This is a genomic window from Afipia carboxidovorans OM5, from assembly GCF_000218565.1.
GTDB classification, from domain to species: Bacteria; Pseudomonadota; Alphaproteobacteria; order Rhizobiales; family Xanthobacteraceae; genus Afipia; species Afipia carboxidovorans.
Genome location: NC_015684.1, coordinates 3,296,377 through 3,347,500, shown reverse-complemented (window position 1 = coordinate 3,347,500; position 51,124 = coordinate 3,296,377). Strand labels below are relative to the sequence as shown.

Sequence of the window (51,124 nt, the reverse complement as noted above, 5' to 3'; positions counted from 1 at the left end):
GCCCAAAAAACGCTGATTAAAGCCGTTCATGGCTCAAAAAAACCAGTTCCGACCCTTTCCAAATTGGACGACGGTTGATACATAGCGGGTGTCGCGGGCCTCTCGGCCCGGTCCCCTTTCTCCGGAGTTTGCGGGCAGGACGATCGGCGTGATGCACGTCGATGCGTGGCCTTCATGTCTCCGATAACTGGTTTGGCGCGGGGTGGAGCAGCCCGGTAGCTCGTCAGGCTCATAACCTGAAGGTCACAGGTTCAAATCCTGTCCCCGCAACCAACCTTATCCGGCACAATATTCTCTGCCAGTTCTGGCCCCCTAAAAAGGGCCAGAACTGCGCGATTTTTGGCATGGACCTGAAGACGGCGGGCAGGGTCACAAGGAGCTTTCTCATTCTCTGTTGGCCGTTTTTCTCTCAACCTGCGGACTGCGGCCGCTCAGCCTTTAGGTTATAACCTATTGATTTTGCTAGAACTAACCTAAAGGCTGTTTCAAATCCGCCCCGTGAATCCGGATTCGACCGCGGATTGCTGCTCATTCCCCGCCGCAAATGGTTCTGCGCTGCTCCTGCCATGCGAGCGGCAGGGATTTGCGTAAGGATTCGAACTGCAGGGCCGGAGGCTGATGACCGTCGAGGATCATCTCGACGATGTCCGGGGCAAGGAGGGTCAGGCGCAGCACGTCGCCGACATAGGAAGCGTCGATCTTTTCCCGTGCGGCGATCTCCTTGATCGTGCCGAAGGTTCCTTTGTCGAGCAGCTTCTGCCAACGGAAGGCACGGACCAGCGCCTTGAGAAGCACGTTGTCGATATTTGGACGCCGCGATACGGCTTGCAGAGTGCGGCCGTCCGGCGCGACGATCAGCTTACGACCGCCACGCTGGCGGAATGCCATCGGAACGTGAATCGTGATCGTCTCTGTCATCAGGCCGCCGCCTTGCGCTGCAGGTCCTTGGCAAGCGATGCGAGGCCATCGGCACGTAGCCGAATGGTCAGGCCATCGGGACTGACGTCGACCCGCTCGACCAGTAGCTGTACGATGCGGGTCTGCTCGGCGGGAAACAACTCATTCCAAAGCGCGTCGAACTCGACAAGCGCATCACGGACCTCGGCCTCGGTGATACTGGCATCATGGTGTCGTGCCTGTTTCCAGGTCTGGACGATGATGTCGGGGGTGCGCAGACACGCTCTCACCTGATCGATGACGGCGGCTTCGACCTCGGCCGCAGGGACCCGGCGAACCACGCAGGCCTCGGGGCCGCGTTTGATTACGCCGGTGGCGACGTAATAGCGATAGAGCTTGCTGCCTTTGCGCGTATGGGCTGGAGTCAAGGCGCGGCCGTCCGGTCCGAACAGAAGCCCCTTGAGGGGAGCAGGAGTCTGCCTGCGTGTATTGGCGGCCCGCTGGCGCGGGCTTTCCTTCAGAATGGCATGCACCTTGTTCCACAATGGGGATTCGATGATCGCCCGATGCTCGCCGGGATAGCTGTTGCCCTTGTGCGTAACCTCGCCGATGTAGGTCCTGTTGTTCAGCAGAATGTAGAGATAGCCACGATCGACGGGACGGCTACGCTTGGTCAGGATGCCTTCGGCAGCCAGAGACCGGGCAAGGATCGTAGCCGAGCCCACCAGCACATATCGCTCGAAGATCATGCGCACAGTCGCGGCTTCCATTTCGTTGACCACAAGCTTGCGATCCTTCACGTCGTAGCCCAGCGGTGGATAGCCTCCCATCCACATACCCTTCTTGCGGGACGCTGCAAACTTGTCGCGGATGCGCTCACCGATCACCTCACGCTCAAACTGCGCGAAGGACAGCAGGATGTTCAGCGTCAACCGGCCCATCGAGGTGGTGGTGTTGAACGACTGGGTCACGCTGACGAAGGTGACGTTGTTGCGGTCGAACACCTCGACGAGCTTGGCAAAGTCCATCAGCGAGCGCGACAGCCGGTCGATCTTGTAGACCACCACGATATCGACGCGTCCCGCCTCGATATCCCTGAGCAAGCGTTGCAGGGCGGGCCGGTCCAAGGTGCCGCCCGAGAAACCGCCATCGTCATAGCGGTCGGGCACCAGCACCCAGCCCTCGGCCTTCTGGCTCGCGACATAGGCCTCACAGGCCTCGTGCTGCGCATCGAGGCTGTTGAATTCCATGTCGAGACCTTCCTCGGTCGATTTCCGGGTGTAGATGGCACACCGCGATTTGCGCACGATCGCGATCGGCTTGCTCATCGTACCGCCCGCTGGTTTTTGAGACCGAAGAAGATGAGGCCATTCCACTGCGTGCCGGTGATGGCGCGCGCGATCGCGGAGAGCGACTTATACGGCCGGCCCTGGTACTCGTAGCCGTCGTCCCGCACCGTCACGCAGTGCTCGATGTCCTGCCATTGACGAATAAGCGTTGTGCCGGTGATCGGCCGGTCCCTGACCGGCTGCCGACGCCGTGCCGGATCCGCGCCATCGAGATCTTCGGCAAGGGCTTCGAGACGCTGCACCGTGTCGGACTTCAACCCGCCGTAGGCCAGTTCCTGGATGCGGTAGGCCAGTCGGCTTTCGAGATAGCGCCGGTTGTAAGGCGGTGGCTCAGTCTCGAAGAGATCGCGCCATTTCCGCTTGAGCACGCCGATCGGCGCGGTTTTCAGAGCTGCGAGCTGGGCGAGAACCGTGTCCGTCATCTTGAAGAGCCTTCGTCCGACTTGAGACCGTCGACATGACTGCTCCGGTGGGCGGTACAGTCGAGCAAACTCTCTCCGCTCGCGGCAGATAAATTACTGGACTTCCCCAATTTTAGTCGCATGTAACCGAGGGCGAGGATCTTTGCGATCTCGTGCAGCCGTTCGGCTGGTTCCATCAAATTGGGATGCAGAGGGTTCATGCTCTCTTGGTAGGGGCGCAAGGCTGGCATTTTCCCAAGAGGCTGAAGGGAGCCAAAAGCAATCGTGCCGAGCTGCCGACCGCATATCGGCACGGCTCACCATCACCGAGATTCGGTCGGCGGCCTGAGCGATTTAGGATTTGGTGAGCGCAGCGTCGACATCGAAGCAGAAGCACAGCGAAATGACTGGCGGCTAGATTTTCGGTAGAGCCTGATCGAATCCGGTCGATCGCAGAACCGCCTTTCTGCCATCGCCGATCATCGGCGCTATCCACGCTTGATCGCGACCGCTGCGATGACGATCCAGACGATGAGGCGCAGCGGCATCGCGCCCATGGTGCGAGCTTCATAGGTGCCGCCATGCCAGACGTGCCACAGGAAGGCAGCAAACACCGCGGCGGTCGCCACCGCGATCGCGACGGACAGCACCGGCGCCCACCTTGCCATGCGCCACAGTCCGATGCCCGCCAGCACATAGGCAAAACCGGCGATGAAATTGAACGTCAGGACGAAGGGCACGACAGCGCCCATGTCCACCCCGCCGAACAATGCACGCCCGCCCGAAAAAACGGTCAGGATACCGAAGGTCACGGCAACAACGGCAGCAATCGTAATCGGAAGCGGTCTGTCGGTCATGATCCTGTCGGTCCTCATTCATGCCGCATCCGGCATGTCATTTCAGCTATGACCTTGATGATGGCGGGCGTGATGGTGTGCCGTTGTCGGACTTTTCATAATAGCTCGCGATTGTGAGGTCGAGCGTCGGCGACCTGACCGACGACGGTTCGAGTTTGCTTTCGGGGTCCTCGTCCTCTCCTGGTCCAAGCCGGATCATGCGGCGTGCGAGCAGAGCGACCAGCCAGAAAATCCCTCCCAGCCCCAGCAATATCAGGGAAAACGAGCTCGGCCCCGGCATCAGATAAGCTTCAGCGGGATTCTCCGGGCGGTACCGCACCTGCACCTTGGCTCCGACCGGATAATCCTCGGACATCGTCCGGGCACCCGCCGAGTTCTGCATGCCGAGATCGTAGGGCTCGGTGCCGTGCCCGATGAACGTCTGGCCGTCCACCGCATAGCGATAATTCACGGCGAATGAATAACGATGCTCGAGTGTTCCGTCTTTCGCTTTGCGCTCATTGCGCGCGAGGCTCGCATCGATGATCTCGGCTTCGGCGCGCGGCCACTGGCGTGTCTGCCATCCTTTTGTTGCGGCCCAGGCGCCGAGCGCAAACACGGCGGTTCCCAATACTCCGAGGAGCCATGCCAATCGATAATCGGGGACGTATCTTTGCTTTAACTTGCGTGCCATCTCCGCTCCCTGATCTGTGCCGCCGCGCTGCGCTAATCGGTCTCCATCAAATGGCTCGGGTGGACTGGCAGTTGAGAAAGCTGCTTGTTGCGCCGGTTGCGATTGGCGGGTCCTGCCGGCGCGTGAAGGCCGCAGACACGGTCGGCATGGAACGATCTCAACATCGGCTGGCTCGCTGTGACTTGACCAGCCTCGAAATAATCGGGTCGAATGTCTTTTTCTGCTCTTTATCGTATTCGAGACGAAAATACGCCGTTGCATCGTCGCAGACAGGAATGGCGCGCTCATAGAAGATGCGATCGTCTTTGGTCCCCGACCATACAGCCCAGTTCGCCTTCTGTTTGCGATAAGCGATGATCCAGCCATTGCTGTGGTCCTGATCAACGCGCCAATTGACTTCGGCAGCGAAGCTTCCCTCGGTCAGATAGCTGCCCCAGACGCGTAATTCCGCGCGGCCATCGGGGGATGAGGATCTGCCGCCGTCGCTATTCTCCGACTCTTTTACTCCCGTGAAACCCGGCGGGATGTCGATCCAATATTGGAAGCGGGCATTGCCGTATGGTTTCCAATCGGATGCAGTGGCCGGCGTCGTCAAGACAAACAGGGCTAATGAGATCAAAAGCGCTCGTCCGGATAATTTCATCGGCGTATCTCAAAAAATTGCTCGTGTGACATAGCGCGAATCCGAGCTTGATCGCAGGATCAGATGCCTTGCATGGCCCGCGATACAGGCATCCTTCCGGCGCTTACTGCTCCGCAAGGCCCTTAGCGATCCTGCTGGCCGCCGCGGTCGTGACACCGCCGACCGTCGGCTTGTCCGTGCCGCAGTTGAAGGACGGCCGCGCGTCGGCAAGAGCGTGCGCCAATCTGTTGGCATTCCTGTTCGCCCCGACATCGACGGCGCCCATGACGCAGGCGATGCCACGTCCAACGCGGATCACGGCCAGAACCTGGTCGCCAGCAGCAGGCGTATCCTCCTTCTGGAATTTCATGCGGATGATCGCAGCGTAAGGTTTGAAGCCCTTATTGTCGCTTACACCACGCCAATCCACGGCGGTGCCGGCGGACCAAGCCTCGGTGACCCATATCGCCTTTTGCGGGGAAGGTCCCTTGGGCCAGCGAATGCCAATACGAAGCCGGATGCCCAGGGCGTTGACAAGAACTTGCGCGCCGCCGAGACCAGGACAGGTCTTGAGCTGATCCTCATCCTCGCCAGCCTCATCACCGATCGGCGCAAAGATGCAATCCGCATTGGCGATGGAGGTGAGGCGGCTTTGTCCGGCGGCGGCCGGAGCCGTCCAGCATGCAGTAATCATTATCAGGAGAATGAAGCCCGCGATCCGCATTTGCCCCCGATCCTATCTTGGTCTCCAGCAAAGATGTCTTTTCCTGAGCGATCTCAAGGTTGGCGTGGTCACCGCCAGTTCACGTCGAAGGAGATCACCTAGGCGGCATCATAGCATCGCTCGGGCTATCGACTATAAGCTGCATTGGCCGGACCGGACCGATACGCTCGAAGCAACATGGGGGCAGATGAAGAGACAAGGCTATATGTACATTCCCATCATCGACCACGAGCGTCGTCCGCTGGGCACTCTGAGCGCCCATGATGTTTTACAGATTCTCCTGGGCGAGACCGAACACGAAGAATACCTGTTGCGCGACTATGTGATGGGTATCGGGTACCGCTAAGACCAGACTGTGCCCCAAGGATCGGTTTCGTCGTTATTGAGCCCGTTGCAGCTGGTCGAATACCGTTGGTCTGGCCGTGCTGACGGTCTGCATCAAGATGAAAATTTTTCTGCTACAGTAAAATAGCTGAATTTTCCTGAGCTTAGCTGCGTGAGACCAGCCACGGGGGCTTTTGCAGCCCCCTCCAGACGTTCAGCTAGCTCCATTCAATTGAGCTGCGGGAGGTTCATATTCCCGCAGCAGCGCTGCAATGCCGGATTTTTCCATGAGTCAGGGTGCGACAAAAGGGATTGCGTGATGGCGCAATTTCGACTCGACTTTACAATCTGATTGTGAGAACAAATAGAGAACAATAAGCAGAGGACGCGCGCCATGGCCATCCGAGCCGCCTACCGCCACTGCCAGACCACCGCCGCGCCGGCCCGACTCACCGCTGCCGAGATCTGGTCGGTAGCCCGGGCGATCCGCGGACAGCTCGCCATCGGGGGTCTTGAACGGAAGCTCGAGCTGGAAAGCGTGGTGCCGAGGATTCTTGCGCTGGAAATCAACGAGGTTGCGTTCGAAGTCGACTGGGACTTTGAACACGAGGTTCTTAACGCCGCCGGCAAGCCGGTGATGGGTGTTACCGAATACGATAAGGCTTCGCCCGACTGCGTGTTGGTTTCGGTGAACGGCCCGACGCTGAGCGGCATGGAGACGCTGCTGCGCTCTACGATCGCGCATGAGCTTGGCCACGTCGTGTTCGATGCGCCGGGCTGGATTCGCGTGCCACCGACGGCGCCGGCTTATTCCGGCGTGCCGCCACCCGATCAGAGCCAGGATCGGCGGGAAGTTCGCGCCAATGAATTCATGGGTGCATTGTTGGTGCCGCCGATGCTGGTGCGGGTCGACCTGCAACGCCAAGCAAAGCGGCAGCATCTTCCGGCATCAGATTGTCCGTCCACTGTTATTCCGGGCGCGCTGGCTTACGATGGCTCACGTCTTGATCACGATGCCGTCGAGGAGGCGATCTTTGAGCTCGCCGAACGCTACGGCGTATCGACACGCTTCTTGCAGGTTCGCCTTGATCGCTACGACCTGCTGCGTACCGGCCGCGACTGGAGCCTTCATTAAGATTTGAGGAGAGCACGATCATGGCATTCGGACCATGGGTCAGAGTCGCACGCGAGAGTGCTGGTATCTCGCTTAAGGACTTTGCGCAATCGATCGGCATCTCGCAGGCCTATTGGTCACGGATCGAACGTGGACTTGAACTCGCGCCGAAAGATTCACTGATCATCGCAGCCTGCGACCGACTGGGGCTCTCGACCGACCGCGCCTTCATTGCGGCGCAGCGGCTGCCGCCCGACATGCAGCGCGATCTTGAGTTTGCCGTTTCGGTCTATCGCGAGTTCAAGGCGAAACGCCCAGCGTAACGCATTTCTCTGCCGCAACGTTTGTCGCCGAGGAACCTGGATGCAGTCAAGTCCGGGGTCGGCAGGATTTTGTTCAAACGAATCCTGGGGACGCAGCCATGATGGTGCAAACAAGATCAGAGGTCATCACCACCAGACAAGTGGAGCAGACAAACGCCATCGATGCCAGGACGTTGCGCATCATGATGGCGTCGGCTGCCTATCATGCTCGCAAGGTTGCGCGCACCATGCGCCTGTCGAAGGTCGATCGCGAGGACGTCGAGCAGGAGATCCTGCTGGTGTTGCTGGAGCGGCGTCGCTTCTTTGATGCCGCGCGCGGTGCATGGTCTTCGTTTGCCGACCGCGTGGCGCGTCAGGCCGCACAGGGAGTAGCCGATCAGATTGGGGCTGAGCGCCGGATTCACGGCAACTCGCTCGATCGTCCAGCGGGCAATGAGAAAACTATCACGCTGGGAGAGGTTATGGAGGCGCGGCAACGGATCAGCCCCAATGTCGAACGCGAGCTGCAGCTCCCGCTTGTACTCGCCGATTTTGTTGCCGAGCTGCCCGATCAGCTCGCCTTGGTCGCCCGGCTGTCGCTCCTCGAGGATGGCGATCTCGCGCAAGCCCAACGCCGCTCTGGCCTCTCCACCAGCGAGTTTTATCGACGGCTACGTGAGATCCGCTATCGGCTGATTTGTCTTGGTATCGTCCAACGTCGGTTAATCGACGAGGAATGAGGGGAGCTGGACCTCCTGGGAAAAACGAGGGCGTCTTCCGCTACTGAAGGGACGAAAGCTTAAGCGGCGCTCAGCAAGCCGCCCGGCTTTAAGGAAGCAAAGTTCCATACGGCCAAACAGTCATGACGGCTACGCATTCGCGTCAGCCGAAGCGGAGAGGCTTGCCATGCGCCCTCGATTGGTTGCACCCACAACGCCGCTGTTGCCGATCGATCGGTTTGCGGTGCCTTTCGACGAAAATACGTTCGTCGATTGGCTGATCGATGCCGAACCTGGAGATCGGGCGGTTTATTACCGCGGCCATCTTGGCTTCGATCGCATGCCGAGTGCCAGCGTGCTCGATCGACCGACGCGGGCAAATCTGCATGCCGTTGCCACCCGTGTGATGGTTGCTGCCGGTCAGGGACTGGTCATCCCGGTGCAGAAGCGGCTCGGTACGGAGGATTATCTCTATCTCGCAGTGAAAGCCCGGCCGGGTCGATCGGCGCAGAGCCGCTCAGCGCTGCATCCACGGCTTGCCGCGGATCGCATTATCGAATCCGCAGCATATCCGATCCCGATCGCACTGGCAGCCTGAGAGGAAACACGATGTCCGATCTTGCCATCATGGCCGAGCACGTCCGCGATCTCGATCCGCAACGGATCGCTTCGCTCACGACCCCCGAACTTGCCTGTATCCTCGACGACCTTGCCGAACAGAAAGCCGCCCTCACCGGCATTGAGGATAAAGTGCGCAGTGCCCTCGACCTCAAATACGGCGCACGCGCCAGGCAGCGCCGTGCCGAGGAAGGCAAGGACACTGGCGTCATTCGCTTTCAGGATAACGGCTTCATCGTCATTGCCGATCTGCCCAAGCGCGTCAAATGGGATCAGGACAAGCTCCGACACGCGGCTGAAATCATTCGCTCCGGCTGGGGCGACAACCCGTCCGATTACCTGAAAGTGAAGCTCGAGGTCTCGGAAGCAGCTTTTGCGAATTGGCCACGCCCGGTTCGCGAGCTGTTTATTCCCGCGCGCATCGTCGAGACCGGTCGGCCGACCTATCGGATCGAGACTGCGAACGAAGCCGAGGCAGCCTGATGCGTGCACGACCAGGGATACGAACAGCGGCGGGGCGGCCCGTTTCGCAAGAGCGGGCAGGCAATCCTTCGGCGCCCGGTCAACGCCCCGCCGTTTCCATCGCACATCAAGATATACCGGGGAGGAGCTGATGCCGGTCAGCATCGTCACCGCCGATCAGCGCCTGTCGGCGGCCAGTAACAAAACCTCGCTGGCGATCTTTGGGCCAAGCGGCGTCGGCAAGACTTCGCTGCTCAGGACATTGCCTGCCGACCACACGGTCTGCCTCGACCTCGAAGCCGGCATGAAATCTGTCCAGGATTGGCCAGGTGCCAGCATTCCGATCCGCAGCTTTGTTGATTTCCGCGATCTCGCGATGCTGATCGGCGGGCCCGATCCGGCAGCCGACCCGAACGCTTGGTACAGCGCACAGCATCATCAGCACGCGCGCTCGGTCTACGCCGGCAGCGGGGTCGAGGAGTTCCTGGCTTCGAAGTCGATTATCTTCGTCGACAGCATCACCGATCTCACCCGGCAGGCAATGGTCTACGCCAAGCAGCAGCCGGAGGCATTCTCGGAGCGCACCGGCAAACCGGACGTGCGCGGCGCCTATGGGCTGCTTGGTCGCGAGGTCATTCAAGCGCTCAAGCATCTGCAACACGCACCCGGCAAGACAGTGATCTTCGTCGGCGTGCTCGAAAAGGTCACCGACGAATTTAATGTCACGATCTGGCAGCCGCAGATGGAAGGCTCGAAAGCCGGGCGCGAACTACCCGGCATCGTCGACCAGGTGATCTCGCTGCATCTATTCTCGCGCGATGCCGAAGGCAGTTACGTGCTCGATGAGAAGGCGAGCGAACGGCGCCTCGTGTGTCGCGCCGGCAATCCATACGCGCTGCCTGCGAAAGATCGCAGCGGCCGGCTCGACCTGACCGAGCCGCCGGATCTCGGCGCACTGATCACCAAGATCAATACGCCGCAGGTGCGCGCCGCCTGATCCGAGACTCGATCAAACGATCAAAGGAGACTTCGATGTACGATCTCAACGATGCCCAGCCACAGATGGCGCCGCTCGGCGAGCTTATTCCAGACGGCACCTTCGCCAAGGTGAAGATGACCATCCGTCCGGGTGGGGTGAACGGCTCGACGCCGGCTGACGCCGGATTGCTCAAGGCGTCGCAGACGAGCGACGCCAGGATGCTTGATTGCGAGTTCACCATCGTGTCCGGTCCCTATGCGCGGCGTAAATTCTGGCAGAATTTTACGGTGGCGGGCGGCAAGCTCGATGAGAAGGGACAGTCGAAGGGCTGGAACATTTCAAAGAGCGCATTCCGCGCCATGATCGATAGCGCGCTTGGGCTCGACCCGAAGGACGAGAGTGCCGCCGCAAAAGGCAAGCGTGTCATCCAGGGCTTGAAGCAGCTCGATGGCATCGCGTTTGCGGCGCGCATCATGATCGAGCCAGCGTCGACCCCGCAATACCGGGACCAGAACAAGCTTGCCAATATCGTGCTGCCGGGCGAGCCGCAATATGCGGCAGTCATGCGCGGCGAAACCATGCAGCCCGATCCCGTCAACGCCAAGCCGCGCAAGGCCGCGGAGACGCCTGCGGCGCCGGCGCCGGCCTGGGGAGCCCCACCTGCGCCAACCCCGGCTTCCGGCGATGTGCCGTGGGCCAACCAGGGGACGCCCAATCAGGGCACTCCCAAACCGCCGGGTGCTGCCGCGCCCGGGCCGGCCTGGCTCAACGGCTAGGGACGTCTCATCGTGACCGACGATGAGTGGCAGGCGCATGTCACCCGTGAGGCCGCGAAGGCGATCGGCGAATGGTTCGAAGGAAGAGGAGGCCTGCATCAGCCCATCCGCTGCTTGACTCTGCCCGACCTCGAGGCAATGGCGCAGAACGCGATCAGCATCTTCATCGTGAAGGCATCGCAGCGGATCGCGCGACATCCGGAAGAGCCCGGGTCGCGGAAGCTCTCGATGCTGCTCCTGGGGTGAGGACTTGCGCGATCTGCGGCCGGGAAGCGCGAGGCTTCCACTATACGCATCAGCTTCGCCCCGACCGCTACCCGACCTTTGCATTCTGCTCAATGCGTTGTCTCGACACCGGCGGCGCTATCGCCCGGAGAAACAAAGGCATGATCGACAAGACCGACATGGAAAAGCGCGCGATTAAGGAGGCACGCCAATTCCTGGCGGAGGTGTTGACTGAGCTCGGGTTGATGGCCTCCTTTCATGATTGCAGCGCGGCGGAGATCGATCGCATCATCGAGGCTTGCATCGACGGCTTCCAGGACGCCATGCAGCGTCAGACGCTCAATGACGATGTACCGTTTTAGGTGCGTTGATGATCGATCTCAACCACGGATCAGGCTTCCAGTACGCACGACCGGACCGACCGCCGGGCATCGCCATTGCCGTCAATGCTGTGATCGACGCCGCGCTTGTGGAGCGCAACCACGCTGAGCCACCGCGACGCTATGTCGGCACGTCCGGAGTTGGACGCGAGTGCTCGCGGCAGATTCAGTATGACTATCTTGGCGTCCCCAAGGACGAAGGCCGCGACTTCGAGCCGAATACGCTACGCATCTTTGAGGCCGGGCATCGCGCCGAGGACATTGTCGCCGCGTGGCTGCGCGCTGCGAAGTTTGACCTGCGCACCGCCCGCTCCGATGGTCAGCAGTTTGGTTTCTCGGCCCTGAACGGGCGCTTTCGTGGTCACATCGACGGCTGCCTGGTCAGCGGTCCAGTCGCCATGGAATTCCCGGCACTGTGGGAGAACAAGGCGCTCGGCGCAGCCTCGTGGAAGGAGGTGATCAAGCGCGGCGTCGTTCTGGCAAGGCCGGTCTATGCGGCGCAGATCGCGCTCTATCAGGCCTATCTCGACCTGCCTCATCCTGCGCTGTTCACGGCGCTCAATCGCGACACGCTGGAGCTCCACTGCGAGCTCGTGACCTTCGACGCCGCGCTTGCGCAACGTGCGAGCGACCGCGCCGTGCAGGTTGTTCGCGCGAGCACGGCCGAAGAGCTACTGCCGCGCGCGGCCGCCGACAGGGCCTCCGCTATCTGCCGCGGCGGGCGAAGCGCCGGCGAGTGGCACCCGCCTTGCGCCTGGCAGGATCGCTGCTGGAAGGCCAATGAAATGCGCTCTCTCACAATCGATTTGAATGGAGCTCCGATCGATCTTCGATATTTTTGTGCGCAAGCCCATGAAAACTGATCGGCGACGTTATGGAGGAAAGCTCCTGCATCGATCTCAACGAGGTCTGGCAGCCGCCGGTCCGGCATGATCTCAACGACATCCGCGAGCGGCTCTGTGCCACGGCAGCCGAATGGCTGCCGCAATTATTTCCGCAGGCGCGGCTGTCGCCCGACCATAGAACGTTGCACTGCGCCGATCTATCGGGACGCGCACCGCGCAACGCGGGCTCCTGCGTCATTCACCTGCGTGGCCCGCGTGCTGGCTGGGGATATGATCATGCAACCGGCGAGAGCGCAGGTCCGATCGATCTGATTCACTACGGCACGGGGCTCACGCCCCCGGCGCTGTTCGAGGAAGCCGCGCGCCATGCCCGGCTGGAGCGGCCGGCGCCAGCGCGATCCGCGGCGGCCGCGCCTGATCACAGTCACGAGATCGCCCGCATCCTGGCTGGCTGCGTGCCGCTCGCCGGCACTGTGGCCGCGCTCTACCTGCAAGCCCGCGGTCTCCACGATCCCGCTTCGCACGACCTTCTGTTCAATCCGGATCTGGCCGACTTCAACACGCGCCGCGGCTGGCCCGGCATGGTGGCGCGCGTGCGCGATGGCGCGGGCGAGCCAACCGGCGGCATCCATCGCACGTTCCTGCTCGACGGCGGTTCGGGGAAGGCTCCGGTCGGCAAGAAGATGCTCGGCCCGATCGCCGGCGGGTCGGTGCGGCTCTCGCCCATGCCGGAGGACGGTCACCTCGGTATCGCCGAGGGCATCGAGACCGCGTTGTCGGCGCAGGCGATCTTCGGTGTTCCGACCTGGGCTGCATTGTCCGCCGACGGGCTGCGGCGTTGGGAATGGCCAGCCAACATTAAGCAGACCTCCGTTTTCACCGACGCCGGTGACGCAGGCATCCAGGCCGCCGCAGCCCTGGCGGAGCGGCTGAACATCGCCGGCATCCCGAACCGTATCGTCCACCCGCTTCACGGCGACGATTTCAACGACGATCTGCGTCACGGCGCAACGGCGGCCGATTATGAGCATAACATGTCGCAGCCGGCACCGTTTCCTGCTTCCGCAGCGCCCGTCACCGTTGCCGAATTCGAAACCGCCGCGCGCAGCCTGACCAGGCCGCCCGATATCGCGGTGCTGGGTGCTTTGCTTGGTCAGCTGGTCACGGCGCGGCTGGAACCGTTGCCCGAGCGTCAGGTGCTAGCGGCGATCAAAATCGCCACCGGCATCGCGGTTTCCATCCTCGAAAAGCAGGTCGGCGAATTGCGTCGCCGGCTGAATGCGACAGGGGACATCCACCGGCAGCCAGTTCGACCACGATGGGCCGCCCAGCTCCGTCTCGATCTTGCCGGCACGCCCGAGCGCAACGAAGCCAACGTCATCACCGCGCTGTCGAACGACGAGGTCTTCGCCGGCACGCTGATGTTCGATGAATTCCGTCAGGAGATTTTGGTTATGCGCGCGCTTCCTTGGGAGCAGGCTTCATGCCTCCCACGGGCGTGGAGCGAAATTGACGATGTTCGCTGCGCTGAATGGCTGCAGCACCGGGAAATTAACGTCAACCCAATCACGGTCAGCCATGGCATCAATGCAGTCGCGAGAGAGATGCCCATCCACCCGGTACGCGACTATCTCAACAGTGTCTGCTGGGATGGTACGTCGCGCCTGGAACACTGGCCGATTGTCTATCTGGGCGCCGAGGATACATCGCTCAATAGGGTATTCGGCGCGCGCTGGATGATCTCGGCGGTGGCGCGTGTCATGCAGCCAGGGGTCAAGGCGGATCACATGCTGATCCTCGAGGGGCCGCAGGGCACGAAAAAGTCGAGCGCCATCAAGACGCTCGCTGGTGCGGGGTGGTTCACGGACGAGATTGCCGAGATTGGCAGCAAAGACGCAGCCCAGCAGATGCGCGGCATCTGGATCATCGAGATCGCCGAGCTCGACGCGATCAGTCGCGCTGAGGTCTCGCGCATCAAGGCGTTCCTGACCAGGACGACCGACCGCTATCGGCCACCGTATGAACGCTACATTGTCACGATACCACGCCAGTGTGTGTTCGCCGGCAGCGTTAACCCGGAAACCTATCTGCGTGATGAGACCGGCAATCGCCGCTTCTGGCCGGTGCGTTGCGGGAACATCGACCTCGACGCACTGGTGCGCGACCGCGACCAGCTCTGGGCGGAAGCCATCGCGCTATACCGAAAAGGCGCCATCTGGTGGCTCGACGAGCCGGAACTGGTCGCCTCCGCTAAATCCGAGCAAGACCAGCGCTACTACGCGGATGCCTGGGACGCGCGTATCGACCGCTGGCTCGTCTACGAGCGGCGACACGTCAATCACGGGTATGGAAGCTTTGACGATTGGCGCGATGAGGAGGTCGAGCGACAAAATCCGCTGACCGATGTCTCGGTCGGCGAAATCCTCGAGGGTGCTCTTGGCATTGAGCCGGCGCGGTGGATACGGGTCGATCAAATGCGGGTCACAGCGTATCTGAAAGCGCGAAATTGGCGGCGCTACCAGGCACGAACCGGGACAGGACGGAAGTCTCTGCGTGAATGGAGATATCGTCGATAGAACAGCAGCCATCGAATTGGCGCAATCTGGAACCGAACGGCCGTGCTATACTGAAACCCACGATTGGAGGTCTGAGATGTCATACTACTTTGCAAAGACATTAAATGTTCCATTCGATCAGGCAGTCGAAATTACGATTGCAGCGCTCAAGCAGCGCGGTTTCGGCGTGCTGACACGGATCGATGTCAAGAGCACACTGAAAGAAAAGCTCGACGTTGAATTCCGGCCCTATGTTATTCTTGGCGCCTGCAATCCGCGTATGGCTCATCAGGCACTCCAGGCAGAAGACAAGATCGGCACAATGTTGCCGTGTAACGTTATCGTCCAGGAATTGGATGGGAAAAGCGAAGTCGCCGCAGTAGATCCTGTCGCGTCGATGCAGGCTATTGACAACGACACGCTGACTGCGATCGCCATGAAGGTTCGAGACGAGCTCAAGGCCACCATTCAATCGCTCTAGGTCATCTGGCGGAGGCCAATATGGGACATGGATACGGCTCGCATTGGGGAATGATGGGTTGGGGAAACGGTGGATTCTGGCCCGTTGGAATGATCATCTGGCTCGTCGTTATTATAGCGTTCATCGCCTTGGTTAGTTGGGTGGTAAGCACGCTCTCCTCGCGTGGTCGTTATGCCGATACGCGTAGAACCTCAGCACTCGACACGCTCGAACAACGCTACGCTCGCGGCGAAATCGGCCGTGATGAGTATCTACAAAAGAAGAACGATATTCTGAGCCGCTGAGCTCTGGCTTGGATCATAACTAATGGAGACACCGAATGCTGACGCGTCGCGCCTTTGGTTCCGCGCTTGTCGGCGCGGGAGCTTCATGGGTGGAGATTTCGGCGGCCGGAGCCCGCCGAGCGGCGACGCCATTGCTAATCCCGCGTCTGATCGATACACGCACAAACGGCGGAAAGGTGTCCCTGACGATTGGCTCTGCGCCTGACAATCCGATTCGCGGTGTCACCAACCTCGTCGGTGTCACCAACCTCAAGCTGGGGTTGGTGACACGAAAACTGCTTTGAAAACAACGGTGTCACCAACGTCACCAACGTCACCAACGGTCTGGAGTGTCATACGTGAGAATGGATGCGTTATGAGCGAAATCCATTCTCCTATAGAGAATGTTTGCACCGAGGTTGGTGAAACGAAAGGTTGGTGACACCAGGGTTAAGCCACGGAGATTTCTGCACAAAGCGGTGTCACCAACGGGTCGCGGAGGTTGGTGACACCTGGCTGCGCTGGAACGACGTACGATTTCGCCATAACGGGCACCGAATTTCCTTGCATGGCGATTCTGTGAATCTAAAATCCGATTTGACCAAAGCCGAAGGCCCACGTCCCGTGAGCCTTCATTGTGAAACCCGCCACATATTCTCCGTTGCCGCGGACGCGTGATCTCGCCGCAAAACGGCTGTGCGGTCAGCGATCGGCGATCCTTGCGCTTGATCTCGGCTCCACAACCGGCTGGGCGCTTCGCGACACAACCGGCGTCATCACCAGCGGCGTGCAGCAGTTCCGGCCGAACCGCTTCGAAGGCGGCGGCATGGCCTTCCTGCGGTTCAATCATTGGCTCAGCGAACTCGCCGGCAGTCCTGGCCCGATCGCGGCAGTGTTCTTCGAAGAGGTAAGGGCGCATGCCGGTACGCTTGCGGCGCACGTCTATGGCGGCTTTCTCGCGCACCTCGAAGCCTGGGCCGAATTCCGCGACGTCCCGTATCAGGGCGTGCCGGTCGGCACGATCAAGCGTTTCATTGCCGGCAAGGGTAACGCCGACAAGCAGGCTGTCATCGCCGCGGTGAAAGCCCGCGGCTTCGCGCCAATCGATGACAACGAGGCCGACGCCATCGCCATTCTGCTCTGGGCGGCCAAGACCTATGGAGGCGTGTCATGACTCGGGCGCGCCTGCCAGACCGTCGGCCGAGCCTGACCATGCAATTGGTCTATGAGGCCAACACCTACGCGGTCACGCTCGGGTTCGATGTCGCCAATGAGCGTGTCGGCGAGGTGTTCACGCATGGCGCCAAGATCGGCTCCGCCATGGACCGCATGCTCGACGACATCTGCGTCGCGCTCTCGCTTCTGCTGCAGCACGGCGTCCTGCCAGATGCGCTTGCCTCCAGCATGGGGCGTCTCGGCGACGGCGCCTCGCCGGCTTCCATTATCGGAGCGCTCGCTGATCTGATCGCAAAGGAGCCGCAGACATGAACGCGCCGCTCCCACCACGCTGCGCACTCGGCCCTCCCATGCCGCTGCCGGCAACCAGCGAGGCAGAACTGCATGCCATGCGCCGCCGCGCCTGGCGCGAGCAGGGGATCGTCACCCTGTCTGTCGGCGCGATCGATGACCCCTGGTTGCGGCAGGCCATCATCAATGAAGCCCGACGCCTCTATGGCGATACGTCAGTGAGGATGCGATGACCGGCAAAAAAGCAGCCCGGCAGAAGAAAGCCGCGCCCCGCAACCTTAAACAGGCCCGGCTGATCACGCGCCAGGTGACCGAGTTCGACCCGAACGGCGTTGAGGTGACGCATCACCGCACCGTCGATACGCTCGGGCTGATGTTGCGCTCCGGTGCGATCACGCCGGCCATGCACGCCGCCGGCCGCGATTTCCAGGCGGCATTCACCATTGCCTGTCTCGATTCCATGCCGAGGGTGAATCTGACCCCGATGGCACGCTCACCATCGCCGGCGCATGACGTCTGTCATCGCAGCGATCGGCAACTCGCTGCCCGCGAGCGCGTGGCGCGCGCGATCGACGCTCTTGGCGGTCACGGTGCGCCGGCAGGCTCGTGCGTCTGGCACGTCGTCGGCATGCAGACATCCGTTCGCGAATGGGCGTTGCGGCAGGGCTGGTGCGGGCGGCCCGTTCGACAGGAGAGCGCACAGGGCATTTTGGTCGCCGCGCTCGGTGTGCTGGTGAAGCACTATGGCATTCGTGATGCCGGGGAGCGCAAAGGCGTGTAAGGTCGCTTGATCGGCCTTGCGCGCGAGTTTCGTCCGATGGTGCTGCAGTCGACGATCACCTGTCCGAAGTGCGCTCACCGGACCACGGAAACGATGCCGACCGATGCGTGCCGGTTTTTCTATATTTGCCCAGGCTGTGGCGAGCGGCTGCGGCCGAAGCCTGGCGACTGCTGTGTGTTTTGCTCTTACGGTTCGGTGCCGTGCCCGCCGGTGCAGGCTGGGCGGAGCTGCGGATAGCACGATCGATGTCCCGCTGGAGCGGGACGTTCCTCAACCGGATCAATGGCTTGCCGACAAAATGCACGCCGCGATCGTTTCCGGATTGACCAATGACCGATGCAAGTCCTACGGTTCAACCACGGTGCCGAGCTGGGTCAGAGGCAGAGCAGCACCACCGTCAAGCTGCACGTGGCGTGATCTCCTGTTCGATCTTACGGCGAACGGTGCGATTGGCGACATCGAGATCGTAGCGCGCCTGCAGATTGATCCAGAACTCCGGCGAGGTTCCAAGATAGCGTCCGAGCCGTAGTGCGGTATCGGTGGTAATCGTGCGCCGCCCCAGTACGATGTCGTTGATCCGCGAACGTGGCGTCTTGATTGCGCTGGCAAGCTCATAGACGCTGATCTGCATAGGGGTCAGGAACTCATCGCGGAGGATCGTGCCCGGATGGATTGGCGGCAGCCGTCGCCCGGAACGCACGTCGGCGAAGTCGATCTCTCCCTTGTCGATGTTTTCACGCTTGATGCTCATCATCCCGCTCCTCAATGATAGTCGACAATTTCGACATCGAAGGTTTCGCCATTCCGCCACACAAAGCATATCCGCCATTGATCGTTGATGCGGATACTGTGCTGGCCCTTACGGTGACCCGCCAACGCCTCCAGTCTGTTGCCTGGCGGCTGGCGCAGATCGTCGAGTTGCTTTGCTGCGTCGATCACCAACAGCTTCGCCCGAGCCCGCTCTTGAATCGGCGGCGGCAAACCGCGCACGGCGTAGCCTGCGAAGATTGCGGCGGTGCGTTTATCGCCGAAGCTCTTGATCACACCGAAGCGTACCGCACGACGTTACGTAATGTCAATCGCGACGTACCGCAAGGGAGTACGAATATTATCTAAGCTCTTGAAATCGCGGTTCCTTTCCGGCGATATTCGTATGCTGGCGGGCGAGGCGCGGCACAACGCCAGCGACAGGCCGGAAATTTTGGGAAGCCACCCCGGCTGGAAGCCAGCGTGCAACCTGAAATAACCACGCAATAACAGCAGCTTGTATGGTGGACTCCGGGGTGGATTCCTGGACTCCGGAAATCCAGCTGGAGCCCGGTGGATTCCGCCAGACGGAATCCACTGCGCCAACACCACCGATCGCCACCACCATCATCGACAGGATCGTTCATGACCCTCGCCTTCGCTCCAGAGCGGATCGAGCACTGGCCGCTTGCGCGCCTGCAGCCCTACGCCAGGAACGCCAAGCTGCACGGACCCGACCAGGTCGCGAAGATCGCCGCCTCCATGGCCGAGTTCGGCTGGACCGTGCCGTGTCTCGTCGGTGACGACGGCGAACTGATCGCCGGCCACGGCCGCGTCTTGGCCGCCACGCAGCTCGGGCTCACCGAGGCGCCGGTGATCGTGCTCGGCCATCTGACCGAGGCACAACGCCGGGCCTATCGCATCGCCGACAACAAGCTGACAGAACTCGGCGACTGGGATGATTCACTGCTGTCGGCCGAGCTGAACGAACTGCTGGCGGAGGAATTCGATCTGTCGTTGGTTGGGTTTTCCGACGGCGAGCTGGACAAGTTGCTGGCCTATGTGCCGGAGGACGAGAGCGCCGCCGGCGCCGGTGTGCCGCCCGTCACCATTCCCGAACCGCCGCGCAATCCGGCCTCGCGCACGGGCGATCTGTGGATCCTTGGCGACCATCGACTGTTATGTGGCGACAGCACCAACATAGTCGATGTGCGCCGCCTGATGAACGGCGAGCGCGCCATCCTGTTCGCCACCGATCCGCCGTACCTTGTCGATTACGACGGCACCAATCATCCGACCCAGAATAAGGACTGGTCGCCGTCCTACGGCACGACCTGGGACGATTCTTCGCAGGGCGCAGAACTCTACGACGAGTTTATCGCCGCCGCCGTTGCTGAAGCGATCGCAGAGGATGCCGCCTGGTATTGCTGGCACGCCTCGCGTCGTCAGGCGATGCTAGAGGCATGCTGGGAGAAGGCCGGCGCCTTCGTGCATCAGCAGATCGTCTGGGTGAAGGAGCGCGGCGTGCTAACGCGATCCCATTATCTGTGGAAGCACGAGCCCTGCTTCATGGGTTGGATCAAGGGTAAGCGCCCGCCCAAGGTGGCGGAAGAAACGCTGCCCTCGACCTGGCTGCTGCCGAGTTTTGCTAAGGATGAGCGCCCCGATCATCCGACGCCGAAGCCGCTCGACGCCTTCGGGATTCCGATGCGCCAGCATGTTACGCGCGGCGGGCTCTGCTACGAGCCATTCTGCGGCTCAGGCTCGCAGATCATGGCCGGCGAAGCCAACGACCGCCGCGTCTACGCGATGGAGATCAGCCCGGCCTATGTCGATGTCGCGATCGAGCGCTGGCAGGCCGCAACCGGCAAAAACGCGATCCTCGATGGCGACGGGAGGACATTCGCCGAGGTGAGAACCGAACGGCTGGGCAACAACGCCGAGCCCCCGTCCGATACGCCGGACATGGACACCGCCCCCGAGCCGGCGCGCAAGCGCAAAGCCTCCATGTGACATGCATGACCTGGCTCTATCTTCCTTCGGTCTGTCTGCCGGAGCCGGAAGTGCTTGCCTGCTCGGCCTTTCGCTGTGCTCCGGCGCGGGTGGTCTCGATCTCGGAGTCGCTATCGCCTGCCCCGAATATCGGGCTATGGGTTACGTCGAGCGGGACGCTTATGCTGCGGCTATCCTCGTGGCGCGGATGGAAGACGCGGCCCTGGATCACGCGCCTGTCTGGGACGACATTGCCACATTCGACGGCCGCCCGTGGCGTGGAACGATAGACATCGTCACTGCGGGCTATCCGTGCCAGCCGTTTTCCGTCGCCGGCAAGCGCCGGGGTACGGACGATCCGCGCCACCTCTGGCCGCATGTCGGGCGTATCATCGGCGAATGCAAACCATCCTTCGTCTTCCTCGAGAATGTCGCCCATCATCTCCGCCGTGGTTTTCCCGAGGTCGCCACAGGACTGGTCGACATGGGCTACCGCCTTGCGGCAGGTCTCTTCACGGCGGCGGAAGTCGGTGCGCCCCATCGACGCGAGCGGCTATTCATCCTCGCCCATCGCGAGGGCGACGACCTGGCCGACCCCGCGCGCCTGCTCCGGGACCCGCTCGAGCGGCGGCAACCGCACGGAGATGATGCGGTTGTGGCCAACGCCGCAGACCGACAGTTTCCGCTGTCGCGGTGGCGAACGAAAGCACGAAAGAGGTTTGGACGGTCTGGCGCGGGATTGGCCGACACCGATGGCCAACGACGGTTGCAAGCCGAGTGCTGGCAACCGGAAAACGGCAGACCTGACCCATGCAGCCGGAATATGGATGACGCCGACGGCTCGCGATCACAAGGATGGAGCAACGAGTCTTGCCAACACGCCGGTGAACGGACTGCTTGGCCGCCAGGTCCTCACAACGCCGATGGTTGGCAGCGATACCTGCGAGCAGCGCCGGACCTTGAACCCGCTGTTCGTCGAGGCGCTGATGGGCTGGCCCACCGGGTGGACCGGCTTCGCCTCTGTGGCAACGGCGTGGTCCCACTGGTTGCCGCGCATGCGCTTCGAACTCTCGCAGCTGAGCTGCTGGTCGACGATTGAGGGGAGTTCGGCTTAGATCAGTCGCGCCAGTAATTGTTGGCGGCAGCGACCGTCTGGAAATGAATGGCGATCACCTGGGATGAGGCGATCAGCTGCGTGCTGTCCTGCTCATAGGCGGCGCGCAGCTTGTCGCGGATCTCGGCGGAGGGCTGGGTCAGCTTGACGCCGACGCGCGCCAGCTTGGTGGCAAGCTCGAAGCCATCTTGCGGCGTTGCGGTCTTGAGCGAGGGCAGCCAGGTTTCGGCCATGATGATGTCCTTTCGGTTTGCAGTGCGGCCTATAAGCTTACCGGAAGAACCTATTTGAGCAATCCATCAACCAGAGAAAACCGCCGCCCAATTGCGCGAGCGGCGGTTCACGAGCTTTGGCGCGGTCAATCGTGTATGGCGTAGACCCGTCCTCTTCCATCGATCTTCTCGCTGGTGACGACCAGACCGAGCTTCTTTTTGAGCGCGCCCACCATGGCGCCGCGCACGGTGTGTGGCTGCCAGCCGGTGACGGCGACGATCTCGGCAATGGTGGCGCCCTCCGGCGTGCGCAGCATGGCGATCAGTCTGGCCTGCTTGGTGTCCCGACGCGGCGGGCGTGGGGCGTGCGACGTTGCGGGTGTGGGCGCCACGGGTGCGATATTCGTCGTACTGGCGTCATGGTCCGCCGTGTCAGGGAGCGCGTATGTGTCGGCGCATGTGTCGGCGCCTGTGGCGAGCTGTGGCGCTTCCGGCTCGGGGGCGTCCGTGGTCGCCGGCATGCTTTCGGGATCGCCCTCCGGTTCGCCATCAGGCTCATTGCCTGATCCAGCATGGTCTTCGCCGGAGGCGGCATCGACATCATCTGCGGCATCCGGCGCAATGCCGAGCGCGGCGAAGGCGTGTTCGGTCAGCACCAGCGTGGTGCCGTGACCGTCGCCGGTTTCGCGCCAGATCGGATCGCCGCGCACGGCCTCACACTCCTCGATCAGGTTTTTGCCGAGCAGGCTGGCGATAACCTTGTTGGCAGCGCCGCCCTTGAGGTGAGCCGGCAGTGGCAGGACGTGCCAGTCGCTACGCTGGCTGGCGGCACTGAGAATGATGAGCTGGGTATCGGAAAGTTGCATCGGGATGCTTCCTTCGTCGCAGATGCGGCCGGACCATTCCGCCGCTTCCACAACCCCGAGCCCCGAAGGTTTCGGGGCTGGAGCATCCGTTGGCGGGGATTGCGCTATCTTGCGTATTCGCCCTCGTGGAAGGCGCTGTCGCAGATCTCGCGCAGTCTGTCGCCGTAGTGGCTCAGCGTGCCGACGTCGCCCCAATCGATATCGTCGGGGTGGGTGTTAAAGTGCTCGTCGCTAAGCGTCTGCAGCCGCTGCAGCATTCCGTCGATCTCGAGCTTTTTGGCGATGAATACGTCCAGAGCCGTCGATTTCGCACCCTTTTCCATAACGGCCTCCTTCGGTCTGATGCTGACAGTCATGCTCCGATCGCGGTGATCATCAACTGAATTAGACGATCATTTTGTTGCTATTTTTGGGAGCGTCGTCGCGGATAATCGATCTCGCATGCGAGCAGGGATGAGCTATCGCGGCGATGTATGGGCTGATCGCCCACGGGCTTGAGAAGGACACTGTCATGCAAGGCATGAGCGAGCGCCAGTACGCCGCCCATGCCGGACTGTCGCGCGGCGCCATCCAGAAGGCAAAGACGGCCGGCCGGCTGGTTCTTTATCCGGATGGCAGCATCGATGCGACGGCTTCAAATCGGCGTCGTGCGGAAACGACCGATCTGTCGAAGATCAGGACGCCGTCCCAGCCAAAGCTCAAGCCGGTGTCTGAGGAAGCTGTAACCGCCGTTGGCGACACGCTGCGCGAACAGGGTTTGGCGGCACCGGTCGCTGGTAGTGGCATGACCTACCTGCAGGCCAAGACCGCAAACGAAGTGCTGAAGGCGCAGGAGCGGCGGTTGAAGTTGCAGATCCTGAAGGGCGAGCTGATCGATCGGGCACGCACCGAGATGCTGGTGTTCCGGCTGGCGCGCGAGGAACGCGATGCCTGGGTGACGTGGCCGGCACGGGCGGCAGCGCTGATGGCGGCGGAGCTGTCCGGCGAACTGGGTCAGGGCATCGTGGTGGAGGCGGCGCTGATGCAGAAGGTTCTGGAAGCCCATGTCCGCAGCCAGCTTGGCAGCCTTGCGGAAATCCGCCCCCGACTTGAATGACGATATCCTTGGTTTTGACGGCACCGCGGAGATCCTTCGCGCATGGCGCAGCGGCCTTACGCCAGACCCCGACCTGACAGTCTCGCAGTGGGCGGATCGCCATCGCCGGCTGGGATCGCGGGCGTCCGCCGAGCCGGGACGCTATCGCACCGTGCGCACGCCCTACATGCGCGAGATCATGGATCGGCTATCGCCTGGCGATCCGGCACAGCGCATTGTGTTCATGAAAGCCGCACAGGTCGGCGCGACCGAAGCCGGCAACAACTGGATCGGTTTTGTCATCCACCAGGCACCGGGACCGATGCTGGCCGTGCAGCCGACGGTGGAACTGGCCAAACGCAACTCGCGCCAGCGCATCGATCCGCTGATCGACGAAAGTCCCGAGCTGCGGGGTCGCGTCAAACCGGCGCGCTCGCGCGACGCCGGCAACACCATGCTGTCCAAGGAATTCGCTGGCGGCATCCTGATCATGACGGGCGCCAACTCGGCGGTGGGCCTGCGCTCGACGCCGGCCCGCTACATCTTTCTCGACGAGGTCGACGCCTATCCGGCCTCGGCCGACGAGGAAGGCGATCCGGTGACGCTCGCCGAGGCCCGGTCGCTGACCTTCGCGCATCGGCGGAAAGTGTTGCTGGTCTCAACGCCGACGATCCGCGGTCTCTCGCGCATCGAGCGTGAATATGAGGCGAGCGACCAGCGGCGCTACTTCGTGCCGTGCCCGCATTGCCGCGAGATGCAGTGGCTGAAGTTCGAGCGGCTGCGCTGGGACAAGGGGAGACCAGAAAGCGCGCATTATTCATGTGGCTCCTGCGATGGCGCCATTGCCGAGTACCATAAGGCGACGATGCTGGAGCGCGGCGAATGGCGTCCGACAGCAACAGCTGTTGATCCTACGACGGTCGGCTACCACCTCTCGGCGCTGTATTCGCCGCCGGGTTGGATGAGCTGGATGCAGATCGCGCGAGCGCATGAGGCGGCGATGGGCTCGGACGAGGCGCTGCGAGCCTTCCGCAACACTGTCCTTGGTGAGAGCTGGGTCGAAACGGGCGAGGCGCCGGACTGGCGGCGCCTCTATGACCGGCGTGAGCACTGGACATCAGGCACGGTTCCTGCGGGCGGACTGTTCCTGACTGCAGGCGCCGACGTCCAGAAGGACCGGATCGAGATCGATGTTTGGGCCTGGGGCCGTGGGCTGGAGAGCTGGCTCGTCGATCATATCGTGATCGCGGGCGGGCCCGACCGGCCGGAAGCATGGGCGGAATTGTCGGCGCTGTTGGATCGTATCTGGTCGCACCAGCGCGGCGCTCACTTGAGGATCGCGCGGCTCGCCATCGACACCGGCTTCGAGGCCCCCGCAGTCTATGCCTGGTCACGCCGGCAGGGATTTATGCAGGTCGCGCCAGTCAAGGGCGTCGAGGGTTTCAACCGCTCGAGTCCGGTGTCGGGCCCGACCTTCGTTGATGCGACCGAGGGTGGCAAGCGCCTGCGCCGCGGCGCGCGGCTGTGGACCGTGGCGGTGTCGACCTTCAAGGCCGAGACCTATCGTTTTCTGCGGCTGGAACAACCAACCGAGGAAGAACGTGCAGGCGGTGGCGTGTTTCCGCCTGGAGCGGTGCATTTGCCGCACTGGGTCGAGAACGAATGGCTCAAGCAGTTCACGGCCGAGCAGCTGGTGACCGTGCGCACAAAGCGCGGTTTCGCCCGCCTCGAATGGCAAAAGCTCAGAGAGCGCAACGAAGCGCTCGACTGCCGCGTCTACGCCCGTGCCGCCGCCTGGATCGTCGGCGCCGACCGCTGGACCGAGGCGATGTGGTCCGATCTGGAACGCCAGATCGGACCAGTGGAGGAGGTCGACAGCAAACAGTCGGCCAATCCGCAATTGGAGAGCGGTGCCGTAGCCGGCGTCATTCGTCATCGGCCAACGCGCCACGGCCGCCGCGTATTCCAGTCGAGCTATCTGAGTTGAGCCATGACACTCGAAGAGATGTTGGCGCAACGCGATGCGCTGCTCGCGGCGCGCTTTCGTGGCGTGCGCACCGTCGAAATCGACGGCCGCCGGGTCACATATGCGAGCGATGCCGAGATGGCGGCAGCTCTCACCGATCTCGAGCGCCGCATTGCTGCGACCCGGGAAGGTGGCCGCAAGCGCCGCATTCTCACGTCTGCGTCGAAGGGGCTTTGAGTGCTCGCCTCACTGACAGCATTTCGTCGCCGCGTCGGTGCCTTCATTGGCGGGTTCGAGGCAGGGCTTGCAAATCGGCGACTGAGAGGATTTCAGCCGAGCCGGGCGCATCTCAACACGTTGATTGCGGTAGCAGGTCCCGATATCGTTGCCCGCGCCCGCTGGCTGGTGCGCAACAATGGTTATGCCGCCAATGCGATCGAGAGCTGGGCTGGCAATGTCGTTGGCGCAGGCATCAAACCGTCGTCTCTCATCAAGGATGCTGGCGTGAAAGCCGCGGTTCAGGAGCTTTGGCTCAGCTGGACCGATGAAGCTGATGCGGAGGGCTTCACCGACTTCTATGGCCTGCAGCGCCGCGCCGCGCGCGAAGTGTTCATTGCCGGCGAGGTATTCTTTCGATTTCGGCCGCGGCGACCTCAGGATGGATTAACCGTCCCGCTGCAGCTGCAGATGTTGCCGTCGGAGATGCTACCGCTCAGTCGTAACGAAGTTATGCCCGACGGCAATGTGATCCGGCAGGGGATCGAATTCGATCGCGTAGGCCGTCGTGTTGCCTATTACTTTCTACGGAGACACCCGGGCGACATCACCGATCCTGGGCTTGCCGGCGAAACCGTCCGCATCCCGGCCTCCGAGATCGTGCACGTCATCGATCCGGTCGATGCCGGTCAGTTGCGCGGCGTGTCACGGTTTGCCGCCGGCACCGTCAAGCTGTTCCTGCTTGATCAGTATGACGACGCCGAACTCGACCGCAAGAAGGTCGCGGCAATGCACGCGCTGTTTATCACGACGCCAGCGCCAGCCGAACCGCTCGATGCCGCGGAGGGCCGGGACGACAACGACGAGCGTACCATCGACCTGCAGCCCGGCCAGATCACCATGCTGGAGCCGGGTGAGGAGGTGCAGACCTCGGCGCCGGCCGACTCAGGACAGACCTACGAGCCGTTCCAGTACCGTACGCTGCTGCAGGTTTCAGCGGCGTTGGGTGTACCTTATGCGTATCTGTCGAACGATATGCTCAAGGCGAACTACTCGAATTCTCGCCTTGCGCTGCTCGAATTCCGCCGCCGCATTGAAGCCTACCAGCATGCCGTGATCGTCTGGCAGCTCTGCCGCCGGGTGTGGGCGCGCTGGATGGACACGGCGGTGCTTGCCGGCGCGCTTGATCTTCCGCGCTATGACGACCGGCGGCGTGAACACCTCGCCTGCGGCTGGCTGCCGCCGAAGTGGGACTGGGTCGACCCGCTGAAGGACGCCCGTGCCGAGATCGAGCAGATCAATGCCGGTTTGAAGAGCCGAACGCAGGCGTTGGCAGAGCGCGGCTACGACGCTGAGCAGGTCGACGCTGAGATCGCGGCCGACCAGGCACGCGAGAATTCGCTCGGGTTGAGTTTCCGGTCGTCCGCAGCTTCGCCACTGTTTCAGGGTGAGCCGAGCAACACGCCGGCCGGCGAACAGGACAATGCGAATGCCTGACCTACCGCATTTGGCCGGCCGCGTATTCGGCACGCCGCTATTGATCGCGCGCGGCAGGCTCGAGGTCATCCTCGGTGTGCTGGGGCCGCGTCTCGCCGGCGGTACGCTGGAGTCGATCGGACCGCAAACCGATCTGGCGCCCCTCACGTCGATCACGGCCGAGAGGATTGCGGTCGTCTCGGTGATCGGAACGCTTGTCAGTCGTTCGGGCTATCTCGACGCCGCGAGCGGACTCCAAGCCTACGACGATATCGCGGAGGCGGTCGCCGTCGCCATGGATGACGCGAGCGTGCGCGGCGTGATCCTCGACGTCGACTCCTCGGGCGGAGAGGTTGGCGGGTTGTTCGACCTGGTCGAGCGGATCAAGGCCATTTCGAGCGCGAACGCAAAGCCGCTCTGGGCCGTTGCAAACGAGAGCGCGCTGTCGGCGGCCTATGCCATCGCGAGCGCGGCGGACCGGCTCTATGTCTCGCGCACCGGCGAAGTCGGCTCGATCGGCGTGGTCGCTGTTCACATCGACGAGAGCGGGGCGGACGCCAAGGCGGGACTGGCCTGGACCTTCGTGTTCGCCGGCGATCGCAAAGTCGACGGCAATGCGCACGAGCCCTTGTCCGAACGCGCCCGCGCCACGATTCAGGCCGACGTCGATCGCCTCTACTTCGAATTCTGCGGGCTCGTTGCCGGCAATCGTGGGCTGACGAGCGAGACGGTGCGCGGTACGAATGCTGCGATCTATCGCGGCGAGCTCGCAATCCGCGCCGGCCTCGCCGACCGCGTCGGCACGCTCGACCTCGCCATCGCAGAGATGGCTGCCGATTTCGACCGCATGGCCTCGGCGCCGCGTGCCACCAGCAACCCGACACCCAGGAGGATATCGTCCATGGCGACGAACGACACCGAACACAGTCGAAACGAACCGAACGAGCCGCAGCCCGCGCTGCCGGCAGCATCTCCGGTCCCGGCAATCCCTGAACCGGCGGTTCCTCCGGCTCAGACGGCCATCGTGCCCGCGACTGCCCCGGCCATCGAACCCGACCCCACGGGCAGACTGCGCGCCGAGTTCGCCGAGATCGCTGCCGTTGCCGCGCAGGCTGCCCGGCTCGGCGTCGCGGTCGACGCGGCGGACGCGGTCGCCAGGGGCGTCTCCGCCGATGCACTGCGTCGCTCCGTGCTCGACACGCTTAGCCAGCGGAGCGAGGCGACGAGTGTCATCGTCACGGCGCCGTCCACGCCCGCAGCCGGCGACAGCCCGATCGTGCGGCGTGCCAGGGAGCGTGCGGCAGCGGCCCGCGCCTGATCATCGACAGATTTGAGGAGGATCCCGCATGCCCGTTCTCACCATGGCGCCGACGCTCGGCGACCTGCTCAAATATGAGCTCAATGGCAACTATAGCCGCGAGACCGTTACCCTCAAGGCCGGCACCAACTACACGCTTGGCTCGGTGCTCGGGAAGATCACCGCCTCTGGCAAGTACCGCCTGTCTCCGGCAGCCCAGTTTGCCGGCGACGAGGGTGCTGAGACTGCGATCGCCGTCCTCATCGAGGCCGTCGACGCCACGGCCGCGGATAAGGCCGGCCTCGTCGTCGCGCGCGGCCCCGTGATCCTGTCGAAGGCCGCCCTCGTGCTCGATGCTTCGGTCGACGATGCATCCAAGACTGCGGCCAAGCATGCCGAGCTGTCCGCTGTGGGGCTCGTCGCTCGCGACACCGCCTGATCTTTTCTGAACCTCCCCGCTTGGCCGGGCCTCGATGGATTTCCATCGAGGCCCAATCTTTTTTAAGGAGACCCAACCCCATGGCTCCGATGATCAATCCCTTCGACGCAGGCGGTTACACGCTTGCCGAGATGACCCAGGCCATCAATATCCTGCCTAATATCTACACCCGTCTCGGCGAGATGGGCCTGTTTCGTTTTGAGGGTATCACCCAACGTAGCGCCATCATCGAGCAGGCCGAGGGCGTGCTCAACCTGCTGCCGACAGTGCCACTGGGCGGGCCGGCCACCGTCGCCAACCGCGATGCCCGCTCGATGCGCTCGTTCACAGTGCCGTGGATCCCGCACGATGACGTCATCACCCCGCAGGATATCCAGGGCGTGCGTGGCTTCGGCGTCGCGGATGCCGCAGATCCGCTTGCCACCGTCATGGAGCGCAAACTCACCCGCATGCGGGCGAAGCATGCCCAGACCCGTGAATACATGGAGGTCAATGCACTGCGCGGCGTCGTCAAGGATGGTGCCGGCGTCACCCTTTATGACTATTTCGATGAGTTCGGGCTTGCCCAGCAGGCAGTCGATTTCGTGCTCGGCACCGCGGCGACCCAGGTCCAGGCCAAGTGCCGCGAGGTGCTTCGCAGCATCGAGACGGAGCTCAAGGGCGAGACCATGACCGGCGTGCTCGCGCTGGTCAGCCCCAGTTTCTTCGACAAGCTGATCGGTCACGCCAGGGTCGAGGAGGCGTACAAATACTTCTCCGCAACTGGGGCGCAGCCGTTGCGCGAGGACACCCGCCGGCGCTTCCCGTTCTCTGGTATCGTGTTTGAGGAATACAACGCCACGGTGACGCTCTCGACCGGCGCGATCGAGACGCTGATTCCAGCGGGCGAAGGCATTGCCTTCCCGCTCGGCACCATGGACACCTTCGTGACCTATGGCGCGCCGGCCAACCTGATCGAGACCGTCAACACCATGGGTCTGCCGATCTATGCCCGCCAGATTGCGCGGCTGGACGGCAGCGCCATCGACGTCAAGACCGAGGCCTCGCCACTACCGATCAACAAGCGCCCGCGACTTGCCGTCAAGATTACTACCAGCAACTAAGCTATCGTGGTGGACGCATTCACCGCGGCGATCGATGCGCTGTTCACCGACCCGAATATTGCCCGCGTCGCGATCTGGCGTCCGGGCGGGGTGGGGTCGGGCGTCGCTGTTCGTGTCGCCGTACGGCGGCCCGACCAGGTCGTTGGCTTCGGCGACAGCCGAGCAATCCTGCCGACGGTGCTCATCGATGTGCGCCGCTCGGAGGTCGCCGAACCTGCGAGCGGCGACACGGTCGAGTTCGATGGCGACACCTTTGAAATCATCGCGCCGCCCATTGCTGACAGCCTGCGGCTGGTGTGGGTCTGCGAGGCCTCGTTGCAGGGTTGAGCTGATGCGCTTCACGTTGAAGGCCGACGATCTCGCTAAAGTTCTCACTGACAACGAAATACAGGCAGCGCGCTCGGTCACCGGCGCCATGCGCGAGGTGACCGATGGGCTCAAGGGCGATCTGCGCGCCGATGTCGTCGATGCCGGCCTCGGACGTCGACTCGCCAACACCTGGCGCGGCAAGACCTTTCCCGAGGGCGGCGCAAGCCTCGATGCGGCTGCCTTTATCTGGTCGAAGGCACCGAACCTTGTCGACGTCTTCGATCGCGGCGTAACCATCCGCTCGAAGAACGGTTTCTGGCTTGCGATCCCGACGCCGGCCGCGGGCGCGACTGGTCTGACGACGACCGGCGCTCGTGCACGGATTACGCCCGGCGGCTTCGAGCGGCGCACCGGCATGCGGCTGCGCTTCGTCTATCGTCGCGGAAAGCCGTCGCTGCTGGTCGTCGACAACGCGCGGCTGAGCAAGCGAGGGCTGGCACGGCCGAACGCCGGTCGGACCCGCAGCGGCGCGCAGTTCACCCGCCTGACAGGTCGATCGACCGTCGTGGTGTTCATCCTGGTGCCGCAGGTCACGCTACGCAAGCGGCTCGATGTCGAGCCGATCGCACAGCGCTGGGCAAACCGCGTCGGTCCGATCCTCGCGCAGCATTGGAGATGATCGTGCATCAGGCGCGAATGGCAATGGCCACTATTCTCCCATCCCTTGCTTTCATAGCAGCCATTTTGATCGTGACCGTGCCGTGACCAGCAAGCGTGAACAGGTGCTCGATGCGATCGTCGCTCTGATCGCCGCGGCAGTGCCGGAGGCGAAGGTCGAACGCAATCTGGCAAAGCCCGAGCGGGTACCGCCAGGCGGCCTCGTCATTATCCGTGACGGCGATCCTGGTGAGCCCGAAGCGACACTGTCGCCTTTAACCTACATCTTCAGTCATCGCATCCCGATTGAAGTCGCGGTGCATCAAGGGATCGGCCCGCGCGAACAGGCACTCGATGCAATCCTCGGCCGGATCGGGATCGAGATTGCAGCCAATCGGACGCTGTGGGGTTTATGCGATTTTATCGAAGCCGAGGCGCCGGCCGCTGCCGATGTCGAGAGCTCCGGCGCATTGCCCGGACGCTGGGCCGATGTCGTGCTTATTGCAACCTATGCCACGCCCGATCCGCTGAACTGAATATCATAAACATCATTCCAGGAGATCGACATGGCGCGCGCCCGCGGTGCGAACGCAGTAATGGCGGTTGCTTTTGAAGCCACATACGGCACGCCGCCGGCGTCTGGATTTCACAAACTGCCGTTTGTGTCGTCCGGCCTCGGCGACGAGCAGAACCTGATCGAGAGCGATCTGTTGGGGCTCGGGCGCGAGCCGCTGCCACCGAGCCGCGATGTGGTCAACAATGAAGGCGATGTCGTTGTGCCGGTTGATCTGCGCAATTTCGGCTATTGGCTTAAATTGTTGTTCGGCGCGCCAACGACCACAGGGATCGCACCTGATTATGTGCACACCTTCATCTCTGGAGCGCCGGCGCTGCCTTCGATGGCGATCGAGATTGGACTGCCGGAGGTGCCGAGCTATGGCATGAATGTCGGCGCCCGCGCCAACACCATGCGCATCCAGATGCAGCGCTCGGGTCTCTTGAACGCCACCATGAGCCTGATCGCACAAGGTGAGACGAAGGGCACGTCCACGGGCGCAGGCACACCGGCGGAGGCCGTTATCGAGCGCTTCTCGCAGTTCATGGGCGAGATCAAACGCGATGGCATGGCGCTCGGCCATGTTGTCTCAGCCGAGCTCAGCTATTCCAACAACCTCGACAAGGTCGAAGTTATCCGCCCTGATGGCCGCATCGAGGATGCAGACCCTGCGATGGTGACTGCAACGGGAAATATTGTAGTACGCTTTGCCGACACCACGTTGCTCGATCAGGCTGTAAGTGGTGCGGCCTGTGAACTCTCATTCGGCTGGCAGATCGATGCTGAAAAATCACTCACTTTCACGCTGCACGAGGTCCACCTGTCGCGCCCGAAGCTGCCGATCTCCGGTCCCGGCGGTATTCAGGCGACTTTCGCGTTTCAGGCGGTCAAGGACTCGGTTCTGAACAAGACCATGACTGCGGTCTTGATGAACGACGTAGCGGCGTATTGATCAGGCTGCTGAGCGGGCCGCTGCAAGCGCGGCAAGGGTTGCTTTGGGATCGCGAGCAACCAGCAAGAGAAGCGAGCGGGCCGCAGGATCGATGGCGTTGCGCCCCTGTTCCCAATTGCGCAAGGTCGCAACCGGAACGCCAAGTGCCAGAGAAAACTGCTCCTGCGTCATGTTCAAGCGCCGGCGTAAATTTGCGGGTGCAATCAGCATGTCAAGGGTGACTTCAGGCGCAGTGTCTTCATCCTCGGCGATCTGCCGCGCAATGTCATCATCGTCGGTGGCGCGCAGCTTCGCATGATCGATGCGTGACTTGGTCGCGCGAATCGTCTTCAGTGCTTTGCGAACAATTGCCATGTCATCCGTTCCTTTCGATTGGCGTATCGTGCCGAGATGATCCGCCTCACGCTGCCCCGGTCAGTATAGACGACGACCAGCACCTCACCGGCAACCTCGCCGACCGCTATAAGGCGCTCTTCTCCATAGTTCCGCCGATCGTCAAGTGTGGTCTGCACCGATCCTTCAAAGATCAGCGCGGCTTCCTCGAACCCAAATCCGCGTTCGCGGCGGGTCCAGTCGCTCTTGGCTTCGTCCCATTCAAATTCCATCGCCATTCTACGCGAATCGCGTAGTCCGTCAAGTTGTCGTCTGCGCGATCCGCGCACTCATTCCGAATCGCCAGTTCCCCGGAGAACGCTACCATGCTCAAGCTATCCATCGACCGCGAGCCGTTCTGGCTCGACCTTGTTCCAGGCGTGCGGGTGCGGTTCCGCCCCATCACCGTCGCCGCCATTCTTGTCGCGCGCGCCGCTGCGGCCGAGGTGCTGCGTGCGGGTGGCGAAGATGCCGAGATCCAGGCCGGGCTAGCATTTACCTCCGCGCTTGCGCGCTCCGGCATCGCGGCATGGGAAGGCATTGGCGATGCCGATGGCAATCCGGTCGGCCCAAACCCGGACCACATCGATGACGCGCTCGATCTCTGGCCGCTGTTCGACGCGATCGACCGCCTCTATGTCGCGCCGGCAATCCTGCAGGTTGCGGAAAAAAACGCCTGATCGCTCTCGCCGAATGGCACTTCGGTGGGGGCGATGGCTATTGCGCGGCGTGCACGACGACGTGTGCTGAGTGTCCGTATCAAGAGCATGCGGTTCATACGCCCGACGGCATCGCGGCCTGGGAGGTGCTGCGCCGCGCCGCAGGTCAGGTGCGCGTAGCACCTGGCGGCATCTACGCCGTGGATTTTGGCGCCGTGCTGCTCTTGGCCGACGCCATGGGCGCGCTCACTCCGCTGCTCGTGGAAGTGCTGCCCGAGATCGAGCCGATCATCGTGCGCAGCTATGCCCACGACCGGGATTGATTGAGCCCGTCACGAATTTGAGCGAACGATGGCAGCAACAAATGTCTCAATCCGCCTCGGTGTCGAGGGCAAGGCGGAGGTCAAACGCGCCTTCGACGAGGTCGGGCAGGCCGGCACGAGCGCGTTTCGCGGCGTCGCGTCCACGATGGATGCCGCCGGAAGTGCCACCGATCGACAGACACAGCGTTTGCTGCGCCTGGCGCAAGCCGCGCGACAAGCGGCAAGCGCCGACCAGTCGCAGCGTAATTTCAACGCGGTGCTCGGTGTTGACACCACGCCAAAGTCTGCGCGCTACTCGGCCGAGGTGTTTGAAAGCGCAGCCAGGGCATCGGAAGACCTCGAGCGGCGCACTGCGGCGCTGCGCGCCCAGGTCGACCCGCTCGGTGCGGCACAAAAGCGGCTCAACGCCGAAATCGCGGAAGCGGCTGCGCTGCTCAAAGCCGGCACCATTACCACGAAGGAGCATAATGAGGCGGTCGCGCTCGCCAGGGAACGCTTCGATCTGGCGTCCGGCGCGCTCAATGAACTTGGCCATGCGTCGAATCTGACCGGCGGCCAAATTCGGGCGCTGATCACGACGTTCCGGCTGGCGTCCGACGCGGCGGTAACCGGCGAGGTGCCGCTCGGACGGCTCACCATCCAGACGCTCAAGCTCGGTAAGGCGTTCGGTGCGGAGTCCGGCGGTCTCTCCGGCATCGCCGGCAGCCTCGGGCGCGCGCTTGCCGCCGTCATCACTCCGGTGCGGCTTCTCACCGGCGCGACGGTCGGAATGGCGATCGCAGGTGCGACCGCTTATGACGCATGGCTCAAGGGCCAGAAACAGCTGGAAGTCGGGCTTGCCGGCGCCGGTCGCGCGGCTGGCGCCACGGTCGCCGACCTCAATCGTATCGCGCAGGTCGGTGCTGCCGCCGGCAAGGTGTCGGTTGCCGCTGCACGCGAGATGGAGACAGCGTTCCTGCGCACCGGGCGGATCGGCCAGGACCATTTCACCGGCCTGATCGCGGTCGCCAAAAACTATGCCGTCACCGTCGGCAGCGATGTCGACGCGGCGGTCAAGTCCCTCGCCGAGGTCTTTGCCGACCCGGTGCGCGGGGCAGATCAGCTCAACGCGCAGCTCGGCTTCCTCGATGATCGAACGCGCGCCTATATCCGACGTCTTGCCGAACAGAACGACCGCACCAGCGCACAGCGCGTGCTGCTGGAGGCGATGCGCAGTAGCCTTGCTAATGCCGAGCAGGCGACGACCGCGCTTGGCCGTGCCTGGGACGCGGTCAAGCGCTCGGCCTCGGACGCCTATGACGCCGTTGGTCGGGCCATCGACCGCGCCGCTGGCGGCGGCACATCCGAGGAGCAGCTCGCCCGAATCGAGCAGCGTATCGCGGCGCTGTCGCGTGGCTCGAATAGTGCGCCATCGCGGGTCCTGGCGGAGCTTCGGCGACAAGCCGATGATCTTCGTGCTCGCATTGTAGATGCAAGGCACCAGGCCGATGTTGGCCGCATCGAAGCGGAGGCGCGCGCTCTCTCGCTGAAAGTCGGCGAGGCGGTGCGCGACATCATCCCCGGCACCGAGACGATCCGCCAGCTGGAGGTGCTGCGTGGCTCGTTGGGTAAATTGCTCGAAGACCCGCTTGCGGCAAAAAATGTCGATAATCTGCAGAATGTCGAAGACGCCTATCGTCGTGTCACACAGGCGCTCGCGACTTATTCTGGCGAAAATGCCAAGTTCGTCGATCCGCAGGCGCGTAAACTCCGCCTGCAGCAGATCGAGATCGAACTTGTCACCGCCATCGGGCCGGCGCGGCGGGCGGCGTTAGAGGCCGAGCGCGCCCGGATCGAGCTGATCGGCCAGACGGTGACGCCCGAACAGGCCGCGCTCACGATTGAGCAAGCCCGCAACCGGGTGCTGGCGGAGGCAGCAAAGGTCCTGCGCGACACGGCACGCGACCAGCGTTTTGCAATCGAGCAGACGCGGGCCGAGATCGCCTTTGTCGGCCGAAGTGTCGAGGAAAAGGATAAATTCATCGCGCGGCTCAAGGCCGAGCAGGATCTGCGCCGCCAGGGTCTGTCGGCGGCGAGCGTCGAGGGGCAGATCATCCTCGCCAACGCCGAACGCCAGGCCGCGCTCAACGCCCAGCTTGACCGTGCCCGCGAACTCACCCAGGGCTGGCAAAGCGTGTTCGAGTCCTCGATGAACCGCTTTGCCGATCTGCTCGCGCAAGGCAAGCTCGACTGGAAGTCCTGGGCGGAGGCCGGACGGGCTGCACTCGCCGACATCGAAAAGGAAATTCTCAAGCTCGCGGTGCTGAACCCGCTCAAAAATCTTCTGTTCGGCGGCAACGCGCCGACGTTGAACAATGCCGGCGGCCTGTTCGGCGGTTTATTTGGCGGTCTGTTCGGCGGCGGTGGTGGGGTCGGCCCGGTTGCGGCGACCGCAAAATTGTTCGGTTCGCCGATCTATCATTTTGGCGGCATTGTCGGTGGTGCGGCACCGTTGCGCCTCGTCTCGGCGGCCGCTTTCCACAACGCACCCCGCTTCCATGACGGCACATTCCTTAAATCCGACGAGGTGCCCGCAATCCTGCAGCGCGGTGAGCGAGTGCTCAACCGTAGCGAAGCCGCCGCCTATGAACGCGGCGCGAAGGCTCCGATCGTCCTCAATTTTGCGGTGACGACGCCGGACGCTGCCTCGTTCCGGCGGGCCCAGAGCCAGATCACCGCCGATATGGCGGCCGCGCTGCGGCGCGCGGAGCGCAACCTGTGAGCGGATTTCACGATATACGGTTTCCGGACGCGGTGGCGCGCGGAGCGACTGGTGGCCCCGAGTTCTCGACCGACATCATCGCGGTCGCTTCCGGCTTCGAGCAGCGCAACGTCAACTGGTCGGCGGCGCGTGCCAAATACGACATCTCGACCGGCATTCGTACCCGCGAGCAGATGGCTGAGGTCATCGCCTTCTTTCGCGCCCGCAAGGGCCGAGCCTATGGCTTCCGCTTTCGCGACTGGAACGATTTTGAAGCCGAAGCCCAGCCGCTCGCGCCGACCACCGATCCGCTGATTTGGCAGCTGACCAAGCAATACGCCTCGGGGCCTTCGGCGGATCAGCGCGTCATCACCAAGCCCGAGGCTGGCACCGTAGTCGTTCGCGTCGGCGGCAGCCCGATATTGGTCGATGTCGACTACCTGACCGGGCTGATTACGTTCGACCTTGCGCCCGCGACACAGCCTTATGCAGACTTTCTGTTTGACGTGCCGGTCCGCTTTGACACCGATCATCTGCCGGTGGTCGCGGTCGCCTATCACATCCAGCAGGTTTCCTCGATCGCTTTAATCGAAATCAGGGCCTGATTCATGAAGTCCATATCTGCCGCGCTCGCCGCACATCTTGCCGGCGAGGTGACGACGCTTGCAACGTGCTGGCGCCTGGAGCGGACTGACGGCTGGGCGCGCGGCTTCACCGATCACGATCGCAACCTCGTCATTGATGGCCAGACTTATGTAGCTGCAACCGGCTTCCTGCCGAGCGCGATTAAATCCGGCGCCGATCTGTCCGTCGACAACCTCGATGTGGACGGGTTTCTCGATGATGACGCGCTCAAGGCAGAGGACCTCTCCGCCGGTCTGTTCGACGGCGCCAAGATCGATATCTTTCTCGTCAACTGGGCCGACCTGTCGCAAGGTCGCGTGCTCCTTCGTCGCGGCTCACTTGGCGAGGTTAAGCGCGCTGACAATCGTTTCTCGGCGGAGATTCGCGGCATCGCGAATCGCCTTCAGCAGGTTGCGGGCAAGCTCTATTCACGGCTCTGTCGTACCAATCTGGGCAGCGTCGAGTGCAAGGTCATGCTGGCTCCGCTGACAGACGAACTCGTCATCAGCGCTGTATCCAGTGGCGACACCTTCACGGTCCCGACAGCGCGGCCGACCGGCTTCTACACCTTCGGCGTCTGTTCCTTCCTGACCGGCGCAAACGCGGGTGCGGCGACCGAAGTGCTTCAGCACAACGGCCAATCGATCCAGTTGTTCACGCCGATGCCGCGGCCGATCGCGGTCGGCGACCGGGTTCACCTGATCGCCGGCTGCGACAAGACCCCGGAAACCTGTCATGCCCGTTTTGGCAATATTTTGAACTTCCGCGGCGAGCCGCACATCCCCGGCAACGACATGGTCTTTTCCTATCCGGTGCGCGGGTGATGAGCTCTGACGCGGTTCCGGACAGCACCGAAGATCCGTGCTCGCGAAAGCCGCTCCTCACTGATTCTGATTGCCTCATGCCGATGTTCACCCGAGATGCAGTGATCGCCGAGGCGCGGAGCTGGCTCGGCACGCCCTGGCATCATCAGGCATCGCTTAAGGGTGTCGGTTGCGACTGTATCGGTTTCGTGCGCGGCGTGGCGCTGCCATTCGTCGGCGAGGTGCCGATCCCACACGACTATCCGGAGACCTGGCACCTCTACCGCGCCGAGCCGCGCATGTATCTCGGTTTCAAGACACACGCCCACGAAATCGACGTGACCGACGTGCTGCCCGGCGACATCCTGCTGTTCGGCGCCGGCAAGGGTCCGGCGCACCACTGTGCCTATGTCGCGCCAGGCGACGGGCTGATCCACTGCTACCGCGAGGCCGGCAAGGTGGTCGAGCACGGTTTCTCGCCATGGTGGCGGGCAAAACTCCGCCATGCGTTCCGGGTGCCTGGGATCGCGGATTGATCATGGCCAAAATCGTTCTCACGGTCGGCGGCTATGTGCTTGGCAATATGCTGCTGCCCGGTCTCGGCGGTGCGATTGGTGGTCTGGTTGGCGGCTATGTCGGCGGCATGGTCGATCAGCAGCTGTTCGGTGGTACGGCCAGCCAGACCGTTTATGGTGCACGTATGCAGGATCTGCGCGTGCAGTCGTCGAGCTACGGCGCGGTGATTCCGCTGCTCTACGGCAAGGGCCGAATGGCTGCGAACGTGATTTGGATGCGCGGCTTCGACGAGGAGGTTCGCACCGATACGCAGACGGTTGGTGGCGGCGGCAAGGGTGGTGGCAGTGGCGGCCAGACCGTTACCAACGTCACCTATCACTATTATGCCGATGTCGCCGTCGGGCTCTGCGCCGGGCCGATCGCTGCGGTGCGTCGCGTATTCGCCGACGGCAATGCCTTCGAGACCGATAAGGTCGGCGACATGCGGGTCTATCTCGGGAATGAAACGCAGGCCCCCGACCCGCTCATTCAGGCCGTTGAAGGCACCGCTCGCACGCCGGCCTATCGCGGGCTCGCCTATGTGATGATGGAGCGGCTCTCCATCACGCCGTTCGGTAACCGGCTGCCAAACCTCACCTTCGAAGTCGAGACGTGAACCGTGGCCCAGCTTGTTCTCACGCTCGCCGGCGGGGTGCTCGGCGGCGGCATCGCGGGAGGGCTCGGCCAATCGCTCGGGGCGCTGTTCGGCGCCTATGTCGGTGGCATTCTCGACCGCGAGCTGTTCGGACCGCAGCAGGATCGTCGGACGGTCGAAGGCACACGGCTCACTGAACTCAACCTGTCGGGATCGGCCTATGGCCAAACCATGCCGGTGGTTTGGGGCCGCATGCGGGTGCCTGCCAATATCATCTGGGTCCGCGGTATTCGTGAAATCGTCCGCACCGAAACCGAGACGGTCCGCGGTGGCGGCAAAGGCAGCGCCGGTGGTGGGGGAGGAACGCAAACCATCACGCACACCAGCTACCATTATTATGCCGATGTCGCACTCGGCGTCTGTGAGGCGCCGATCACTTCGATCTATCGCATCTGGCTCGACAAGATGCCGCTCGATCCCGAGCATGTCGATGATATCCGCACCTATTACGGCGACGAGACACAATCACCCGATCCACTGATCCAGGCAGTTGAAGGCGCCGCCCGCACACCGGCGTTCCGCGGCCTGTCCTACGTCGTCCTCGAGAACCTCTATCTCACGCCCTACGGCAATCGTTTTCCGAACTTCGAGGTCGAAGTCTATCGCGGTTCGGACGCCGATGTGGCCGATGCCCGCCATCTCGTCCGCAGCGTCTGCGTGATGCCGGCGAGCGGCGAATGGGCCTACGAGCCCGATGTGGTGCGCAGTCGCGTGCGCGATTCCAACATTAACAGCAACACAGGACGCAAGGTGGCCGACTTCACCGTCTCGATCGACAACCTGCGCCGTGAAGTGTCGAACGTTGAGTGGATCAGCCTGGTCTATGCCTGGTTCGGCACCTCGCTAGATGCCGCGACCTGCGCGATCCGGCCCGCAGCCGAATACGCTATCACCCCCGACCGACTGCCCGACACCGCGCCATATTCGTGGTCGGTGATGGGAAGCGGCCGGCCGGTCATCGGCTGGCCGGGCGGGTGGCCGCTCGTTTCCTCCTACACCAGGCCGGACGGCACGACCGGATTATCCTACGGCGGAACGGTCAGTGACGGATCGATCGTCCGGGCGATTCGGCATCTGCATAGCCTTGGCTACAAGGTGATGCTCTATCCATTTCTGATGATGGATATTCCGCCGCCGGCCGCATCGCCCTTTCCCTGGCGCGGCCGTATTGCTGGCGCCGCGGCCGATGTGCCGGGCTTTTTCGAGCGCAACGACGGGTATCTGCGCTTCATCCGCCACTGCATGGCGCTGGCCGAGCAGGCCGGCGGGGTCGATAGCTTCGTCATCGGCTCCGAGCTGGTTGCGCTCAACCGCATCCGGGGCGGCGCCGGCGGCTATCCGGCGGTACCATTCTGGCGGCAGATTGCATCGGAGGCAAAGATCCGGCTCGGGCCGCGTTGCATCGTCACCTATGCGGCGGACTGGTCAGAATATCGCTATCACGACCGCGGTGGCGCTAATGTCGATTTCCCGCTCGATGCGCTATGGGCCGACCCCAATATCGATGTGGTTGGGATCGATGCCTATTTTCCGCTCACCGACCGGCCGCGCGCCGTCTATGACAAGGCAGCGATCGCAGCCGGGTGGGCATCGGGCGAACTGATCGACTACTACTATGCGACGCAAGATGACCGCGATCTCGGACGTCGCGGCCTCGATCAGCGGCGCATGCCGATCAACGATCCGTTCTGGGCGATAAAGAACATCCGCTGGTGGTGGGAGAACGATCACGTCCCGCGCGTCGGCGGCGTGCCGACCGGACCTGCCACGGCCTGGGTACCGCGCGGCAAGCCGATCTGGTTCACTGAATACGGCTTTCCGACGGTGAACTGTGCCACCAATCAGCCCAACGTCTTCATCGACCCGAAGTCGATCGAGAGTTTTGCGCCCTATTACTCCAACCGTGCGGTCGACCGCGTCGTTCAGCGGGTGGCGATCGAAGCTACGGAACAGTTCTGGAGCGATCCGGCTAACAACCCGGCCTCACCACTCTATGACGGGCCGATGGTCGGCCGACGCTTCGTCTGGTGCTGGGATGCGCGGCCTTATCCGTTCTTCCCAACACTCACCAAGGTGTGGTCGGACGGCGAGAACTTCCGGCTCGGCCACTGGATTGAAGGGAAGATAGGCAACATGCAGCTTGCCGGGATCGTCCGGGACCTCTGCCTGCGGGCCGGTCTCGCCGCGAGCGAGTTCGATGTCACCGCGCTTGACGACGAGGTCGTCGGCTATGTCGTGACCGAGCGCAAGCCAGTGCGCGACATGATTGCAGTGCTGCAGACAGCGTATTTCTTCGACGCGGTCGAGCGCGATGGCGTGCTGGTGTTCGTCAAGCGTGGAGCAGGTTCTCCGATTACTATCGACCCGAACGATCTCGGTGCCAGCGAGAACGACAGCGATCGCTCTCGCGTCAAGGTCGAGCGCACCCAAGACACCGAACTGCCGATCGCGGTCGATATCGTCCATCTCGACGAGGGCCGCGACTACCAGTCCTCGACGGTCACGGTGCGCAAGCAGGTCGGCCAGTCGGAGAGCGTCAATACGCTGAGCTTGCCCGTCGTGCTCACCGTCGAGCAGGCGCAAGAGATCGGCCAGCGCGCGCTGCGCGAGATGTGGCAGGGTCGCGAGGCGGTCGACCTGCGGCTGCCGACGCGCGCCATCAGATGCGATCCGACCGACATCGTGGCGGTGCCGATCGACGGCGTCTGGCGTCGCATCCGCCTCACGGCTGTCACCTACGGTAAGCCTGGGCTGGTGTTGCTGCGTGGTGTGGCGACTGATGGCGGTGTCCCGGAGTTCTATACCGCGCCAACCGGCAGCGGCGTGCTGCCGCCCTCAGCACCCGAACCGGTCGCGCCGGTCCGCGTCGAACTCCTCGACATGCCGATCATGATCGACAACCACGACGCCTCGGCATCGAGCTTCTATGTTGCAGCCTGCCCGGTCGGTATCGGCCGCTTCCGCGGCGCGACGCTGTTCCAGCCGACCGCCGATGCGCTGGATTACACGGTTGCGGCCGCGGCGAGCCTGCCATCCATCATCGGCACGACGGTGACAGAACTGGCACCCGGGCCGGCTTGGCGCTGGGATCGCGCCAACGCGGTCGAGGTACAGCTCGATTATGGGGCGCTGCAGAGCCTCGCCGACGAGCGGGTGCTGGCCGGCGGCAACGCCGCTCTGATCGACGACGAGGTGATCCAGTTTGCCAGTGCCGAGCTGATCGCCGAGGGCCGCTATCGGCTGAGCCGGCTGTTGCGCGGCCAACGCGGCACTGAACATGAGATCGCGGCCCACCCGGCCGGGAGCCGGTTCATCCTGCTCGATCCGGCACGCCAGCCGCGCCCAAACGTCTCGGTCTCGCGCATCGGAATCGAGATTACTTGGCGAACCGCGCCGGTTCCGCAGGGGCCGAGCGGCGACCTCTCCGGCGAGATCGTCTTCACCGATAGCGGCAAGGGCTTAAGGCCGTTCGCGCCGGCGCATCCAAGGGCCACCCGTGAGCGGGCTTCGGGAGACATTCAGCTGTCGTGGATACGCCGTACACGTATCGGCGGCGATTCCTGGCTAAACGAGGTACCGCTCGGCGAGGAGACCGAGGAATATAATGTACAGATCCTCGATGGCGCAAATGTCGTGCGCCCTCTTCGCGTGGCCGGCCCAAGCGCGCTCTACACCGCAGTTCAGCAGATGACCGACTTTGGTGTGCTACCAGCCTCGCTGGCATGGCGCGTTGCGCAGGTCTCACGGGTGCTCGGCCCGGGCGCCAGCACCGAGATCACCAGCACGTTCTGACCTTCCCACCCCAATGACGGGAGCTACCATGTCGACGACCAATCTCGGTCTGCCGCAGCTCGCGGCCGATCAGGCGCAAAAGCACGTCACCGTCAATGAAGCGCTGCAGCTTCTCGACGGCATCGTCCAGCTCTCGGTCAGGGGTCGCGGCATGACCGTGCCGCCGGCCAGCCCCACCGATGGCGATCGCTATATCGTCGCATCTGGCGCAACCGGCGCGTGGACGGGCTGGGATGGTCGCGTCGCACTTTACACCGATGGTGCTTGGCTGCAGCTGCCGCCGCGCACGGGCTGGCGGGTATGGGTTGAGGACGAGGGGGCGCTGCTCGTCTACGATGGCTCCGGCTGGATTGGAACCACGCCGTCGGCGCTGCAGAATCTGGCGCGGCTCGGTATCGGCACCACAGCGGATATGGCGAACCCGTTCTCGGCCAAACTCAACGCTACGCTCTGGACGGCAAGGTCGGCGGCCGAGGGCGGCACAGGCGATCTATTTTACACAATGAACAAGGAGGCTGCAGGCAACGATCTCGGCTACGTCTTCCAGACCGGTTATGTCACCAAGGCGCTGGTTGGCCTATTCGGTACCGACAGATTCCGGCTTGCGGTCTCGGCTGACGGTTCGAGTTTCTTCGACGCCTTAAGTGTCGACAATACGACCGGTATCGTCGATCAGCCCCGGCTGTCGCGCTTCAAGGGTTACACCAACTATGACAACTACGTCGCTGCTGATAGCTGGACCAAAATCGCTATCAACAACACCGACTATAACGACCAGGGGTCGTTTGACACTGCCAATAATCGCTTCGTTGCCCCCGTTGCCGGCACATATCTCTTTGGCGCGACGCTACTCTACAAGGTCAATTCCAGTACCACAGCGCGTATGCGCGGCCGGCTGCTGTTGAACGGTACCACCGAAATCCGCGGCTCGTTCGGCGAAATCTCCGGCGCCCATGTTTCCGAAGCAACGGCACTCTGGCTGCAGACCATGGTGGTGCTCGATGCAGACGACACAGTCGAGCTCCAGGGCACATTCCGGGATGCCGATGGATATTTTGCGGCGAGCCACACGTCGTTCTGGGGCGTCAAAATCGGTTGAGCCGGGAGTATGACACGATGACACCGTCACATTCCGATCCGGGCTTTGTACGTATGCCCGACGCCGAGTTTGAGGCGATCCTGACGCGCGCGGCCGAGAAAGGCGCAAAACGAGCGCTGGCCGATGTCGGCCTCGACGGCGAGGATGCCGCTCTCGATATCCACGATCTGCGAACTCTACTCGACAGCATTCGCTTCATCCGCCGCACCGCCGTCCAGACCGCTGTGCGCATGATCACCACAGCGATCATGCTTGCACTGCTCGCAGGTATCGCCATCAAGTTGAGGCTGTTTGGCGACGGCCCCTGATTAGCCGCGCATCACGAGCAGCCAAACCATCAATTTGCAACCCGCCGCAAGGCGGTTTTTTTTATGTCTAATATCAAAGGAGATCCGTCGATGAGCACCGACAAGTTCCGGCGCTGTCATGACGTCACCAAAAAGTGGGAGGGTGGGTGGTCTGATCATCCCGCCGATCCCGGCGGCAAAACGATGTATGGCATCACCGAGGCGGTCTATCATGCCTGGCTCACCAAGCAGCGGCGACCAGTCCGTCCGGTCCGTGCAATCGATATGGCCGAGGCCGAGCAAATTTATTTTGACGAATACTGGCTGCCGTGTGGAGGGCCGACGCTTGCCGTCGGCGTCGATCTCGCGACATACGATGCCTCTGTGAACTCCGGCGTTTCGCGTGGGCGTCAATGGTTGCTCGCCTCGGTCGGCGAGGCGGACCACGAGACAGTCAAGCGCATCTGCGCCAGACGGCTTGGCTTTATGCAGTCGCTCAAAATTTGGACGACGTTCGGTCGCGGCTGGGCCCGCCGCGTCGCCGACGTTGAGGCCAAAGGCGTCGCCTGGGCGCTTGCGGCTGCAAATGACAATCGCGCCGTCGTCAGGAAGCAGTTGGATGGCGAGGCTGATAAGGCCCGCTCTCTCGTGCGCAAGCAGGCTGGCGGCGCGACCGGCGCTGGCGGCAGTGGCGCGATCGCCATCGATCAGAGCGCGCAGCTTGGCAATTGGCTTGTCGCTGGAATAGTCATTTTTACCTTCGCGATGTTTACCATCCTCATCATCCGCGCCGTGATCAACGCCCGGCGTGCCACTGCCTACGCGCAGGAGGCTACCTATGCTTAGCATCCTCGCCCCGCTCCTTGTCAGTCTTGGGGCACCGATCCTCGGCTCGATTCTGCGCACCAATATCGGTGGTACCGCTGGCGAGGCCTCGGCACAGGTCATCGAGGCACTCGCCCGAGCCTTCGGTGCACAGCCGACACCGGAATCGGTGAAGGCTGCGATTGAAGCCGATGCCAACGCGGCTGCGAAGATCCAGGCGGTCGAGCACGAGCGCAGCGCCGAATGGCTTGCTTATCTCACGATGGCGACCGCGCAGCGCAACCGCATGCTGGAGCGCGAGGACGAGCGCGGTAGCGTCTTCTCCTGGGGTTGGCGCCCAGCGATGTCGTGGATGCTGCTGTTCCTGTGGTCATGGAACGGTGTGATTCTGCCGACCGTTAACGCCACCATGAGCGCGTCGATTGCGCCGATCCCGTGGGAGCATCTGCTCGGCTTCGCCGGACTCTGGCTCGCGATCTATGGCGGCGGCCATACGATCAAGTCCGTGCTGGGGCGGTAGGTGTATGCAGGCGAGCTGCCGAGCGATCATATCAAACAAGAAATTAAAATGGAAAATCAAAGCTCACCTCTCTTTGTCGCAGCTCAGGACGGCAGGGCAACTTCGAAGTCAGACTCTCTCTCGGCAAATGACGTTCCATAGAGCTCCGACTACGGCCGATATTCCAGCCACGGCCATCAACGTGCGGGGCGACCCTTGTCGAGATGGGCTGGCATCCGACGAAGGTACAAGAACCCTTACCCCCCTTGCGGGAGATTCGCTCTGATGATAGATAGTGACTAATTACTATCTTCTGGAGTCACTACATGATCTCTCGACCAGCCTACCTTTCCGCGGAAGAGCGATGTGAGGTGACGGTCGAAACCGTCATCGACCTCGCTGCCGAGCAAAACCCCGCAGACATCACCACCGGGGCGATCGCCAAGCGGATGGGAGTGACCCAGGGGGCTTTATTCAGGCACTTCCCATCCAAGGACGCCATTCTCCAAGCCGTGATGGAGAGGCTCTCTGAACGCCTGCTTGCACGGATCAATAAGGCGACTTCCTCGCTTGGCGCACTGGAGGCTGCGTTCACGGCGCATATCGAGTTCATCTCGGAGCACCCAGGCGTACCTCGGATGCTGTTCGGAGAATTACAGCGCGCCGAGCAGACCGTGGCCAGGCGTATGGCACCGACCTTGATCCAGCGTTACGGCGAGCGTCTTGGACGGCTCATTGCTGAGGGCAAGGAGCGTGGCGAACTGGCACCCACTCTGGAAGAGACGGTCGCCGCCACACTGTTTATCGGCACGATCCAGGGCCTTGTCATGCAGTCCCTCATCGTCGGTAACGTCAAACGCTTCCGCGCCAGCGCGCCAGGAGCGTTCGCGTTGTATCGACGCGCGGTTGAGGCGGCGAGATGAACTATTGGTATTCCTCGATCATCACATCCCCAACTCGATCCGTCGAAGCCATATTCATGGCGGATGTTGTTCTTACCGCAAGCCTTCCCGATATTCGTGGTGGTGTGGAGGCAAGCCCGTGAAACTGCCTTCATTGCAGCGTCGCACGTTGATGCTCATCGGCGTTGGAATCGTGACTGCCGCCTTGTTCGGCTACGTGATATTGCGCTCCGGACCGCTGGCGCCGGTGGCTGTCACGACCGCCGTCGTCGAGGCCCGCTCGATCTCGCCCGCACTCTTCGGTATTGGCACGGTTGAAGCTCACTTCTCTTACAAGATTGGCCCCACCATCGCGGGCCGCGTCGCCAAGATAAATGTTGATGTGGGTGAGAGGGTGCGCGCCGGTCAGATTCTGGCGGAAATGGACCCGGTGGATCTGGATGCTCGCATCGCAGCGCTCGATGCGGCGATCGGTCGAACAGAAGCATCTATAAAGACCGCAGAAGCACAGGTCGAGGATACGCTGGCACGCAAGGATTTCGCGCTTGCCCAGGCGAAACGTTATGAAGAACTTTGGAAGACCCGCGCCGTCAGCGAAGTCGCGGTGGAGACCAAGCGGCAGGACAGCCAGGTGGCTGATGCTGCTCTCTCGGCCGCGCGGTCGAATCTCCTTGCGGCGCAACAGGACCTGCAACGCAATCGCGCCGACCGCGAGGGCCTGATCAAGCAGCGAGAGAATCTCATCCTGAGTGCGCCGGTCGATGGGGTAATCGCAGCACGCAAAGCCGAACCAGGAACGACCATAGTTGCTGGCCAGGCGGTCATAGAAATGATCGATCCGAAAAATCTCTGGATCAATTCCCGGTTCGATCAGATTGCGGCAACTGGCCTCCAGCAGAACCTGCCCGCCTCGATTGCATTGCGTTCACGTGCTGGCAAAGGCGTGCCGGGACGGGTGGTGCGCGTGGAAGTCCTCGCTGACGCGGTGACGGAAGAAAATCTGGCCAAGGTGGAGTTCGACACGCTTCCAGAACCGCTGCCCTCGATCGGTGAATTGGCCGAAGTGACCGTTGCTCTTCCAGAACTTCCTACCTCACCTGTGATCCCGAACGCTGCGATCCAGAATGTCGGCGGCAAACTGGGTGTCTGGAAAATCGAGGACGGAAAGACCCGCTTTACGATCGTCCAACTCGGCGCTGCCGACCTTGAAGGGGTCGTGCAGATTAAAAAAGGCCTGACGGTAGGCGATCGGATTGTTGTTTACAGCGCATCCAGATTGGCCAGTGCGAGCCGCATTCGTGTAGCCGGTAATCCTGTGGAGCTACTCAAATGATCAGCCTCGCTGGACGCGATATTCTGCATTCATGGGGCAAGTTCGTCTTCACAGGGGTCGGGCTTGGTCTGCTCATCGGTGTGACCTTCACCATGGCTGGCGTCTATCGAGGGATGGTCGATGACGGCAAGGTGCTGCTCGACAACAGCGGCGCCGATATGTGGGTCGTCCAGCAAAACACACTCGGCCCATACGCGGAATCCTCAAGTATCAATGATGACATCTATCGCGTGATCCTCGCGATCCCCGGCGTCGAGCGGGTCGCTAACGTCACCTATCTGACAATGCAGGTTCGAAAAGGAAACTCGGACGTGCGTGCCATGGTGGTGGGCACCGCGCCGGGAGACATGGCGACACCCGGCCGGCCGCCGTTTCTTGTCGCGGGGCGGCAGATCACGCGCAGCCACTACGAGGCGGTAGCCGACGTCGCTACGGGGTTTTCCCTGGGGGACACGATCGTTATCCGACGGAACCACTATACGGTTGTGGGCCTCACTCGGCGGACGGTGTCGTCGGGTGGCGATCCGATGGTCTTCATTCCGTTGAAGGACGCGCAGGAAGCACAATTCCTCAAGGACAACGACTCCATAGTCCGCCAGCGTCGCCGCACCAGCGAAAATCCGGAGTTTAACCGGCCCTGGGTGCCTGGCTTGCTGGATGCAGTGATCGCCTTGCAAAACAGCAACCCTTACGTCAATGCGGTTCTGGTCCGGGTCAAACCCGGCTACGACTCGGAACGGATCGCAACCGACATAGCAAGGTGGAAGCGGCTAACCGTTTATACGCGACCGCAGATGGAAGAGATTCTGATCGGGAAACTCATCGCGACGTCCGCCAAGCAGATCGGCATGTTCCTCGCCATCCTGGCCATTGTCAGCGCCGCCATTGTTGCCTTCATCATCTACACGCTCACGATGGACAAGATACGCGAGATCGCGGTGCTCAAGCTGATCGGCACGCGCAATCGAACCATCGCGGCCATGATCCTGCAGCAGGCGGTCGTGCTTGGACTGATAGGCTTCGTCGTCGGCAAGATCACGGCGACCTTCGCGGCGCCTCTCTTCCCGAAATTCGTTCTTCTTCTCTCCGTCGACACGATGATCGGGCTCATAGGCGTCATCGTCATCTGTGCGTTCGCCAGCGTCGTCGCCATCCGCATGGCGCTCAAGGTCGATCCCGCCGAGGCGATCGGGGGCTGAGATGGGCAGCGGCGGAATCCTCATCGAAAAAATCAGGAAGCGGTATGGCAGCGGCGATACCGCGGTCGACGCCCTGAAAGACATCAATATGCAGGTTGCACCCGGCGAGGTGGTCGGCCTGATCGGCCCGTCGGGCTCGGGCAAGAGTACGTTGCTCAAAGCCCTGGGTGCGGTCATCGACCCGACTGGTGGGCGCATGACCCTCGGCGACGAGACGATCTATAATGATAGCTGGAGCATCCCTGATCTTCGCGCGTTGCGACGCGACAAGATCGGCTTCGTCTTCCAGGCACCCTACCTCATCCCCTTTCTGGACGTCACCGACAATATCGCGCTGCTACCCATGCTGGCCGGCGTCCCCAACAATGAATCCCGTCGACGCGCGCGGGAACTTCTAAAGGCGCTTGATGTCGAACATCGCGCTACTGCAATGCCCTCGCAACTTTCCGGTGGTGAACAGCAACGGGTTGCGATCGCGCGCGGCCTGATCAACCGTCCGCCGGTCGTCCTTGCCGACGAACCCACGGCGCCGCTCGACAGCGTGCGAGCCCTCACCGTGATCCGCATTCTCAATGAAATGGCCGCTCAATTCGGAACAGCCATCATCGTCGTCACGCACGATGAGAAGATCATCCCGACCTTCAAGCGCATCTACCATATCAGAGATGGCGTAACTATCGAAGAGGCTGGAGAGGGGCGCGGTTTCGAATGAGCACAGCCTCTCAAACTATATCGACATTCCGTAAGCCGGCAGCAAGCTTGGAGGAGGTGAGAAGCGATGAGCAACATTGTCGAACTGTGGCAGATAACAATACTCAGATGCTTCATTCAGCTCCCGCCTGGCGGACGCTCCTTGTCGCCCCTGTTCATCGAAACTCCAGCACGAAACACACTTCAATGCAGATGCGAGGTCGATCTTTTTCGACCAGACCTGGGGTGAATATTCTGCGGAACACTTTCCTGAATTTTTGCGGATTTACGTTTCTCACGTTGTTGGGAGTCTTTCTTATTATGTTGCTTATAATACTCGCTGCCGTGGCGATCGGATTCTACGTAGCCGTTGGCTCTCATAATCTAAGCAGTCGGGCATTGCGGATAGGCTACGTCAGGGCAGCAAAAATTGGAAAGCTGCTTCGGTGCACCCTGTCAATGATCTCGCTTCGGATAAAAAGATCGCTCCTGAAATTGCGATCGATAACGAAGCGCTAGGAGCGCGGCCGCCTCATCGCTTGTCATCATGTCAAAATAAGGAGTTTGCACCCATGAGCTTGAATTCATCGACCCCCTCGTCGCGTTTCGACACGAACATCAGAACGCATCGTCGCACGACGTGGCTTATCGTTATGATCGCTGGCGTAGTAATGCAAATGACTAGGGCGCCGGCTCAAGTTTCAGACTCCAACGCATCATTGGCGGCAAAGGTTGCCGATGGGCGTTCGTGGAAAATGACAATGGAAGATGGTCGTCCCGGCACTCTTATTCTTTTCCAGAACGGGACAGGCAAGATGACGGGTGGACCGATGGAGTTGACTCCAAAATGGCGACCGACGCCGGATGGTCTTTGTCTCAAGCCAGGAGCACTACTTCCTGAGCGTTGTGTACAATTGGTTCGCACTAGTAACGGATATGTTGGGCTCCGGGAGGGCAAACAGACCTTTAAATTGGA

At 62.2% G+C, this 51,124-nt stretch carries 63 protein-coding genes, 1 tRNA gene and 1 pseudogene; 51 read left to right on the top strand and 14 right to left on the bottom strand.

The window, feature by feature from the left end; translation table 11 throughout:
* The first annotated feature begins 196 nt into the window (after positions 1-196).
* A tRNA-Met gene (locus OCA5_RS15865) sits at positions 197-273 on the top strand.
* A gap of 255 nt (positions 274-528) precedes the next feature.
* Here the strand turns inward: OCA5_RS15865 and OCA5_RS15860 are convergent.
* The 7 genes from OCA5_RS15860 to OCA5_RS15825 all read right to left on the bottom strand — a co-directional run bounded on the left by OCA5_RS15860 (position 529) and on the right by OCA5_RS15825 (position 5,523).
* Complete coding sequence (locus tag OCA5_RS15860) at positions 529-918, bottom strand: hypothetical protein (RefSeq protein ID WP_012561955.1); 390 nt, start codon at positions 916-918, stop codon at positions 529-531.
* On the bottom strand, positions 918-2,225 hold the full coding sequence (locus OCA5_RS15855; RefSeq protein ID WP_012561956.1) for a recombinase family protein: 1,308 nt from the start codon (positions 2,223-2,225) through the stop codon (positions 918-920). Before OCA5_RS15855 ends, OCA5_RS15860 begins: the two co-directional genes overlap by 1 nt.
* Positions 2,222-2,668 carry a DUF2924 domain-containing protein gene (locus OCA5_RS15850; RefSeq protein WP_012561957.1) on the bottom strand — a complete coding sequence of 149 codons (447 nt, stop codon included), beginning with the start codon at positions 2,666-2,668 and terminating at the stop codon, positions 2,222-2,224. Before OCA5_RS15850 ends, OCA5_RS15855 begins: the two co-directional genes overlap by 4 nt.
* A gap of 467 nt (positions 2,669-3,135) precedes the next feature.
* Positions 3,136-3,504, bottom strand: coding sequence for a hypothetical protein (locus tag OCA5_RS15840; protein ID WP_012561958.1), 369 nt, complete (start codon positions 3,502-3,504; stop codon positions 3,136-3,138).
* A 46-nt stretch (positions 3,505-3,550) separates the two neighbouring features.
* Positions 3,551-4,102 carry a DUF3592 domain-containing protein gene (locus OCA5_RS15835; RefSeq protein ID WP_012561959.1) on the bottom strand — a complete coding sequence of 184 codons (552 nt, stop codon included), beginning with the start codon at positions 4,100-4,102 and terminating at the stop codon, positions 3,551-3,553.
* A 232-nt stretch (positions 4,103-4,334) separates the two neighbouring features.
* Positions 4,335-4,820, bottom strand: coding sequence for a hypothetical protein (locus OCA5_RS15830; protein WP_012561961.1), 486 nt, complete (start codon positions 4,818-4,820; stop codon positions 4,335-4,337).
* A 103-nt stretch (positions 4,821-4,923) separates the two neighbouring features.
* Positions 4,924-5,523, bottom strand: coding sequence for a hypothetical protein (locus OCA5_RS15825; protein ID WP_012561962.1), 600 nt, complete (start codon positions 5,521-5,523; stop codon positions 4,924-4,926).
* Between the two features lie 205 nt (positions 5,524-5,728).
* On the opposite strand from OCA5_RS15825, the gene OCA5_RS15820 reads away from it, so the two are divergent.
* The 20 genes from OCA5_RS15820 to OCA5_RS19545 all read left to right on the top strand — a co-directional run bounded on the left by OCA5_RS15820 (position 5,729) and on the right by OCA5_RS19545 (position 18,051).
* Positions 5,729-5,869, top strand: coding sequence for a histidine kinase (locus tag OCA5_RS15820; protein WP_012561963.1), 141 nt, complete (start codon positions 5,729-5,731; stop codon positions 5,867-5,869).
* A 372-nt stretch (positions 5,870-6,241) separates the two neighbouring features.
* A complete protein-coding gene (locus tag OCA5_RS15815; protein WP_012561964.1) occupies positions 6,242-6,982 on the top strand; it encodes an ImmA/IrrE family metallo-endopeptidase in 741 nt (246 codons plus the stop codon).
* A gap of 20 nt (positions 6,983-7,002) precedes the next feature.
* Positions 7,003-7,284 (top strand): helix-turn-helix domain-containing protein, encoded by a 282-nt coding sequence (locus OCA5_RS15810; RefSeq protein WP_012561965.1) that lies wholly within the window; start codon positions 7,003-7,005, stop codon positions 7,282-7,284.
* A gap of 98 nt (positions 7,285-7,382) precedes the next feature.
* Entirely contained in the window at positions 7,383-8,003 is a 621-nt protein-coding gene (locus OCA5_RS15805; RefSeq protein WP_012561966.1) for a sigma-70 RNA polymerase sigma factor region 4 domain-containing protein, read from the top strand.
* Between the two features lie 166 nt (positions 8,004-8,169).
* Positions 8,170-8,580 (top strand): hypothetical protein, encoded by a 411-nt coding sequence (locus OCA5_RS15800; protein ID WP_012561967.1) that lies wholly within the window; start codon positions 8,170-8,172, stop codon positions 8,578-8,580.
* A gap of 11 nt (positions 8,581-8,591) precedes the next feature.
* Positions 8,592-9,083, top strand: a complete 492-nt coding sequence (locus OCA5_RS15795) for a hypothetical protein (RefSeq protein ID WP_012561968.1) — start codon at positions 8,592-8,594, stop codon at positions 9,081-9,083.
* Positions 9,084-9,213: 130 nt separating this feature from the next.
* The gene (locus OCA5_RS15790) at positions 9,214-10,059 is read left to right on the top strand and encodes an ATP-binding protein (protein ID WP_012561969.1); all 846 of its coding nucleotides are present in this window, start codon (positions 9,214-9,216) and stop codon (positions 10,057-10,059) included.
* Between the two features lie 35 nt (positions 10,060-10,094).
* On the top strand, positions 10,095-10,817 hold the full coding sequence (locus OCA5_RS15785; RefSeq protein WP_012561970.1) for a hypothetical protein: 723 nt from the start codon (positions 10,095-10,097) through the stop codon (positions 10,815-10,817).
* A 12-nt stretch (positions 10,818-10,829) separates the two neighbouring features.
* On the top strand, positions 10,830-11,063 hold the full coding sequence (locus OCA5_RS15780; RefSeq protein ID WP_012561971.1) for a hypothetical protein: 234 nt from the start codon (positions 10,830-10,832) through the stop codon (positions 11,061-11,063).
* Positions 11,064-11,203: 140 nt separating this feature from the next.
* Positions 11,204-11,404: a DUF6511 domain-containing protein gene (locus tag OCA5_RS19550; RefSeq protein WP_012561972.1), complete on the top strand. Its 201-nt coding sequence runs from the start codon at positions 11,204-11,206 to the stop codon at positions 11,402-11,404.
* An 8-nt stretch (positions 11,405-11,412) separates the two neighbouring features.
* Complete coding sequence (locus tag OCA5_RS15770; protein ID WP_012561973.1) at positions 11,413-12,285, top strand: hypothetical protein; 873 nt, start codon at positions 11,413-11,415, stop codon at positions 12,283-12,285.
* A gap of 11 nt (positions 12,286-12,296) precedes the next feature.
* Positions 12,297-14,843: a VapE domain-containing protein gene (locus OCA5_RS15765; protein WP_012561974.1), complete on the top strand. Its 2,547-nt coding sequence runs from the start codon at positions 12,297-12,299 to the stop codon at positions 14,841-14,843.
* A gap of 76 nt (positions 14,844-14,919) precedes the next feature.
* Entirely contained in the window at positions 14,920-15,303 is a 384-nt protein-coding gene (locus OCA5_RS15760) for a DUF302 domain-containing protein (RefSeq protein WP_012561975.1), read from the top strand.
* 20 nt (positions 15,304-15,323) lie between these two features.
* Complete coding sequence (locus tag OCA5_RS15755; protein ID WP_013913378.1) at positions 15,324-15,587, top strand: SHOCT domain-containing protein; 264 nt, start codon at positions 15,324-15,326, stop codon at positions 15,585-15,587.
* Positions 15,588-15,622: 35 nt separating this feature from the next.
* Complete coding sequence (locus OCA5_RS15750; protein ID WP_012561977.1) at positions 15,623-15,871, top strand: hypothetical protein; 249 nt, start codon at positions 15,623-15,625, stop codon at positions 15,869-15,871.
* 332 nt (positions 15,872-16,203) lie between these two features.
* Positions 16,204-16,740, top strand: a complete 537-nt coding sequence (locus OCA5_RS15745) for a crossover junction endodeoxyribonuclease RuvC (RefSeq protein ID WP_012561978.1) — start codon at positions 16,204-16,206, stop codon at positions 16,738-16,740.
* Positions 16,737-17,054: a TSCPD domain-containing protein gene (locus tag OCA5_RS15740; protein WP_013913377.1), complete on the top strand. Its 318-nt coding sequence runs from the start codon at positions 16,737-16,739 to the stop codon at positions 17,052-17,054. The genes OCA5_RS15745 and OCA5_RS15740 overlap by 4 nt, the downstream gene beginning before the upstream one ends.
* Positions 17,051-17,266, top strand: coding sequence for a hypothetical protein (locus tag OCA5_RS15735; RefSeq protein ID WP_012561980.1), 216 nt, complete (start codon positions 17,051-17,053; stop codon positions 17,264-17,266). The genes OCA5_RS15740 and OCA5_RS15735 overlap by 4 nt, the downstream gene beginning before the upstream one ends.
* Complete coding sequence (locus tag OCA5_RS15730; protein ID WP_012561981.1) at positions 17,263-17,814, top strand: DUF6456 domain-containing protein; 552 nt, start codon at positions 17,263-17,265, stop codon at positions 17,812-17,814. Before OCA5_RS15735 ends, OCA5_RS15730 begins: the two co-directional genes overlap by 4 nt.
* A 36-nt stretch (positions 17,815-17,850) precedes the next feature.
* On the top strand, positions 17,851-18,051 hold the full coding sequence (locus OCA5_RS19545) for a GDCCVxC domain-containing (seleno)protein (RefSeq protein ID WP_013913376.1): 201 nt from the start codon (positions 17,851-17,853) through the stop codon (positions 18,049-18,051).
* 160 nt (positions 18,052-18,211) lie between these two features.
* Here the strand turns inward: OCA5_RS19545 and OCA5_RS15725 are convergent, their stop codons facing one another.
* Entirely contained in the window at positions 18,212-18,568 is a 357-nt protein-coding gene (locus OCA5_RS15725) for a HigA family addiction module antitoxin (protein ID WP_012561983.1), read from the bottom strand.
* 8 nt (positions 18,569-18,576) lie between these two features.
* Positions 18,577-18,858: a type II toxin-antitoxin system RelE/ParE family toxin gene (locus OCA5_RS15720; RefSeq protein ID WP_012561984.1), complete on the bottom strand. Its 282-nt coding sequence runs from the start codon at positions 18,856-18,858 to the stop codon at positions 18,577-18,579.
* Between the two features lie 348 nt (positions 18,859-19,206).
* On the opposite strand from OCA5_RS15720, the gene OCA5_RS15715 reads away from it, so the two are divergent.
* From OCA5_RS15715 to OCA5_RS19535, 3 genes and pseudogenes are all read left to right on the top strand, one after another.
* Complete coding sequence (locus tag OCA5_RS15715) at positions 19,207-20,574, top strand: site-specific DNA-methyltransferase (RefSeq protein ID WP_012561986.1); 1,368 nt, start codon at positions 19,207-19,209, stop codon at positions 20,572-20,574.
* A 1-nt stretch (position 20,575) separates the two neighbouring features.
* Positions 20,576-21,085: pseudogene (locus OCA5_RS19540) on the top strand (DNA cytosine methyltransferase); the annotation flags it as partial.
* Positions 21,086-21,380: 295 nt separating this feature from the next.
* A complete protein-coding gene (locus tag OCA5_RS19535) occupies positions 21,381-21,668 on the top strand; it encodes a hypothetical protein (RefSeq protein WP_244396218.1) in 288 nt (95 codons plus the stop codon).
* Position 21,669: 1 nt separating this feature from the next.
* Here OCA5_RS19535 and OCA5_RS15695 read toward each other — a convergent pair whose 3' ends face one another.
* From OCA5_RS15695 to OCA5_RS15685, 3 genes are all read right to left on the bottom strand, one after another.
* A complete protein-coding gene (locus OCA5_RS15695; protein ID WP_012561988.1) occupies positions 21,670-21,900 on the bottom strand; it encodes a hexameric tyrosine-coordinated heme protein in 231 nt (76 codons plus the stop codon).
* 125 nt (positions 21,901-22,025) lie between these two features.
* The gene (locus tag OCA5_RS15690) at positions 22,026-22,745 is read right to left on the bottom strand and encodes a DUF3489 domain-containing protein (protein ID WP_013913375.1); all 720 of its coding nucleotides are present in this window, start codon (positions 22,743-22,745) and stop codon (positions 22,026-22,028) included.
* A gap of 104 nt (positions 22,746-22,849) precedes the next feature.
* Positions 22,850-23,068, bottom strand: coding sequence for a hypothetical protein (locus tag OCA5_RS15685; protein WP_012561990.1), 219 nt, complete (start codon positions 23,066-23,068; stop codon positions 22,850-22,852).
* Between the two features lie 188 nt (positions 23,069-23,256).
* On the opposite strand from OCA5_RS15685, the gene OCA5_RS15680 reads away from it, so the two are divergent.
* From OCA5_RS15680 to OCA5_RS15630, 11 genes are all read left to right on the top strand, one after another.
* Positions 23,257-23,841, top strand: a complete 585-nt coding sequence (locus tag OCA5_RS15680) for a hypothetical protein (protein ID WP_013913374.1) — start codon at positions 23,257-23,259, stop codon at positions 23,839-23,841.
* Positions 23,834-25,807 (top strand): phage terminase large subunit family protein, encoded by a 1,974-nt coding sequence (locus tag OCA5_RS15675; protein ID WP_012561992.1) that lies wholly within the window; start codon positions 23,834-23,836, stop codon positions 25,805-25,807. Before OCA5_RS15680 ends, OCA5_RS15675 begins: the two co-directional genes overlap by 8 nt.
* A gap of 3 nt (positions 25,808-25,810) precedes the next feature.
* Positions 25,811-26,023, top strand: coding sequence for a phage head-tail joining protein (locus tag OCA5_RS15670; protein WP_012561993.1), 213 nt, complete (start codon positions 25,811-25,813; stop codon positions 26,021-26,023).
* The gene (locus OCA5_RS15665) at positions 26,024-27,499 is read left to right on the top strand and encodes a phage portal protein (protein ID WP_012561994.1); all 1,476 of its coding nucleotides are present in this window, start codon (positions 26,024-26,026) and stop codon (positions 27,497-27,499) included. It abuts the gene before it with no gap.
* Positions 27,492-28,796 (top strand): S49 family peptidase, encoded by a 1,305-nt coding sequence (locus tag OCA5_RS15660; protein WP_013913373.1) that lies wholly within the window; start codon positions 27,492-27,494, stop codon positions 28,794-28,796. Before OCA5_RS15665 ends, OCA5_RS15660 begins: the two co-directional genes overlap by 8 nt.
* A 28-nt stretch (positions 28,797-28,824) precedes the next feature.
* Complete coding sequence (locus OCA5_RS15655; RefSeq protein WP_012561996.1) at positions 28,825-29,214, top strand: head decoration protein; 390 nt, start codon at positions 28,825-28,827, stop codon at positions 29,212-29,214.
* 80 nt (positions 29,215-29,294) lie between these two features.
* A complete protein-coding gene (locus OCA5_RS15650) occupies positions 29,295-30,317 on the top strand; it encodes a major capsid protein (RefSeq protein WP_012561997.1) in 1,023 nt (340 codons plus the stop codon).
* 9 nt (positions 30,318-30,326) lie between these two features.
* The gene (locus tag OCA5_RS15645; RefSeq protein ID WP_012561998.1) at positions 30,327-30,644 is read left to right on the top strand and encodes a head-tail joining protein; all 318 of its coding nucleotides are present in this window, start codon (positions 30,327-30,329) and stop codon (positions 30,642-30,644) included.
* Positions 30,645-30,648: 4 nt separating this feature from the next.
* Positions 30,649-31,305: a DUF6441 family protein gene (locus OCA5_RS15640; protein WP_012561999.1), complete on the top strand. Its 657-nt coding sequence runs from the start codon at positions 30,649-30,651 to the stop codon at positions 31,303-31,305.
* Between the two features lie 82 nt (positions 31,306-31,387).
* Complete coding sequence (locus OCA5_RS15635; RefSeq protein ID WP_012562000.1) at positions 31,388-31,819, top strand: hypothetical protein; 432 nt, start codon at positions 31,388-31,390, stop codon at positions 31,817-31,819.
* A 30-nt stretch (positions 31,820-31,849) separates the two neighbouring features.
* Positions 31,850-32,791 (top strand): phage tail tube protein, encoded by a 942-nt coding sequence (locus OCA5_RS15630; RefSeq protein ID WP_012562001.1) that lies wholly within the window; start codon positions 31,850-31,852, stop codon positions 32,789-32,791.
* Here OCA5_RS15630 and OCA5_RS15625 read toward each other — a convergent pair whose 3' ends face one another.
* Positions 32,792-33,145 (bottom strand): helix-turn-helix domain-containing protein, encoded by a 354-nt coding sequence (locus OCA5_RS15625; protein WP_012562002.1) that lies wholly within the window; start codon positions 33,143-33,145, stop codon positions 32,792-32,794.
* Complete coding sequence (locus OCA5_RS15620) at positions 33,121-33,402, bottom strand: BrnT family toxin (RefSeq protein WP_012562003.1); 282 nt, start codon at positions 33,400-33,402, stop codon at positions 33,121-33,123. Before OCA5_RS15620 ends, OCA5_RS15625 begins: the two co-directional genes overlap by 25 nt.
* 87 nt (positions 33,403-33,489) lie before the next feature.
* Between OCA5_RS15620 and OCA5_RS15615 the strand changes: the two genes are divergently transcribed.
* The 16 genes from OCA5_RS15615 to OCA5_RS15545 all read left to right on the top strand — a co-directional run bounded on the left by OCA5_RS15615 (position 33,490) and on the right by OCA5_RS15545 (position 50,170).
* The gene (locus tag OCA5_RS15615; RefSeq protein ID WP_012562004.1) at positions 33,490-33,843 is read left to right on the top strand and encodes a hypothetical protein; all 354 of its coding nucleotides are present in this window, start codon (positions 33,490-33,492) and stop codon (positions 33,841-33,843) included.
* A 149-nt stretch (positions 33,844-33,992) separates the two neighbouring features.
* Entirely contained in the window at positions 33,993-34,145 is a 153-nt protein-coding gene (locus tag OCA5_RS19195) for a DUF7697 family protein (RefSeq protein WP_162096602.1), read from the top strand.
* Between the two features lie 28 nt (positions 34,146-34,173).
* Positions 34,174-36,906, top strand: coding sequence for a phage tail length tape measure family protein (locus OCA5_RS15610; protein ID WP_012562006.1), 2,733 nt, complete (start codon positions 34,174-34,176; stop codon positions 36,904-36,906).
* Positions 36,903-37,490 (top strand): DUF2460 domain-containing protein, encoded by a 588-nt coding sequence (locus OCA5_RS15605; protein WP_012562007.1) that lies wholly within the window; start codon positions 36,903-36,905, stop codon positions 37,488-37,490. Before OCA5_RS15610 ends, OCA5_RS15605 begins: the two co-directional genes overlap by 4 nt.
* 3 nt (positions 37,491-37,493) lie before the next feature.
* Positions 37,494-38,333: a DUF2163 domain-containing protein gene (locus OCA5_RS15600; protein ID WP_012562008.1), complete on the top strand. Its 840-nt coding sequence runs from the start codon at positions 37,494-37,496 to the stop codon at positions 38,331-38,333.
* Positions 38,334-38,410: 77 nt separating this feature from the next.
* Positions 38,411-38,848, top strand: coding sequence for a C40 family peptidase (locus OCA5_RS15595; protein WP_244396140.1), 438 nt, complete (start codon positions 38,411-38,413; stop codon positions 38,846-38,848).
* Positions 38,849-38,850: 2 nt separating this feature from the next.
* Positions 38,851-39,483 (top strand): hypothetical protein, encoded by a 633-nt coding sequence (locus OCA5_RS15590; RefSeq protein WP_012562010.1) that lies wholly within the window; start codon positions 38,851-38,853, stop codon positions 39,481-39,483.
* Positions 39,484-39,486: 3 nt separating this feature from the next.
* Positions 39,487-43,314: a baseplate multidomain protein megatron gene (locus tag OCA5_RS15585; RefSeq protein WP_012562011.1), complete on the top strand. Its 3,828-nt coding sequence runs from the start codon at positions 39,487-39,489 to the stop codon at positions 43,312-43,314.
* Between the two features lie 28 nt (positions 43,315-43,342).
* A complete protein-coding gene (locus OCA5_RS15580) occupies positions 43,343-44,413 on the top strand; it encodes a DUF2793 domain-containing protein (protein WP_012562012.1) in 1,071 nt (356 codons plus the stop codon).
* Positions 44,414-44,430: 17 nt separating this feature from the next.
* Positions 44,431-44,721 carry a DUF6127 family protein gene (locus tag OCA5_RS15575; RefSeq protein ID WP_012562013.1) on the top strand — a complete coding sequence of 97 codons (291 nt, stop codon included), beginning with the start codon at positions 44,431-44,433 and terminating at the stop codon, positions 44,719-44,721.
* Between the two features lie 90 nt (positions 44,722-44,811).
* Positions 44,812-45,546 (top strand): glycoside hydrolase family 108 protein, encoded by a 735-nt coding sequence (locus OCA5_RS15570; RefSeq protein WP_012562014.1) that lies wholly within the window; start codon positions 44,812-44,814, stop codon positions 45,544-45,546.
* Positions 45,539-46,045: a 3TM-type holin gene (locus OCA5_RS15565; RefSeq protein ID WP_012562015.1), complete on the top strand. Its 507-nt coding sequence runs from the start codon at positions 45,539-45,541 to the stop codon at positions 46,043-46,045. The genes OCA5_RS15570 and OCA5_RS15565 overlap by 8 nt, the downstream gene beginning before the upstream one ends.
* Positions 46,046-46,350: 305 nt before the next feature.
* Positions 46,351-46,947: a TetR/AcrR family transcriptional regulator gene (locus OCA5_RS15560; protein WP_012562016.1), complete on the top strand. Its 597-nt coding sequence runs from the start codon at positions 46,351-46,353 to the stop codon at positions 46,945-46,947.
* 118 nt (positions 46,948-47,065) lie between these two features.
* On the top strand, positions 47,066-48,259 hold the full coding sequence (locus OCA5_RS15555) for an efflux RND transporter periplasmic adaptor subunit (RefSeq protein ID WP_012562018.1): 1,194 nt from the start codon (positions 47,066-47,068) through the stop codon (positions 48,257-48,259).
* Complete coding sequence (locus OCA5_RS15550) at positions 48,256-49,458, top strand: ABC transporter permease (protein ID WP_012562019.1); 1,203 nt, start codon at positions 48,256-48,258, stop codon at positions 49,456-49,458. The genes OCA5_RS15555 and OCA5_RS15550 overlap by 4 nt, the downstream gene beginning before the upstream one ends.
* 1 nt (position 49,459) lies before the next feature.
* The gene (locus OCA5_RS15545; protein ID WP_012562020.1) at positions 49,460-50,170 is read left to right on the top strand and encodes an ABC transporter ATP-binding protein; all 711 of its coding nucleotides are present in this window, start codon (positions 49,460-49,462) and stop codon (positions 50,168-50,170) included.
* Positions 50,171-51,124 lie beyond the last annotated feature (954 nt).

Excerpts from the sequence above, each read along its gene's own strand:
- OCA5_RS15860 (WP_012561955.1), bottom strand. The coding sequence starts at position 918 with ATGACAGAGACGATCACGATTCACGTTCCGATGGCATTCCGCCAGCGT.
- OCA5_RS15855 (WP_012561956.1), bottom strand. The coding sequence starts at position 2,225 with ATGAGCAAGCCGATCGCGATCGTGCGCAAATCGCGGTGTGCCATCTAC.
- OCA5_RS15850 (WP_012561957.1), bottom strand. The coding sequence starts at position 2,668 with ATGACGGACACGGTTCTCGCCCAGCTCGCAGCTCTGAAAACCGCGCCG.
- OCA5_RS15840 (WP_012561958.1), bottom strand. The coding sequence starts at position 3,504 with ATGACCGACAGACCGCTTCCGATTACGATTGCTGCCGTTGTTGCCGTG.
- OCA5_RS15830 (WP_012561961.1), bottom strand. The coding sequence starts at position 4,820 with ATGAAATTATCCGGACGAGCGCTTTTGATCTCATTAGCCCTGTTTGTC.
- OCA5_RS15825 (WP_012561962.1), bottom strand. The coding sequence starts at position 5,523 with ATGCGGATCGCGGGCTTCATTCTCCTGATAATGATTACTGCATGCTGG.
- OCA5_RS15820 (WP_012561963.1), top strand. The coding sequence starts at position 5,729 with ATGTACATTCCCATCATCGACCACGAGCGTCGTCCGCTGGGCACTCTG.
- OCA5_RS15815 (WP_012561964.1), top strand. The coding sequence starts at position 6,242 with ATGGCCATCCGAGCCGCCTACCGCCACTGCCAGACCACCGCCGCGCCG.
- OCA5_RS15810 (WP_012561965.1), top strand. The coding sequence starts at position 7,003 with ATGGCATTCGGACCATGGGTCAGAGTCGCACGCGAGAGTGCTGGTATC.
- OCA5_RS15805 (WP_012561966.1), top strand. The coding sequence starts at position 7,383 with ATGATGGTGCAAACAAGATCAGAGGTCATCACCACCAGACAAGTGGAG.
- OCA5_RS15800 (WP_012561967.1), top strand. The coding sequence starts at position 8,170 with ATGCGCCCTCGATTGGTTGCACCCACAACGCCGCTGTTGCCGATCGAT.
- OCA5_RS15795 (WP_012561968.1), top strand. The coding sequence starts at position 8,592 with ATGTCCGATCTTGCCATCATGGCCGAGCACGTCCGCGATCTCGATCCG.
- OCA5_RS15790 (WP_012561969.1), top strand. The coding sequence starts at position 9,214 with ATGCCGGTCAGCATCGTCACCGCCGATCAGCGCCTGTCGGCGGCCAGT.
- OCA5_RS15785 (WP_012561970.1), top strand. The coding sequence starts at position 10,095 with ATGTACGATCTCAACGATGCCCAGCCACAGATGGCGCCGCTCGGCGAG.
- OCA5_RS19550 (WP_012561972.1), top strand. The coding sequence starts at position 11,204 with ATGATCGACAAGACCGACATGGAAAAGCGCGCGATTAAGGAGGCACGC.
- OCA5_RS15770 (WP_012561973.1), top strand. The coding sequence starts at position 11,413 with ATGATCGATCTCAACCACGGATCAGGCTTCCAGTACGCACGACCGGAC.
- OCA5_RS15765 (WP_012561974.1), top strand. The coding sequence starts at position 12,297 with ATGGAGGAAAGCTCCTGCATCGATCTCAACGAGGTCTGGCAGCCGCCG.
- OCA5_RS15760 (WP_012561975.1), top strand. The coding sequence starts at position 14,920 with ATGTCATACTACTTTGCAAAGACATTAAATGTTCCATTCGATCAGGCA.
- OCA5_RS15755 (WP_013913378.1), top strand. The coding sequence starts at position 15,324 with ATGGGACATGGATACGGCTCGCATTGGGGAATGATGGGTTGGGGAAAC.
- OCA5_RS15750 (WP_012561977.1), top strand. The coding sequence starts at position 15,623 with ATGCTGACGCGTCGCGCCTTTGGTTCCGCGCTTGTCGGCGCGGGAGCT.
- OCA5_RS15740 (WP_013913377.1), top strand. The coding sequence starts at position 16,737 with ATGACTCGGGCGCGCCTGCCAGACCGTCGGCCGAGCCTGACCATGCAA.
- OCA5_RS15735 (WP_012561980.1), top strand. The coding sequence starts at position 17,051 with ATGAACGCGCCGCTCCCACCACGCTGCGCACTCGGCCCTCCCATGCCG.
- OCA5_RS15730 (WP_012561981.1), top strand. The coding sequence starts at position 17,263 with ATGACCGGCAAAAAAGCAGCCCGGCAGAAGAAAGCCGCGCCCCGCAAC.
- OCA5_RS19545 (WP_013913376.1), top strand. The coding sequence starts at position 17,851 with ATGGTGCTGCAGTCGACGATCACCTGTCCGAAGTGCGCTCACCGGACC.
- OCA5_RS15725 (WP_012561983.1), bottom strand. The coding sequence starts at position 18,568 with ATGATGAGCATCAAGCGTGAAAACATCGACAAGGGAGAGATCGACTTC.
- OCA5_RS15715 (WP_012561986.1), top strand. The coding sequence starts at position 19,207 with ATGACCCTCGCCTTCGCTCCAGAGCGGATCGAGCACTGGCCGCTTGCG.
- OCA5_RS19535 (WP_244396218.1), top strand. The coding sequence starts at position 21,381 with ATGACGCCGACGGCTCGCGATCACAAGGATGGAGCAACGAGTCTTGCC.
- OCA5_RS15695 (WP_012561988.1), bottom strand. The coding sequence starts at position 21,900 with ATGGCCGAAACCTGGCTGCCCTCGCTCAAGACCGCAACGCCGCAAGAT.
- OCA5_RS15690 (WP_013913375.1), bottom strand. The coding sequence starts at position 22,745 with ATGCAACTTTCCGATACCCAGCTCATCATTCTCAGTGCCGCCAGCCAG.
- OCA5_RS15685 (WP_012561990.1), bottom strand. The coding sequence starts at position 23,068 with ATGGAAAAGGGTGCGAAATCGACGGCTCTGGACGTATTCATCGCCAAA.
- OCA5_RS15680 (WP_013913374.1), top strand. The coding sequence starts at position 23,257 with ATGCAAGGCATGAGCGAGCGCCAGTACGCCGCCCATGCCGGACTGTCG.
- OCA5_RS15670 (WP_012561993.1), top strand. The coding sequence starts at position 25,811 with ATGACACTCGAAGAGATGTTGGCGCAACGCGATGCGCTGCTCGCGGCG.
- OCA5_RS15660 (WP_013913373.1), top strand. The coding sequence starts at position 27,492 with ATGCCTGACCTACCGCATTTGGCCGGCCGCGTATTCGGCACGCCGCTA.
- OCA5_RS15655 (WP_012561996.1), top strand. The coding sequence starts at position 28,825 with ATGCCCGTTCTCACCATGGCGCCGACGCTCGGCGACCTGCTCAAATAT.
- OCA5_RS15650 (WP_012561997.1), top strand. The coding sequence starts at position 29,295 with ATGGCTCCGATGATCAATCCCTTCGACGCAGGCGGTTACACGCTTGCC.
- OCA5_RS15640 (WP_012561999.1), top strand. The coding sequence starts at position 30,649 with ATGCGCTTCACGTTGAAGGCCGACGATCTCGCTAAAGTTCTCACTGAC.
- OCA5_RS15630 (WP_012562001.1), top strand. The coding sequence starts at position 31,850 with ATGGCGCGCGCCCGCGGTGCGAACGCAGTAATGGCGGTTGCTTTTGAA.
- OCA5_RS15625 (WP_012562002.1), bottom strand. The coding sequence starts at position 33,145 with ATGGCAATTGTTCGCAAAGCACTGAAGACGATTCGCGCGACCAAGTCA.
- OCA5_RS15620 (WP_012562003.1), bottom strand. The coding sequence starts at position 33,402 with ATGGCGATGGAATTTGAATGGGACGAAGCCAAGAGCGACTGGACCCGC.
- OCA5_RS15615 (WP_012562004.1), top strand. The coding sequence starts at position 33,490 with ATGCTCAAGCTATCCATCGACCGCGAGCCGTTCTGGCTCGACCTTGTT.
- OCA5_RS15610 (WP_012562006.1), top strand. The coding sequence starts at position 34,174 with ATGGCAGCAACAAATGTCTCAATCCGCCTCGGTGTCGAGGGCAAGGCG.
- OCA5_RS15600 (WP_012562008.1), top strand. The coding sequence starts at position 37,494 with ATGAAGTCCATATCTGCCGCGCTCGCCGCACATCTTGCCGGCGAGGTG.
- OCA5_RS15595 (WP_244396140.1), top strand. The coding sequence starts at position 38,411 with ATGCCGATGTTCACCCGAGATGCAGTGATCGCCGAGGCGCGGAGCTGG.
- OCA5_RS15590 (WP_012562010.1), top strand. The coding sequence starts at position 38,851 with ATGGCCAAAATCGTTCTCACGGTCGGCGGCTATGTGCTTGGCAATATG.
- OCA5_RS15580 (WP_012562012.1), top strand. The coding sequence starts at position 43,343 with ATGTCGACGACCAATCTCGGTCTGCCGCAGCTCGCGGCCGATCAGGCG.
- OCA5_RS15575 (WP_012562013.1), top strand. The coding sequence starts at position 44,431 with ATGACACCGTCACATTCCGATCCGGGCTTTGTACGTATGCCCGACGCC.
- OCA5_RS15570 (WP_012562014.1), top strand. The coding sequence starts at position 44,812 with ATGAGCACCGACAAGTTCCGGCGCTGTCATGACGTCACCAAAAAGTGG.
- OCA5_RS15565 (WP_012562015.1), top strand. The coding sequence starts at position 45,539 with ATGCTTAGCATCCTCGCCCCGCTCCTTGTCAGTCTTGGGGCACCGATC.
- OCA5_RS15560 (WP_012562016.1), top strand. The coding sequence starts at position 46,351 with ATGATCTCTCGACCAGCCTACCTTTCCGCGGAAGAGCGATGTGAGGTG.
- OCA5_RS15550 (WP_012562019.1), top strand. The coding sequence starts at position 48,256 with ATGATCAGCCTCGCTGGACGCGATATTCTGCATTCATGGGGCAAGTTC.
- OCA5_RS15545 (WP_012562020.1), top strand. The coding sequence starts at position 49,460 with ATGGGCAGCGGCGGAATCCTCATCGAAAAAATCAGGAAGCGGTATGGC.